Origin of the sequence: Actinomadura vinacea, from assembly GCF_039532545.1 — a bacterium.
GTDB classification, from domain to species: domain Bacteria; phylum Actinomycetota; class Actinomycetes; order Streptosporangiales; family Streptosporangiaceae; genus Spirillospora; species Spirillospora vinacea.
Genome location: NZ_BAAARW010000024.1, coordinates 113,378 through 168,950, shown reverse-complemented (window position 1 = coordinate 168,950; position 55,573 = coordinate 113,378). Strand labels below are relative to the sequence as shown.

51 protein-coding genes and 1 pseudogene (2 of these 52 cut by a window edge) are annotated in these 55,573 nt (G+C 73.4%); 27 read left to right on the top strand and 25 right to left on the bottom strand.

What is annotated here, in order from left to right; translation table 11 throughout:
* From ABD340_RS32150 to ABD340_RS32130, 5 genes are all read left to right on the top strand, one after another.
* On the top strand, positions 1-1,010 hold the 3' portion of the coding sequence (locus ABD340_RS32150; protein ID WP_344594092.1) for a benzaldehyde dehydrogenase. 448 nt of this gene lie to the left of the window's left edge; only the last 1,010 of its 1,458 coding nucleotides appear in the window; its start codon lies beyond the left edge, outside the window; its stop codon occupies positions 1,008-1,010.
* 35 nt (positions 1,011-1,045) lie between these two features.
* A complete protein-coding gene (locus ABD340_RS32145) occupies positions 1,046-1,639 on the top strand; it encodes a GNAT family N-acetyltransferase (protein WP_344594091.1) in 594 nt (197 codons plus the stop codon).
* 2 nt (positions 1,640-1,641) lie between these two features.
* Complete coding sequence (locus tag ABD340_RS32140; RefSeq protein ID WP_344594090.1) at positions 1,642-2,283, top strand: alpha-ketoglutarate-dependent dioxygenase AlkB family protein; 642 nt, start codon at positions 1,642-1,644, stop codon at positions 2,281-2,283.
* A gap of 212 nt (positions 2,284-2,495) precedes the next feature.
* Positions 2,496-3,698, top strand: coding sequence for an erythromycin esterase family protein (locus ABD340_RS32135; protein WP_344594088.1), 1,203 nt, complete (start codon positions 2,496-2,498; stop codon positions 3,696-3,698).
* Positions 3,699-4,007: 309 nt separating this feature from the next.
* A complete protein-coding gene (locus ABD340_RS32130; RefSeq protein WP_344594087.1) occupies positions 4,008-6,092 on the top strand; it encodes an ATP-binding SpoIIE family protein phosphatase in 2,085 nt (694 codons plus the stop codon).
* Here the strand turns inward: ABD340_RS32130 and ABD340_RS32125 are convergent.
* The gene (locus ABD340_RS32125; protein ID WP_344594086.1) at positions 6,079-7,314 is read right to left on the bottom strand and encodes a PP2C family protein-serine/threonine phosphatase; all 1,236 of its coding nucleotides are present in this window, start codon (positions 7,312-7,314) and stop codon (positions 6,079-6,081) included. The two genes, ABD340_RS32130 and ABD340_RS32125, sit on opposite strands and share 14 nt — an antisense overlap.
* Positions 7,315-7,425: 111 nt before the next feature.
* A complete protein-coding gene (locus tag ABD340_RS32120) occupies positions 7,426-8,568 on the bottom strand; it encodes an MFS transporter (RefSeq protein WP_344594085.1) in 1,143 nt (380 codons plus the stop codon).
* Between the two features lie 54 nt (positions 8,569-8,622).
* Here ABD340_RS32120 and ABD340_RS32115 point away from each other — a divergent pair, with 54 nt between their 5' ends.
* The 5 genes from ABD340_RS32115 to ABD340_RS32095 all read left to right on the top strand — a co-directional run bounded on the left by ABD340_RS32115 (position 8,623) and on the right by ABD340_RS32095 (position 11,772).
* Positions 8,623-9,366: an AraC family transcriptional regulator gene (locus ABD340_RS32115; protein ID WP_344594083.1), complete on the top strand. Its 744-nt coding sequence runs from the start codon at positions 8,623-8,625 to the stop codon at positions 9,364-9,366.
* Between the two features lie 273 nt (positions 9,367-9,639).
* Positions 9,640-10,032, top strand: coding sequence for a hypothetical protein (locus tag ABD340_RS32110; RefSeq protein WP_344594081.1), 393 nt, complete (start codon positions 9,640-9,642; stop codon positions 10,030-10,032).
* A complete protein-coding gene (locus ABD340_RS32105) occupies positions 10,022-10,852 on the top strand; it encodes a hypothetical protein (RefSeq protein ID WP_344594080.1) in 831 nt (276 codons plus the stop codon). Before ABD340_RS32110 ends, ABD340_RS32105 begins: the two co-directional genes overlap by 11 nt.
* Before the next feature lie 37 nt (positions 10,853-10,889).
* Positions 10,890-11,378 carry a roadblock/LC7 domain-containing protein gene (locus ABD340_RS32100; protein WP_344594078.1) on the top strand — a complete coding sequence of 163 codons (489 nt, stop codon included), beginning with the start codon at positions 10,890-10,892 and terminating at the stop codon, positions 11,376-11,378.
* Positions 11,379-11,400: 22 nt separating this feature from the next.
* Complete coding sequence (locus ABD340_RS32095; protein WP_344594076.1) at positions 11,401-11,772, top strand: hypothetical protein; 372 nt, start codon at positions 11,401-11,403, stop codon at positions 11,770-11,772.
* Between the two features lie 50 nt (positions 11,773-11,822).
* Here the strand turns inward: ABD340_RS32095 and ABD340_RS32090 are convergent, their stop codons facing one another.
* Positions 11,823-12,149, bottom strand: a complete 327-nt coding sequence (locus ABD340_RS32090; RefSeq protein WP_344594075.1) for a PGPGW domain-containing protein — start codon at positions 12,147-12,149, stop codon at positions 11,823-11,825.
* A 193-nt stretch (positions 12,150-12,342) separates the two neighbouring features.
* On the opposite strand from ABD340_RS32090, the gene ABD340_RS32085 reads away from it, so the two are divergent.
* Positions 12,343-13,368: an NAD(P)/FAD-dependent oxidoreductase gene (locus tag ABD340_RS32085; protein WP_344594073.1), complete on the top strand. Its 1,026-nt coding sequence runs from the start codon at positions 12,343-12,345 to the stop codon at positions 13,366-13,368.
* A 30-nt stretch (positions 13,369-13,398) separates the two neighbouring features.
* Here ABD340_RS32085 and pdxR read toward each other — a convergent pair whose 3' ends face one another.
* Positions 13,399-14,919, bottom strand: coding sequence for a MocR-like pyridoxine biosynthesis transcription factor PdxR (pdxR, locus tag ABD340_RS32080; RefSeq protein WP_344594072.1), 1,521 nt, complete (start codon positions 14,917-14,919; stop codon positions 13,399-13,401).
* 29 nt (positions 14,920-14,948) lie between these two features.
* Here pdxR and ABD340_RS32075 point away from each other — a divergent pair, with 29 nt between their 5' ends.
* The gene (locus tag ABD340_RS32075) at positions 14,949-15,779 is read left to right on the top strand and encodes a methyltransferase domain-containing protein (RefSeq protein ID WP_344594071.1); all 831 of its coding nucleotides are present in this window, start codon (positions 14,949-14,951) and stop codon (positions 15,777-15,779) included.
* On the top strand, positions 15,776-15,988 hold the full coding sequence (locus tag ABD340_RS32070) for a hypothetical protein (protein ID WP_344594070.1): 213 nt from the start codon (positions 15,776-15,778) through the stop codon (positions 15,986-15,988). The genes ABD340_RS32075 and ABD340_RS32070 overlap by 4 nt, the downstream gene beginning before the upstream one ends.
* Here ABD340_RS32070 and ABD340_RS32065 read toward each other — a convergent pair.
* Entirely contained in the window at positions 15,972-18,794 is a 2,823-nt protein-coding gene (locus tag ABD340_RS32065) for a leucine--tRNA ligase (protein ID WP_344594338.1), read from the bottom strand. The two genes, ABD340_RS32070 and ABD340_RS32065, sit on opposite strands and share 17 nt — an antisense overlap.
* Before the next feature lie 490 nt (positions 18,795-19,284).
* Between ABD340_RS32065 and ABD340_RS32060 the strand changes: the two genes are divergently transcribed.
* Both ABD340_RS32060 and ABD340_RS32055 read left to right on the top strand, forming a co-directional pair.
* Entirely contained in the window at positions 19,285-19,647 is a 363-nt protein-coding gene (locus ABD340_RS32060) for a YciI family protein (RefSeq protein ID WP_344594068.1), read from the top strand.
* A complete protein-coding gene (locus ABD340_RS32055) occupies positions 19,644-20,909 on the top strand; it encodes an RNA polymerase sigma factor (RefSeq protein ID WP_344594067.1) in 1,266 nt (421 codons plus the stop codon). The genes ABD340_RS32060 and ABD340_RS32055 overlap by 4 nt, the downstream gene beginning before the upstream one ends.
* On the opposite strand, the gene ABD340_RS32050 is transcribed toward ABD340_RS32055, so the two are convergent.
* Together ABD340_RS32050 and ABD340_RS32045 are read right to left on the bottom strand one after the other, a co-directional pair.
* Positions 20,876-21,007 carry a hypothetical protein gene (locus tag ABD340_RS32050; protein ID WP_344594066.1) on the bottom strand — a complete coding sequence of 44 codons (132 nt, stop codon included), beginning with the start codon at positions 21,005-21,007 and terminating at the stop codon, positions 20,876-20,878. The genes ABD340_RS32055 and ABD340_RS32050 overlap by 34 nt on opposite strands.
* A gap of 27 nt (positions 21,008-21,034) precedes the next feature.
* Positions 21,035-21,790 (bottom strand): MerR family transcriptional regulator, encoded by a 756-nt coding sequence (locus ABD340_RS32045; protein ID WP_344594064.1) that lies wholly within the window; start codon positions 21,788-21,790, stop codon positions 21,035-21,037.
* A 113-nt stretch (positions 21,791-21,903) separates the two neighbouring features.
* Between ABD340_RS32045 and ABD340_RS32040 the strand changes: the two genes are divergently transcribed.
* The 3 genes from ABD340_RS32040 (at position 21,904) to ABD340_RS32030 (ending at position 25,146) form a co-directional block, all read left to right on the top strand.
* Complete coding sequence (locus ABD340_RS32040) at positions 21,904-22,689, top strand: RNA ligase family protein (protein WP_344594062.1); 786 nt, start codon at positions 21,904-21,906, stop codon at positions 22,687-22,689.
* Entirely contained in the window at positions 22,676-23,800 is a 1,125-nt protein-coding gene (locus ABD340_RS32035; RefSeq protein ID WP_344594061.1) for an AAA family ATPase, read from the top strand. The genes ABD340_RS32040 and ABD340_RS32035 overlap by 14 nt, the downstream gene beginning before the upstream one ends.
* A gap of 152 nt (positions 23,801-23,952) precedes the next feature.
* Complete coding sequence (locus ABD340_RS32030) at positions 23,953-25,146, top strand: amidase (protein WP_344594059.1); 1,194 nt, start codon at positions 23,953-23,955, stop codon at positions 25,144-25,146.
* Positions 25,147-25,279: 133 nt separating this feature from the next.
* On the opposite strand, the gene ABD340_RS32025 is transcribed toward ABD340_RS32030, so the two are convergent.
* The 7 genes from ABD340_RS32025 to ABD340_RS31995 all read right to left on the bottom strand — a co-directional run bounded on the left by ABD340_RS32025 (position 25,280) and on the right by ABD340_RS31995 (position 32,753).
* Positions 25,280-26,029, bottom strand: a complete 750-nt coding sequence (locus ABD340_RS32025; protein WP_344594058.1) for a tRNA(His) guanylyltransferase Thg1 family protein — start codon at positions 26,027-26,029, stop codon at positions 25,280-25,282.
* Entirely contained in the window at positions 26,010-26,513 is a 504-nt protein-coding gene (locus tag ABD340_RS32020) for an AAA family ATPase (protein WP_344594057.1), read from the bottom strand. The genes ABD340_RS32025 and ABD340_RS32020 overlap by 20 nt, the downstream gene beginning before the upstream one ends.
* A 71-nt stretch (positions 26,514-26,584) precedes the next feature.
* Positions 26,585-27,877 (bottom strand): cytochrome P450, encoded by a 1,293-nt coding sequence (locus ABD340_RS32015; RefSeq protein ID WP_344594056.1) that lies wholly within the window; start codon positions 27,875-27,877, stop codon positions 26,585-26,587.
* Positions 27,878-27,975: 98 nt separating this feature from the next.
* Positions 27,976-29,172: an LLM class flavin-dependent oxidoreductase gene (locus ABD340_RS32010; RefSeq protein ID WP_344594055.1), complete on the bottom strand. Its 1,197-nt coding sequence runs from the start codon at positions 29,170-29,172 to the stop codon at positions 27,976-27,978.
* Positions 29,173-29,508: 336 nt separating this feature from the next.
* Positions 29,509-30,552: an ARPP-1 family domain-containing protein gene (locus ABD340_RS32005; RefSeq protein ID WP_344594053.1), complete on the bottom strand. Its 1,044-nt coding sequence runs from the start codon at positions 30,550-30,552 to the stop codon at positions 29,509-29,511.
* Between the two features lie 28 nt (positions 30,553-30,580).
* On the bottom strand, positions 30,581-31,975 hold the full coding sequence (locus tag ABD340_RS32000) for a vWA domain-containing protein (RefSeq protein WP_344594051.1): 1,395 nt from the start codon (positions 31,973-31,975) through the stop codon (positions 30,581-30,583).
* A 55-nt stretch (positions 31,976-32,030) separates the two neighbouring features.
* Positions 32,031-32,753: a TetR/AcrR family transcriptional regulator gene (locus ABD340_RS31995; RefSeq protein ID WP_344594050.1), complete on the bottom strand. Its 723-nt coding sequence runs from the start codon at positions 32,751-32,753 to the stop codon at positions 32,031-32,033.
* A 93-nt stretch (positions 32,754-32,846) separates the two neighbouring features.
* Between ABD340_RS31995 and ABD340_RS31990 the strand changes: the two genes are divergently transcribed.
* Both ABD340_RS31990 and ABD340_RS31985 read left to right on the top strand, forming a co-directional pair.
* On the top strand, positions 32,847-33,803 hold the full coding sequence (locus ABD340_RS31990) for an ATP-binding cassette domain-containing protein (protein ID WP_344594048.1): 957 nt from the start codon (positions 32,847-32,849) through the stop codon (positions 33,801-33,803).
* Between the two features lie 55 nt (positions 33,804-33,858).
* Positions 33,859-34,617: an ABC transporter permease gene (locus tag ABD340_RS31985; protein WP_344594046.1), complete on the top strand. Its 759-nt coding sequence runs from the start codon at positions 33,859-33,861 to the stop codon at positions 34,615-34,617.
* Positions 34,618-34,632: 15 nt separating this feature from the next.
* On the opposite strand, the gene ABD340_RS31980 is transcribed toward ABD340_RS31985, so the two are convergent.
* Positions 34,633-35,604 (bottom strand): EamA family transporter, encoded by a 972-nt coding sequence (locus ABD340_RS31980; RefSeq protein ID WP_344594045.1) that lies wholly within the window; start codon positions 35,602-35,604, stop codon positions 34,633-34,635.
* Positions 35,605-35,824: 220 nt separating this feature from the next.
* Here ABD340_RS31980 and ABD340_RS31975 point away from each other — a divergent pair, with 220 nt between their 5' ends.
* Complete coding sequence (locus ABD340_RS31975; RefSeq protein WP_344594044.1) at positions 35,825-38,731, top strand: hypothetical protein; 2,907 nt, start codon at positions 35,825-35,827, stop codon at positions 38,729-38,731.
* Positions 38,732-38,832: 101 nt separating this feature from the next.
* Entirely contained in the window at positions 38,833-39,987 is a 1,155-nt protein-coding gene (locus ABD340_RS31970) for a helix-turn-helix transcriptional regulator (protein ID WP_344594042.1), read from the top strand.
* Positions 39,988-40,052: 65 nt separating this feature from the next.
* On the opposite strand, the gene ABD340_RS31965 is transcribed toward ABD340_RS31970, so the two are convergent.
* From ABD340_RS31965 to ABD340_RS31955, 3 genes are all read right to left on the bottom strand, one after another.
* The gene (locus ABD340_RS31965; RefSeq protein WP_344594041.1) at positions 40,053-40,553 is read right to left on the bottom strand and encodes an ATP-binding protein; all 501 of its coding nucleotides are present in this window, start codon (positions 40,551-40,553) and stop codon (positions 40,053-40,055) included.
* A gap of 678 nt (positions 40,554-41,231) precedes the next feature.
* A complete protein-coding gene (locus ABD340_RS31960; protein ID WP_344594040.1) occupies positions 41,232-41,447 on the bottom strand; it encodes a DUF3040 domain-containing protein in 216 nt (71 codons plus the stop codon).
* Positions 41,448-41,502: 55 nt separating this feature from the next.
* On the bottom strand, positions 41,503-43,101 hold the full coding sequence (locus ABD340_RS31955) for a glycoside hydrolase family 10-like protein (RefSeq protein ID WP_344594039.1): 1,599 nt from the start codon (positions 43,099-43,101) through the stop codon (positions 41,503-41,505).
* A gap of 142 nt (positions 43,102-43,243) precedes the next feature.
* Between ABD340_RS31955 and ABD340_RS31950 the strand changes: the two genes are divergently transcribed.
* Together ABD340_RS31950 and ABD340_RS31945 are read left to right on the top strand one after the other, a co-directional pair.
* The gene (locus tag ABD340_RS31950; protein WP_344594038.1) at positions 43,244-44,293 is read left to right on the top strand and encodes a hypothetical protein; all 1,050 of its coding nucleotides are present in this window, start codon (positions 43,244-43,246) and stop codon (positions 44,291-44,293) included.
* Complete coding sequence (locus ABD340_RS31945; RefSeq protein ID WP_425547485.1) at positions 44,232-45,128, top strand: Rv2578c family radical SAM protein; 897 nt, start codon at positions 44,232-44,234, stop codon at positions 45,126-45,128. The genes ABD340_RS31950 and ABD340_RS31945 overlap by 62 nt, the downstream gene beginning before the upstream one ends.
* Here the strand turns inward: ABD340_RS31945 and ABD340_RS31940 are convergent.
* Positions 45,087-45,290 (bottom strand): annotated as a pseudogene (locus tag ABD340_RS31940) (zinc-binding dehydrogenase); the annotation flags it as partial. The gene ABD340_RS31945 and the pseudogene ABD340_RS31940 overlap by 42 nt on opposite strands.
* A gap of 152 nt (positions 45,291-45,442) precedes the next feature.
* A complete protein-coding gene (locus ABD340_RS31935; RefSeq protein ID WP_344594037.1) occupies positions 45,443-47,755 on the bottom strand; it encodes an MMPL family transporter in 2,313 nt (770 codons plus the stop codon).
* Positions 47,756-47,907: 152 nt separating this feature from the next.
* Between ABD340_RS31935 and ABD340_RS31930 the strand changes: the two genes are divergently transcribed.
* Complete coding sequence (locus tag ABD340_RS31930; protein WP_344594035.1) at positions 47,908-48,531, top strand: TetR/AcrR family transcriptional regulator; 624 nt, start codon at positions 47,908-47,910, stop codon at positions 48,529-48,531.
* Between the two features lie 145 nt (positions 48,532-48,676).
* On the opposite strand, the gene ABD340_RS31925 is transcribed toward ABD340_RS31930, so the two are convergent.
* Positions 48,677-49,681: an NAD(P)H-dependent oxidoreductase gene (locus ABD340_RS31925; RefSeq protein ID WP_425547484.1), complete on the bottom strand. Its 1,005-nt coding sequence runs from the start codon at positions 49,679-49,681 to the stop codon at positions 48,677-48,679.
* Between the two features lie 19 nt (positions 49,682-49,700).
* On the opposite strand from ABD340_RS31925, the gene ABD340_RS31920 reads away from it, so the two are divergent.
* Positions 49,701-50,723: a GlxA family transcriptional regulator gene (locus ABD340_RS31920; protein ID WP_344594033.1), complete on the top strand. Its 1,023-nt coding sequence runs from the start codon at positions 49,701-49,703 to the stop codon at positions 50,721-50,723.
* A 76-nt stretch (positions 50,724-50,799) separates the two neighbouring features.
* Here the strand turns inward: ABD340_RS31920 and ABD340_RS31915 are convergent, their stop codons facing one another.
* From ABD340_RS31915 to ABD340_RS31900, 4 genes are all read right to left on the bottom strand, one after another.
* On the bottom strand, positions 50,800-52,269 hold the full coding sequence (locus ABD340_RS31915; RefSeq protein WP_344594032.1) for a SulP family inorganic anion transporter: 1,470 nt from the start codon (positions 52,267-52,269) through the stop codon (positions 50,800-50,802).
* A 29-nt stretch (positions 52,270-52,298) separates the two neighbouring features.
* Positions 52,299-52,928, bottom strand: a complete 630-nt coding sequence (locus tag ABD340_RS31910) for a carbonic anhydrase (protein WP_344594031.1) — start codon at positions 52,926-52,928, stop codon at positions 52,299-52,301.
* A gap of 455 nt (positions 52,929-53,383) precedes the next feature.
* Positions 53,384-53,917, bottom strand: a complete 534-nt coding sequence (locus tag ABD340_RS31905; protein ID WP_344594030.1) for a hypothetical protein — start codon at positions 53,915-53,917, stop codon at positions 53,384-53,386.
* Positions 53,918-54,093: 176 nt separating this feature from the next.
* The gene (locus ABD340_RS31900; RefSeq protein WP_344594028.1) at positions 54,094-55,068 is read right to left on the bottom strand and encodes a S1C family serine protease; all 975 of its coding nucleotides are present in this window, start codon (positions 55,066-55,068) and stop codon (positions 54,094-54,096) included.
* Between the two features lie 182 nt (positions 55,069-55,250).
* Between ABD340_RS31900 and ABD340_RS31895 the strand changes: the two genes are divergently transcribed.
* A protein-coding gene (locus tag ABD340_RS31895; RefSeq protein WP_344594027.1) for a GNAT family N-acetyltransferase crosses the window boundary here: on the top strand, positions 55,251-55,573 show its 5' portion. Its footprint extends 196 nt past the window's final position; only the first 323 of its 519 coding nucleotides appear in the window; the start codon lies at positions 55,251-55,253; the stop codon falls past the right edge of the window.

Here is a 55,573-nt window from a genome sequence, read left to right as displayed (position 1 = left end):
TCGCCCCCTTCAACTTCCCCCTCATCCTGTCCATGCGGTCCGTCGCACCCGCCCTGGCACTCGGCAACGCCGTCCTCCTCAAACCCGACCCCCGCACCGCCGTCTCCGGCGGCGTCACCGTCGCCCGCATCCTCCAAGAGGCCGGCCTCCCCGACGGCCTCCTGCACCTGCTGCCCGGCGCCGCCGACATCGGCGAGGCCGTCGTCACCGCACCCCAAGTCCGCGTGGTCTCCTTCACCGGCTCCACCGCCGCCGGACGCAAGATCGGCGAAATGTGCGGCCGCCACCTCAAACGCGCCCACCTGGAACTGGGCGGCAACAACGCCCTCATCGTGCTCCCCGGCGCCGACATCGCCAAAGCCGTCTCCGCCGGCGCCTGGGGCTCCTTCCTGCACCAGGGACAGATCTGCATGACCACCGGACGCCACCTCGTCCACCACACCCTCTACGAGGAATACGTCGCCGCCCTGGCCGACAAGGCCGACAAACTCCCCGTCGGGGACCCCGCCACCGCCCAGGTCGCACTCGGCCCCATCATCGACCGACACCAGCTCGACACCATCGACACCCTGGTGAGCCAGACCGTCTCCGCCGGCGCGCGCCTGGCCGCCGGCGGCACCCACGAAGGCCTGTTCTACCGGCCCACCGTCCTGGCCGATGTCACCCCCGCCATGCCCGCCTACGCCCGCGAGGTCTTCGGCCCCGTCGCCCCGGTCATGACCTTCGAAACGACCGAAGAGGCCACCGCCCTGGCCGCCGACAGCGAATACGGCCTCTCACTGGGCATCCTCGGCGACGTCGGCCAGGCCATGCGCATCGCCGACGCCGCCCCCACCGGCCTGGTCCACATCAACGACCAGACCGTCAACGACGAACCCGTCGTCCCCTTCGGCGGACTGGCGGCCTCGGGCAACGGCGCCCGCTTCGGCGGCACCGACGCCAACATCGAGGCCTTCACCGAGACCCAGTGGGTCACCCTGCGCGGCGACATCGCCCCCCACCCCTTCTGAACCACCCCGGGCCGGGAGCCGTTAACCTCGACCGGATGGACCAGGACACCGACGGGGACGGCCCCGTCCTCCGAACCCCGCGGCTGCTGCTGCGCCCCTGGAATCCCGCCGACCGCGCCCCCTTCGCGGCCCTCAACGCCGACCCCCAGGTCATGGAGCACTTCCCCGCCCGCCTCACCCGCGCCGAAAGCGACGCCCTCGCCGACCGCATCGCCAACGCCATCCGCCGCGACGGCTTCGGCTTCTGGGCGGTCGAGATCGCAGCCACCGGCGCCTTCATCGGCTTCACCGGACTGTCGGTACCGTCCTTCACCACCCACTTCACCCCCGCCGTGGAGATCGGATGGCGACTGGCCCGACACGCCTGGGGACACGGATACGCCACCGAGGCCGCCCGCCACGCCCTGGCCCACGGCTTCCAGAACCTCCGCCTCGACGAGATCGTCTCCTTCACCACGACCGCCAACCAGCGCTCCCAGGCCGTCATGACACGCATCGGGATGACCCGCGATCCCCACGGCGATTTCCAACACCCCCGCATACCTCCCGACAGCCCCCTGCAGCACCACGTCCTGTACCGGATCGACGCCGCCACCTGGAAACACCACAGCACACCCGAACCGCAGTGAGCATGCCGCGCCTCCTCCCCCGCGACCCTTCCGAGCTCGCTCCCGGCGCGATCCACATACCCGACTGGCTTGCCCCCGACCGGCAACGCCGACTGGTCGAGGCCGGCCGCGCCTGGGCACGCCCGCCGGCGGGGATGCGCCACACCCGACTCCCCGGAGGCGGCGTCATGTCGGTGCAGACCGTCTGCCTGGGCTGGCACTGGGAGCCCTACCGCTACGTCCGCCACGTCGACGGCATACCGGTGAAACCCTTCCCCGACTGGCTCGCCGACCTGGGCCGCCGCGCCGTCGCGGACGCCTACGGCGACGACGCCCCCGACTACCGACCCGACGTCGCCCTGGTCAACTTCTACGACGACAACGCCAGGATGGGACTGCACCAAGACCGCGACGAACGCAGCCCCGCTCCCGTGGTGTCGCTCAGCCTCGGCGACACCGGCCGCTTCCGCCTAGGCAACACCGAGAACCGCGGCCGGCCCTGGCACGACATCGACCTCGAATCGGGAGACCTGCTCGTCTTCGGCGGCCCCTCACGACTCGCCTACCACGGCGTCACCCACATCCTCCCCGGCACAGGCCCCACCGGCATCGGCCTGACCCACGGCCGCCTCAACATCACGCTGCGTGAGTCCGGTCTCTCCTAGAGGAGGGGTGTGTTGGTGGTGTGGCCTGAGGAGTGGGTTCGAGTGCCGCCAACGCCCACGGCCTTGACATTGTAAGGTTTGCAGGAACTCGCCAGGCAAGCGCACGGATCCCAGCCGCCTACGCTTTTCTTCGCTTTGAAGGTTACGGCTCATGTTCCTGCTGATATCCCGGAGAAGCCTCAACCAAAAAGTTCAACGATACTGTTGAAGGCATGGCTACTGGCATCGAACACACCGCCCATGCCGTCGAGGCCGCCGCCGTCATGAGGCTGCTCCCGGCCCGGCCGCGGCTGCTCGCGCTGGGCGAGCCGACCCACGGCGAGGACAGCCTGCTCGACCTGCGCAACGACCTCTTCCGGCAGCTCGTCGAGCAGGAGGGCTACGGGTCGATCGCGGTCGAGAGCGACTGCATGATGGGCCTGGTCGTGGACGACTACGTCACCTCGGGCACAGGCACCCTCGACGAGGTCATGGAACGCGGCTTCAGCCACGGGTGGGGCGCCTCCGCGGCCAACCGCGAGCTCGTGCGCTGGATGCGCGCCTACAACGACGGCCGGCCCGCGTCCGAACGGCTCCGCTTCGCCGGTTTCGACGGCCCGCTGGAGATCACCGGCGCCGCGAGCCCCCGGCAGGCCCTCACCGCACTGCACGGCTACCTCGCGGCCCAGGTGGAGGCCGACCTGCTCCCCTGCGCCGCGGAAACGCTCGACCGCCTGCTCGGCGCCGACGACCGGTGGACGAATCCCGCCGCGATGATGGACCCGTCCCGGTCCGTGGGGCAGTCGGCCGAGGCCATGCGGCTGCGGCTGCTCGCCGACGATCTGGTGGCGCTGCTCGACGCGCAGATGCCGCACCTGAGCGCGGCGTCCTCGCGTGACGACTGGCACCGGGCGCGCCTGTACGGGCGCACCGCCACCGGCCTGCTGCGCTACCACTTCTGGATGGCCGACACCTCACCGGGCCGCATGACGCGGCTGACAAGCCTGCGGGGCTCGATGATGGCCGGCAACCTCCTCGCCCTCGCCGAGCGAGGCCCGGCGCTGGTCCACGCCAACAACGGCCATCTCCAGCGGGCCAAGAGCTCGATGAGGATGGGCGACCTGCCGGTGGAGTGGTGGAGCGCCGGCGCGATCGCGAGCGCCCACCTTGGCAAGGGGTATGCCTTCCTGGCCACGGCCCTGGGCACGATCCGGCACCAGGGGGTGGACACCCCGCCCCCGGACACCGTCGAAGGACTCCTGTACGCGCTCCCGGAGGACCGCTGCGTCGTCGACGCCCGCCGGCTGGCCACCGTCCTCGGCGACCCGCGGCCCGCGCCCCGCGCGTCTCCCTACTTCGGCTACGCCCCGTTGGACCCGGCCCACCTGGCCGCGATCGACGGGATCGTGTTCATCAAGGACATCCCCCAGAGCTGAGGCAACCTCAGCCTAGGCCGCGGGGTTCGACGAGCATCGGAAATGTGATTCTTGATCTACGGCCCGGTCGGGCCTGCCACGCTCGACGTCGGCTCGCAGACGATGTCGCTTGAGTGTCAACAGTGACGGCCAAAAGATTAAATAATTCGGGAGTCAAGAGAATCTCAAGCCATATATGTGCGCCTGTGTTCCTTATAAGTGGGATCGTGCCGGGCATTATGGTGGAGGGCGCGATAAGTCGTCTCCAGGCGGTGTCCCGCCGCCGGGCGTCCGCCGCCCTGGGAACGCCTGGACGGATCGGGGGCCTGGGTGAGCGTACGGCGTGAACACGGCTCGCAGGGGCGGTCGGACATGGTGAGGGCCGGGGGGCCGTGGCCCTCCCTGGACGATGACGCCGCAGACGCTCACGCCCTGCACGCGGCAGAACGCGCCCTGCGGCAGATGAGCGACGGCTTCCTCACCCTCGGAGGCGAGGGCCGCATCGGCTACTCCAACGCCGCCGCCGAACGCCTCCTCGGGCCCCCGCACCGGCTGGCCGGGCGGCGTCTCTGGGAGGTCCCCGTCCTGCGCCAGATCCCGGACCTGGAGGACCGGTGCCGCAAGGTCATGGCCGACGGCGCGCCCATCGGCATCGACGTCCGCCGGCCGGACGGCGAGCGCTGGTACCGGCTGCGGCTGATGCCCGTCGAGGACGGCCTCGCCCTCACCATCACCGACGTCACCGAGGAGCGCTGGCGCGAGGCCGCCCGCCGGCGCGCCACCGCCCGCGAGTCCCTGATGGACGAGCTCACCGGTGCCCTGGCCGAGGCCGTCGACACCCAGAGCGTGGTCACCGCGATCGCCGCCAGCATCCTGCCCGCCTTCCGCGCCTCCGGTCTGATCATCACCGCCGCGGAAGGCGGCCGCCTCCAGGTCATCGGCGCCGTGGGCTACAGCCCCGAGACCATCGACGCCCTCTCCGGCACGACGTACCCCGCCGACTCCCCCACAGATGTCGCGCTGCGGACCCGCACGCCGCAGTTCTTCGGGTCGACGGCCGAACTGCTCGCACGCCATCCGGACGTGGCGGGCTATCCGAGGGCGCCGGACAAAGACGCCCGGGTCTTCCTCCCGCTGATCACCTCCGGCCGTCCGATGGGGGTCGGGGTGGTCTCCTTCGACGGGCGGCACCGTTTCGACGAGGAGGAGCGGACCCTGCTGACCGCGCTGAGCAGCGTGATCGCCCAGGCCCTGGAACGGGCGCGGCTGTACGACGTCGCGGCCACCCAGGCGCGGGAACTGCAGCGCGGGCTGCTGCCCCACATCCTGCCCTCGCTGCCCGCGGTCACCGGCGCCGCCCGCTACCTGCCCGCCGACGACGGCGCGGACGTCGGCGGCGACTGGTACGACATCATCCCGCTGTCGTCCGACCGGGTCGCCCTGGTGATCGGCGACGTCATGGGGCGCGGCATCTCCGAGGCCGCCACCATGGGACGGCTGCGCACCGCGGTCCGCACCCTCTCCGAGCTCGACCTTCCCCCGGACGAGGTCCTCGACCGCCTCAACGACATCGTCAGCGATCTCGGCGCGGACTACTTCGCCACCTGCCTGTACGGCATCTACGATCCCGTCACCGGCGACTTCACCTATGCCAGCGCCGGTCATCCCCCGCCGTCGATCGCCTGCCCGGACGGCACCGTCACCACCTGCACCACCGTGACCAATCCGCCGCTGGGCGCCGCCTCCCCGCCGTTCGACACGACCACCGCGAACCTGCCCGACGGCACCTTGCTGCTCCTCTACACCGACGGCCTGCTGGAATCGGCGGACCGCGACGCCGACCAGGGCATGACCCGCCTCACCCAAACCCTCGCGACGACGCTGCAGAACGCGCCCGACACGTCCCTGGAGGCGCTCTGCGACATCCTCACCGCCGCGCTTCTCCCCTCGGACCAGCTGACCGGGGACGACGCGGCCCTGCTCGTCTCCCGGACCGGCCGGCTCCCTGCGTCCAACGTCGCCACCTGGCCGCTGCCCGAAGATCCGAGGGCCGCCGGGATGGCGCGCGAGCACGTCCGTGACCAGCTCGCCGCCTGGCACCTGGACGAAGAGCTCACGATGACCACCGAGCTGCTGGTCAGCGAGCTCGTCGGCAACGTCGTCCGGCATGCCAAGGGCCCCATGCGGCTGCGCATGCTGCGCAGCCGCACCCTGATCTGCGAGGTCTCCGACGGCAGCCTGACCACGCCCCTCATCCGCCGGGCCGACCTCGCCGACGAAGGAGGGCGCGGCCTCCAGCTCGTCGCCGCGCTCACCCAGCGCTGGGGGACGCGCTACAACGCGGGCGGCAAGAGCATCTGGACCGAGCAGAACATCCCCGAAACCGAGGCTCCGGCACGTCTCACAGCCGGATGACGACCAGGGCGGTGTCATCGGTGTGGCCGTCGGGCGGCAGGAGCTCGGCCATGACGGCGTCGGCGAGCGCGGCGGAGTCGGTGCCCGGATGGCGGGTGAGGGAGTCCACGAGACGGGTCAGCCCGGCGTCGATGTCCTCCCCGCGGCGTTCGATGAGGCCGTCGGTGTAGAGGGACAGGATCGAGCCCTCGGTGAAGGGGACGGTGGCCTCGGGCCTGCCCTCCTGGTCGATCGCGGTGTCGAGCGGAGGGTCGGTGGCCTGGTCGAGCAGCCGCACGCTCCCGTCGGGCAGGAGCAGCGCCGGTGGCGGATGGCCGGCGCTGCTGTAGGTGATGGTGTGCGTGGCCCAGTCGATGAAGGCGATCACGGCCGTCGTGGTCTCCGCGCCCTCGATCGAATCGGCGTACCGCTCGAGGGCCTCCAGGGCCAGGGCGGGGCCGGGGGTGACGCGGGAGGCGGCGCTGAGCGCGCTGCGCAGCTGCCCCATGACCCCCGCCGCCCGCAGCCCGTGGCCGACCACATCGCCGACGGAGACCGCGATGCGGTCGCCGGGCAGCTCGATCAGGTCGTACCAGTCGCCGCACACGTTCAGCGCGTCGGTGGCGGGCCGGTAGCGCACCGCCGCGTAGTGGCCGCCCACCGGCCTGGGCGGGGGCAGCATCGCCTCCTGCAAGGCCAGGGCCACCTCGCGTTCACGGGCATGGGCCCTGCGCAGCCGCTGGTTGAGGTCCTGAAGTTCACGGGAACGGGTGTAGAGCTCGGCCTGTATCTTCATCGCCCGCTCGCCCTCGCTCTCGCCCCGGCCGCGGACGGCGCGGACGTACTCGGTGAGCTCCTCGACCCGGTGCACGATCGCCGTCACCTTGCCGTCCGCGCCGCGCAACGGAATGTTGATGATGATCCAGTAGCGTTCCTCCCACCGGCCGGGGCGACCGGCCGGCTGGACGTCGTAGCGTTGCAAGGGCATGACGTCGCGTTCGCCGGTGGCGATCACGCGCTCGAGCGACTCGTGCAGGTCGCGCACGCTGGAGACCTGGGGGTTTCCGGGGTTGTCCGGGAAGGCGTCGAACACATACCGGCCGATCAGTTCGCGTCGTTGGCGGCCCGCCAGGCGCAGGTAGGCCTCGTTGACGTCGAGGTACACCAATTGCGGCGTCAGCAGTGCCACCCCGTTGGGCAGGGCATTGAAGATCGCCGCATAATCGATTCCCGGTTCGGCCATGTCCTTCCTTCAGCCCCTTGCATGCGCTCATCACGATAGAAACGGCGTGGTAGAAATCGAGCAACCTGTCCCCCATGGGCTGGTCACATTCTTCGGGGCGCCAATGGACGGTCATGGGGGCGCGACGGGCTCGGGGAGCGTGCGGAACACCAGCCAGGCCAGGGCGGGCAGGACGATCAACGGGGCGAGGGCCGTCTGGAGCGTGGTGGCGTCGGCGACGGCGCCGATGAGGGGGCCGGCGACGCCCCCGATGCTGACGGTCAGGCCGAGGGTGACGCCGGCGGCCGTGCCGACGCGGGTGGGCAGGTAGTCCTGCCCGAGCGTGACCTGCAGCGAGAACGGGATGTAGAGGCCGGCCGAGGCCAGCGCGACGAACAGGTACAGGGCCGGTCCGGGGACGAGCACCACGCCCGCGACGGCGACCGCGGTGACCAGGTACGACCGCCGCACGACCAGGACCCGGTCCCACCGGTCGGCCAGGCCGCCGCCCACGACGGTGCCGACGGCCCCGCCGAGGTAGAGCACGAACAGCGCGGCGGTGCCCGCCACGGCGCCGCCTCCGGTGCGCTGCTGGGCGTAGAGCGAGATGAACGTGCTCAGGCCGATGAAGACGATCGCCCGCAGGACGACGGCCAGCGACAGTTTCACGAAGGAGGCCCTGTCGTCGGTCGCCCGCGCGTCCGTGCCGCGGGGGCCGGTGCCCGTGGTCGCGGCGAGGGCGCGCAGCGCGGGCACGCACAGCAGGCCGCCGATCAGGGCCGGGACGACGAGCAGCGGGGACGAGCGCAGCCCGCCGGTCGCCACGACGGCGGCGACCATGATCGGCGCGACCGCGAAGCCGAGGTTGCCGCCGAGGGAGAACCGGCCCATCGCGCTGTGGCTGCCGCCGCTGACGCGCCGGGCGACGCGGGCGGACTCGGGATGGTACGCGGCGACGCCGAGCCCCGAGAGGGCGACGAAGGCCAGGGTCAGCGTGTAGGAGGCGGTGAGGCCGCTGAGGGCGATCCCGAGCCCGGCCAGGAGCGTGCTCACCGGGAGCAGCCACGGCATCGTCCACCGGTCGGTCAGCACCCCGAACAGCGGCTGCACGACCGAGGACAGCAGTGAGGCCGCGAGCACGACGCCCGAGGCGGCGGCGTAGGTGTAGGCGCGCTCGGCGACGAAGAACGGGACGAGCGAAGCGACCGCGCCCTGGTAGACGTCCACGCAGCCGTGCCCGGCCGACAGCAGCGTGATCGGTTTGATCCTCGGCATCCCGCCATGGTCGCGATCGGGGCGCGTGTCGCACTTCCGATAAAATGCCAATCAATGTCGAAAATCCGCCATCAGTCGGAGGCGCCGACGCGGGTCCGGACGCTGGCCCCGGGCGCGGGCATCGACGCGCACCGCCACGACGACCACCAGATCGTCTACGCGGCCCGCGGCGTCCTGGCCGTCACGACCGGCGAAGGCTCCTGGGTCGCCCCGGCGACCCGTGCCATCTGGGTGCCGGCCGGGACGGTGCATGCCCACCACGCGCACGGCGAGCTCGAACTCCATCTGGTGGGCCTGCCCGCGGCCGACAACCCGCTGGGGCTGGCCGCGCCGAGCGTGCTGGCGGTCGGGCCGCTGCTTCGCGAGCTGATCCTGGCCTACACGCGCCGCCCGTCCGACGGCTCCCCCGAGCGGCACCGGCTGCGCGCGGTCCTGCTCGACCAGTTGCGCGCCTCACCGCAGCAGCCCCTGCACCTGCCCGCGCCCGCCGATCCCCGGCTCCAGACCCTGTGCGCGATCCTGCGGTCCGACCCGGCCGACGACCGGACCCTGGCGGTGCTGGGCGCGGAGGTCGGCGCGAGCGCCCGCACGCTGGCGCGGCTCTTCAGGGCCGATCTCGGCATGACGTTTCCGCAGTGGCGCACGCAGTTGCGGCTCTACCGCGCCCTGGTCCTGCTGGCCGAGGGCACGCCGGTGACCACGGTGGCGCACGCGTGCGGCTGGTCGTCCACCAGCGCGTTCATCGACGTCTTCCGCCGCGCGTTCGGCCACACCCCCGGCACGCACCACCTCCGCTAGGCGGTGTTCTCTTCAAGTCCCGGCCCACGCGTGTCCTGACGTGTCCTGGGGTGATCCGCCTGCGCGGTTTGTGGGAAAAATGCGCGCCAAGGCCTTGTTGCGCCATTCGACGGGATACCGAAAGGTATATTTTCCCGGCCCGGCCAACGGAGCTGTCCGACCATTTATGGCCACGTACCCAGTATTCGGAGATTCTCTGATGAATCAGTGGTCGGGGGGTGGCGCCGGGTGTAGCGTCAGCCTCCCGGAATCACGGCGCATTTGGGGGTGTGCGTGCTCGGTATCGACGGTTGTCTCAGCCAGATCATGGATATTCCCGGCGCTCGCCGGGTGACCATGGTGGACGGCGCCAGCGGTCTGGCCATCGCCGCCGCCGGCGCCGACAGCCCGCTCGACCAGCACGAGGACGCCGCGGCCAGCACCGACGCGGTGCGCGCGGTGCTGGCCTGCCCGGCGCTGTCGGCCACCCCGGACGGCGACGACATCGAAGAGATCATCGTGTGCGGAGAACACGGATATCATCTGCTCACCCTGGTCAACGCGGCATTCAGCGGCACGCTGTTCCTGCATTTACTGCTCGACCGCGATACCGGCAATCTCGCGCTCGCCAGACTGCGGGTCCGCGCGGCGATCCAGGAAATGGCGGGATCCGGCCATGACGCATGACCGGCCGAAACCGTTCTCCACCCGCCCGCCGGTGACCGCGCTGCGCGAACTGGAGGGCCGGCGCGCGACCGGGGTGCTGCGGGTGCGGGACGAGGGCGCGCTGCACGTCGTCGAAGGCTCCGTCGCCTACGCCGAAAGCCGGAGCGCGCCGAGCCTCGACCACCTCCTCAACACCGCCCGCACACCGCCTGGAGCGCCCGGCACGCCCGGGTCGCCCGGGTCGCCCGGGTCGCTCGGGGAGGCCGGGGTCGAGGCGGTCGCGTGGCTGGCGCTGCACGACGCCGCGTACTTCCTGCTCGGCTCCGAGGACGAAGGCGGGGTCGAGTTCGCCGAGGCACCGCCGCACCGGCTCGCGCATCTGTGCCGCGTCGCACCGGAGGAACTGGTGGCCGAGTGCGCACGGCGGGCGGCCCGGCTGGACGCGGTGCTTCCCTCGGCCGCGCGCGACCACGCCCCCGTCGTCCCGGTGCGCCGGGTCGGCCGCCAGCGGGTGGTGCTGACCGGTGTCGAGGCGGAGATCCTGCTGAACGCCGACGGCCGCCGCGCGCCCGGCGAGCTGGCCCGCGACCTCGGCCGGTCCGCCTTCGACTGCCTGCTGGCGGTGCGCCGGCTGGCCGCCGCCGGGATGCTGCGCCCGCCGCAGGACCCCGCCACCCCCGCGCCCGAAGCCGGCACCGTCCCGGAGCGGGGCTCGCCGCCGGACCTGCCGGCCCGGCGGCGCGGCGGGACGGCCGGCGACCTGAACGGGGCCCCGGAGTGGGAGCCGGTCGAACGCGAGGTGCTGCTCCTGCTCCGGTCCGGGCTGGAGGGGCTCGCCTGAGGTGGTGAAACGGCGTCTGGGACGGCTGATCGAAAGGATGACGAACGTGGCGGTCCACGAGCGGATGGACGATCTCGCGCGACCCGCGCCCGATCCGGCCCTGCTGGCCGAGCTGACCGCGCTGCGCGGCCGGGTCGCCCGGCTCACCGGCAGCGTGATCGCCTCCTCCGACGGCCTGCTCATCGCGCACGACCTGCCGGACGACATCGAGCCGTCCGGCATGGCCGCGCTGACCGCCGCGGAGCTGGCGCTGTCGCACCGGATGACCTCCACGGCGCACGGGGGCGGGTTCCACGAGGTCGTGCTGCGCGGGACCAACGGCTACGTGGTGATCTACTCCGCCGGCTGGAGCGCCTCGCTCACCGTGCTGTCGGCCCCCGACGTCAACGTCGGCCGCCTGCACCTGGAGTCCCGCCCGGCGGCGCGCGCCATCGCCGAACTGCTGGCGGGGACGCCCGGACGACCCCGCCGCACCGATGACCCGCCCCAGGAAGGAGGCCGCAGCACCGAACCGCGCCGTCCGTGAAACGACCAGTGAAGGGAACCGCATGTCCAACCTGGACGTGTCGATGAAGGACATGATGGCGATCGACGGCGCGATCGGCGCCGCCGTCGTCGACTACAACAGCGGCATGGCCCTCGGGACGATGGGCAGCTCCAAGAGCCTGGACCTGCAGGTCGCCTCGGCGGGGAACACCGAGGTCATGCGCGCCAAGATGCGCACCATGGAGTCGCTGGGCATCAAGGACGACATCGAGGACATCCTGATCACGCTGAACGGCCAGTACCACGTGATCCGTCCCGTGACCGGCCGCAAGGGCAAGGGCCTGTTCCTCTACCTCGCGATGGACCGGGGCCGGGCCAACCTGGCGCTGGCACGGCACCAGCTCAAGGGGATCGAGGAGAACCTGTCGGTCTGAGGCGTGCCCTCCTGTCCCGGCCGGGCCGCGGTCACGGCCGGGACAGGACCTCAGGCGGCGGAGTCGGCCTTCGAGTCCGCCTTCTTGGTGCGGCGGACCTTGTGCCAGGCCGTGCGGATGTAGCCCTGCAGCCGTTCGCTGACGCGGCGGGCGGCGGGGAACTCGGTGCCCAGCAGCCCCAGCCCGGCGAGGATCGCGACGACGCCCGGGCCCGGCAGCACCATCATCACGATGCCCGCGAGGATCAGCACGACACCGCCGACGGCGACGCCGATCTTGCGTAGCAGCCGCAGGCGAGTCCGGGGCCGGGCCTCCGCGGCCGGGACGACGTCGAGTTCGGTCGCGGCGGCGGGGCGGTGCGGCGCGCTTGTGGTCACGTGGCCTCCTCACGGGTCATGACCTCTATGACGATCGGGAAGGCGCCCGCGACTCCGGAACGCCCCATTGTGAGCATCGCCACACGGTTCGGGCCGGCCCCCGCAGACCCGTGCATTTTGCCGAAACAGCAAGGATTCTTGCCAGACCTTTCCGGTGGGGCGCACTCTCTACGCCGAAGCGGAGGGAGCAATGATGACCGGATCTACACACTATGACGCGGTGGTCGTCGGCGGCGGCGCCGCCGGGCTGTCCGGCGCGCTGGCGCTGACCCGGGCGCGCCGCTCGGTACTGGTGATCGACGCCGGCCGGCCGCGCAACGCGCCCGCAGCGCACATGCACACCTACCTGGGGCGCGAAGGCACCCCGCCGGCCCGGCTGCTGGCCGACGGCCGCGCCGAGGTGGCCCGGTACGGCGGCGAGGTCGTGACCGGCGAGGTCGCCTCGGCCGGACGGCTGGACGGCGGCGGCTTCCGCGTCGTCCTGCGGGACGGGTCCGAGGTGACGGCGAGCCGGCTGCTGGTCGCGACCGGGCTGGTGGACGGGCTGCCGGACGTGCCGGGCCTGGCCGGGCGATGGGGCCGCGACGTGCTGCACTGCCCGTACTGCCACGGCTGGGAGGTGCGGGACGAGCCGATCGGCGTCCTGGCCACCGGGCCGCTGTCGGTGCACCAGGCCCTGCTGTGGCGGCAGTGGAGCGACGACGTCGCGCTGTTCCTGCACACCGCGCCCGAGCCGGGTGACGAGGAGTACGAGCAGCTGGCGGCGCGCGGGATCGCCGTGGTCGACGGGCGGGTCACGGGCCTGGAGGTGGCCGACGACCGGCTCACCGGTGTGCGGCTGGAGACCGGCCGGGTGATCGGCCGGACGGCGCTGGCGGTCGGCACCCGGCTCACCGCCCGCGTCGACGGCCTGGCCGGGCTCGGGCTGACCACGGCCGAGCAGGAGATGGGCGGGCATGTGATCGGCACCCGGATCGTGGCCGACGCGTCCGGCGCGACGGAGGTCCCCGGGGTGTGGGCGGCCGGGAACGCGGTCGCGCTGGCCGAGCAGGTCATCGGCGCGGCCGCGGCGGGCGTGCGGGCCGGTGCGGCGATCAACGCGGACCTGGTCGCCGAGGAGACCCGGCGCGCCGTCGAGGCCCGCCGCGAGCCGTTCTCCGCGCGGGCGGAACGCGAGGTCGCCGAACGGGTGCTGAGCGACACCCGGCACGGCCTCTGACACCCGGTGCTCTGACGCCCCGCGCGAGGCTCACAGGTCGCCGATGGCGGCGGCCAGCGTCGCCATCGCCTCGCGAAGGGCGCTCGGAGGGGCGGCCGCGTACCCCATGACCAGTCCCTGCCGGTCCCGGCGCCGGCTGTGCCAGGACAGCGGGTGCACCTTGACGCCGCGGGCGAGCGCCGCGGCGGCCAGCTCGAGGTCGGGCACGCCGGCGCCGGGCCCCCCGGCGAAGGTGATCATCAGGTGCAGCCCGGCGGCGGCGCCGTGCACGACCGCGCCGGGAAGGTGCGCCTCGATCGCCTCGATCATCGCGTCCCGGCGGCGGCGGTGGCGGCGGCGCAGGAAGCGCAGCTGGCGCTCCAGCTCTCCGGACTCCATCAGGTGCGCCAGCACGAGCTGCGGCAGCGCGGCGTTGCCGAGGTCGGCGAACCGCTTGGCGTCCACGAGCGCCTCCCGGTACGCCGCAGGAGCCATGACCCACCCCAGGCGCAGCGCCGGCGCCAGGAGCTTGGAGACGCTCCCGGTGTAGCAGACGCGTTCGGGCAGCATGGCGCGGAGGGCGGGCACGGGGGGCCGGTCGTAGCGGTGCTCGGCGTCGTAGTCGTCCTCGATGACGATCCCGCCGCCGTCGGCCCAGCGCATCAGCTCCCGGCGCCGCTCGCCGCCCAGGACCACTCCCGTCGGGAACTGGTGCGCGGGAGTGAGCAGGGCGACGGGGGCGCCCGCGGCCCGCAGCTCGTCGACCCGGATGCCGTCGGCGTCGACGGGCACGGGCGGGGTGCGCAGGCCCCAGTACTCCAGATGCTGGCGGGCCCCGAGCGACCCCGGGTCCTCCATGGCGACCTCGCCGATCCCGTCCGCGCGGAGGACGTGCGCGAACAGGCCGAACGCCTGGGCGGTGCCGGAGACGATCACGATCTCGTCCGGGTCGGCGCCGATCCCGCGGTTGCGGGCCAGCCAGCCGGCGACCGCCCGGCGCAGCGCGGGGGTGCCGCGCGGGTCCCCGTAGCCGAGGCCCGGCGCGGCCAGGTCGCCGATGACGGCGCGTTCGGCGCGCAGCCAGGCCGCGCGCGGGAACGCGGCCAGGTCGGGCAGTCCCGGTGACAGGTCGATCCGCGCGGAGGCCTCGCGCAGCGCGTCGTAGACGTCGGCGCCGGGCTCGGCCGGGAACGGCTCGCCGGACGGGCCGGCGGCCCCGGTGGTGACGGGCAGCGCGGTGACGGGCAGGGCGCGGTCGGGCTGGGCGGTGACGGGTGCGGCCACGATGACCGTCCCGCGGCGGCCGTGCCCGGCGGCGTGCCCGTCCTCGATCAGGCGCCGGTAGGCCTCGGTGACCACGCCGCGGGAGACCCGCAGGTCGGCGGCCAGGACCCGGGTGGCGGGGAGCCTGCCGCCGACGGGCAGGCGGCCGTCGGACACGGCCGCCCTGAGCCGTTCGGCGAGCCAGTCCGACAGCCCGCCGGGCGGCGCGTCACCGGTGTCGAGCTGGAGGAAGTCGGAGCCCCCAGCCGTTATGGACCGGTCTGATGCGGTTGGTTTGGATCTGTTCACCAGGTCCATTGTGGCGCCACGGTGAGAGCATGAACATGACGACCCCCGTTCCCTACGTGCACGGATATTCCGAGAACGAGGCCCGGCGCCTCGGCGACCAGGCCGACACCCTGGCGGAACTGCTCCACGCCGACACCCGCTACCCGGCCGGGAGCCGGGTGCTGGAGGCCGGGTGCGGAGTGGGCGCCCAGACCGTGCACCTGGTCGCGTCGAGCCCCGGCATGCACCTGACCTCGGTGGACATCTCGGAGGAGTCGCTCGCGCAGGCCCGCGCCCGCGTCCGCGCCCACAGCGATGCCCACACCAGCGCCCGCGTCCAATGGCACCGCGCCGACCTCTTCGACCTGCCGTTCGCGGACGGCTCGTTCGACCACCTCTTCGTGTGCTTCGTCCTGGAGCACCTGCGGTACCCCCTGAAGGCCCTGGCGGCGCTGCGGCGCGTGCTGAAACCGGGCGGGACGATCACCGTGATCGAAGGCGACCACGGTTCGGCGTTCTTCCATCCCGACAGCGCCCACGCCCGCGCGGCGATCGGCCACCTGGTGCGGCTCCAGGCGGAGGCGGGCGGCGACTCGCTGATCGGGCGCCGTCTGCAACCGCTGCTGACCGAGGCCGGCTACGACGGGGTCACCGTCCGGCCGCGCACCGTCTACGCCGACGCCACCCGGCCCGCCCTCGTCGAGGGCTTCACCCGCGACACCTTCACCGCCATGGTCGCGGGCGTCGGCGCGCAGGCGCTGGCGGCCGGGCTCACCACCCGCGCCGACTGGGAACGGGGCATCGCCGGCCTGCACCGGACGGCCCAGGCCGGCGGCACGTTCCACTACACGTTCTTCAAGGCCACCGCCGTCCGGCCATGATCCTCGCACTCGCCGTATTCGTGCTGGTAGCCGTCCTGGTGCACAGGCTGGAGCGCAACCATCGGCGGCAGTCCGGCCCCCGGTCGCCGCTGGCCGGGAGCACCCATGTGCAGGACCGCGACGCCCAGCGCCTGCACGCCGACCTGCGCTTCGCCGACGACACCGGGAGCACGGGCAAGACGTCCGCGCGGCTCAGCACCCGGTGGTGACGATGTTGGCGATTCGGCCGGGGACGATGACCACGCGGCGGACGGTCAGGCCGGCGGTGTGCCTGGCGTAGTCGGGGTGCGTGGTCAGGCGGCGTTCGGTGTGCTCGTGATCGGCGTCGGCGGGGACCTCCAAGGTGAAGCGGGTGCGGCCGTCTATCTGGACGGGGATCGTGACCGACGGTTCGGCGGCCAGGGACGCGTCGGCCTCGGGGAACGGCGCGCAGGCCAGCGATTCCTCGTGCCCCAGGCGGCTCCACAGTTCCTCGGCGATGTGCGGGACGAGCGGCGCCACCATCAGGATCAGGGGTTCGGCGAGCTGGCGCGGCATCGGGTCCAGCTTGGCGGCGTGGGTGTTCAGCTCCGTCAGCCGTGCGATCGCGGTGTTGTAGCGCAGCTCGCCGAAGTCCTGCCGGACGATGGCGATGGTCTGGTGCAGCCTACGCAGCATGTCAGGGGACGGTGGGATGTCGGTGACGCGTGGGCGGCCGGTCTCCTCGTCGACGATGTTGCGCCACAGCCGTTGCAGGAAGCGGTGGACGCCCGCGATGTCATCGGTGTGCCAGGGCCGGTCGGCGTCCAAGGGGCCCATGCCCATCTCGTGCAGGCGCAGGGTGTCCGCGCCATAGCGCTCGTACAGGTCGTCAGGGCTGACACCGTTCTTGCGGCTCTTGCCCATCCGGCCGGCGCGGCGGGCGACCGGGCGGCCCTGGTAGGTGAACGACCCGTCGCCGCCCTGCACCACCTCGGCGGCGGGCACGTACATGCCGCGTTCGTCGGTGAAGGCGTCGGCCAGGACGTATCCCTGATTGAACAGGCGGGCGAACGGCTCCTTGGTGGAGACATGGCCCAGGTCGTACAGGACCTTGTGCCAGAACCTCGCGTACAGCAGGTGCAGCACGGCGTGTTCCCCGCCTCCGACGTACAGGTCCACTCCCCCAGGGCGTTCGGGATCGGAGGAGGGCATCCAGTAGCGCTCGACCTCGGGGTCCACGAACGCCTCATCGTTGGTCGGGTCCAGGTAGCGCAGGTAGTACCAGCAGGAGCCGGCCCATTGCGGCATGGTGTTCAGCTCACGCCGGTACCGTTTGGGGCCGTCGCCCAGGTCGAGTTCGACGCTCGCCCATTCCCTGGCCTTGGCCAGCGGCGGCACGGGTGGGTCGTCGTCGGTCTGCGGTTCGGGCCGGAAGTCGGTCATCTCCGGCAGCCGGACGGGCAGCGCGCTCTCGGGCAGGGCGACGGGCAGTCCGTGCTCGTCGTACACGATCGGGAACGGTTCGCCCCAGTAGCGCTGCCGCGAGAACAGCCAGTCACGTAGCCGGTAGGTACGCGCCCCCTTGCCCACCCCGTGCCGTTCCAGCCAGGCGATGGCGGCGGCGCCGTCCGCCACGCATGCGCTGTCCTGCCCGGTGGGCCATTCCTCCAGTGGGCCCTTCTCGGGGTGTACGGGCAGGCCGAACTCGGTCGCGAACTCCAGATCCCGTTGATCGTGGGCGGGAACCGCCATAATCGCGCCTGTCCCGTAACCCATGAGCACGTAGTCGGCCAGGAAAACCGGTATGGGTGTTTGGGTGACGGGGTTGACGGCGTAGGCGCCGGTGAAAACGCCGGTCTTTTCAGAGGTGTCGGTGGTGCGCCGGCGCTCACTGAGGCGTTCGACCCTTTTCCGGTACGCGCCGACCGCGTCCCGTGGCGTCCATTCCCTTTCGTTCGCCCGCCCTTGCGGGTAGCGCCACGCTCGCGGGGTGCCGCCCGGCCAGGCGTCCGGGACCAACTCTCCCACCATCGGGTGCTCGGGCGCCAGCACCACATAGGTGGCGCCGGGCAGCGTGTCGGGACGGGTGGTGAAGACCTCGATCCCCTCACCGGCGGCGGGAAAGGTGATGCGGGCGCCGTCGCCGGCCCCGATCCAGCTCCGCTGCGTCCGCTTCAGCGAGTCCGGCCAGGCGAGTCCGTCCAGGTCGTCGATCAGCCGCTGGGCGAACGCGGTGATCCGCAGCATCCACTGCCGCAGCGGCCTGCGGTAGACCGGGTGGTCGCCCACCTCGCTGCGGCCTTCCGCGGTGACCTCCTCGTTGGCCAGGACGGTGCCCAGCCCGGGACACCAGTTGACCGGCTCCTCCGACACGTAGGCCAGCCGGTGGCCGTCGACGGCCCGGCGGCGCTCCGTCTCGTCCAGTTCCGCCCAGTCCCGTCCGCCGGGCACGGCGCGGGCACCGGACGCGAACTCGGCGACCAGGTCCTCGATCGGACGTGCCCGGCCGGTGCGCTCGTCCACCCAGGCGTTGAAGATCCGCAGGAAGAGCCACTGCGTCCAGCGGTAGAACGCCGGGTCGCTGGTGGCGACCTCGCGGCGCAGGTCGTGGCCCAGTCCCAGCCGCCGCAGCTGGCGCCGCATGGCCGCGATGTTCACCGCCGTCGTATCGCGCGGGTGCCGGCCCGTGTCGATCGCGTACTGCTCGGCCGGCAGCCCGAACGCGTCGTACCCGAAGGCGTGCATGACGTGGTCGCCGGCCATCCGCCGGTAGCGGGCGTACACGTCGGTGCCGATGTAGCCGAGCGGGTGGCCGACATGCAGTCCCACGCCGCTGGGGTAGGGGAACATGTCGAGGACATAGGACCGGCGGCGGCCCGCCATCCGGTCGATTCCTTCTCCGAGGGGGCCTGCCGGGTTGGGCGAGTGGAAGGTGCCTTCGCGTTCCCAGCGTTCCTGCCAGCGCAGTTCGATCTCGTTCGCCATGCGGGCGTCGTAGCGGAACGGGGGGTGCCCGTCGTCTCTGTCGTCGGCCTTCTCGTTCTCGTTCATCATCCTCGTCACCAGGGTTCGCCTTGGCCGGGAAATGAAAAAGCCCCTCAGTGCATGAGGGGCGGCCGCGCTGACAGCTGTTCAGCGTGTCAGCGCGGCTCGAGAAGAAGAAGGCTGTGAGGGAAGACCATGGCGTGAGAGTACATCACCAAGCCCTTATTGGTCGCGCTTTATGAACAGCAATCCCCCTAGAACCAGTGCTCCCGCGCTGCAGAGGGCCAATACGCCCAGACCGGCCCATGGGCCCGCGGGGAGACGGTCCAGGCGGACGGTGGCCTGCACGGCCGCCCCCGCCTCCATGGGCATGAACTTCTGGACGCGGCAGGCGGTGGTGGCGGCCTACAAGTCCGGGTTGATCGCGCCGCGCACCGACCCGGGATGAGGGGGCGCGGGTTCGCCCGGAAAAATGCGAGGAAGGATCCGCGGAAGGATGTCGAGAACGGGACGGGCGCCCCGACCTCTGTGAGAGGCGCCGCGAGGTGAGGAGCACCCGATGAAGTACCTGCTGATGATCCACATGAACGACGAGGCGTGGGAAGGGCTGACCGAGGCCGAGCGCAACGAGATCATGAACGCCCACGAGGGGTTCCAGAAGATGCTCCGCGAGTCCGGCGAGATGGTCGTCACGCACGCGCTCGCCAATCCCGGCACCAGCGCCGTCGTCCGGGTCAAGGACGGCGTGCCCGCGGTGACCGATGGGCCGTTCGCCGAGGCCAAGGAGTATCTGGCCGGCTACTACGTGATCGACTGCGAGAGCCGGGAGCGCGCCCTGGAGATCGCCGCGCGCATGCCCGAGTCGCGCTTCCTGGGCGTGGAGGTCCGCCCGATCATGTACAGCGCGGGGATGGAGATGTGAGCGGGCCCGGCACCGTTCCGGGGCCGGGCGCGGCCGTCGAGGACCTGCTGCGGGATCAGGCCCCGCGGGTCCTCGGCGTGCTCGTCCGCAGGCACGGCGACTTCGACGCGGCCGAGGACGCGGTGCAGGAGGCGCTGCTGGCCGCCGCCGTGCAGTGGCCGCGGGAGGGCGTGCCGGACAACCCGCACGGCTGGCTGGTCACCGTCGCCGCCCGCCGGATGGCCGACCAGGTGCGCAGCGAGCAGGCGCGGCGGCGGCGCGAGGTGGCCGACGCGGTCGCGCGTCCCGCCGACGACCTGCTGGCCTCGGCCGCCGACGCCGCGCCCGCGGCGGCCGGGCGCGACGACACGCTGACCCTGCTGTCGCTGTGCTGCCATCCGGCGCTGTCGGGCGCCTCGCAGGTGGCGCTGACGCTGCGCGCCGTGGGCGGGCTGACCACGGTGCAGATCGCGCACGCGTTCCTGGTCCCGGAGGCGACCATGGCGCAGCGGATCAGCCGGGCCAAGCAGCGGATCAAGGCGGCCGGGGCGGTGTTCGGCCCGCCGCCGGAGGCGGAGCGGGACGAGCGGCTGGGCGCGGTCCTGCACGTGCTGTACCTGATCTTCAACGAGGGGTACACCGCCACGGCCGGGCCGGAACTGCACCGCCGGGAGCTGAGCGGGGAGGCGATCCGGCTGGCCCGCGCGGTCCGCGCGATGCTGCCCGGCGACGGGGAGGTCGCCGGGCTGCTGGCGCTGATGCTGCTCACCGACGCGCGCCGGGACGCCCGCACGGGGCCGGGCGGCGAGCTGGTCCCGCTCGCCGAGCAGGACCGCGGGCGCTGGGACTCCGCCGCCATCGCCGAGGGGGTCGCGCTGGTGTCGGAGGCGCTGCCGCACGGGCCGGTGGGGCCGTACCAGCTGCAGGCCGCGATCGCCGCCGTGCACGCCGAGGCGGGACGCGCCGAGGACACCGACTGGCCGCAGATCCTCGGCCTGTACGAGTTGCTGGGCAAGGTCGCTCCGAACCCCATGGTCGCCCTCAACCACGCGGTCGCGGTGGCCATGGTGAACGGCCCCCGGGCCGGTCTGGACCTTCTGGAGGGGCTGCGGTCCGACGAGCGGCTCGCGCGGCATCACCGGCTGGACGCCGTGCGGGGCCATCTGCTGGAGATGGCCGGTGACGGCGCGGCCGCCCGCGACGCGTACCGGACGGCCGCGCGCCGCACGGCCAGCCTTCCCGAGCGCCGCTACCTGGAGGGCAGGGCCGACCGTCTGCTGTGACAGGTCCGGCCGCCCTCCGGGGTCTCGGTCTCGTTGCGGCCCATGAACCAGGAGTCGGCGCCGGGGCCGGTGGTGATGGCCGCCCAGACCTCGATCATGCGGCCGGCCTCCGGCAATTTTTCTCGTCAAGGCCGATCGTTTTCGTCGGTGAGATAGCCGTGCAGGCGGGCCGAGCCGGCGAGCATGTCGTTGGCGCGCCGGGTGAGCGCCTCGCGGCGCCCGGCGATGGCCTCGCGCAGGGCCTCGCTGCTCCCGGTGCGGCGCAGCCCGTCCAGGACGGCGTAGATCTGCGGCAGCGGATACCGGCCCTGCCGCAGCATATGGATCATCTGGGCGTCCCGGATCTCGGCCGGGCCGAAGACCCGGTAGCCGGTGCCGGCCTCGCGCCCCGGGGTCAGCAGCCCCGCGGCCTCCCACACCCGCAGCGCGGAGGAGCGCACGCCCAGGCGGGCCGCGACCTCGCCGATCCGCAGTCCCGAGCGCGGCTCGCCCGAGTGCCGCGACGGCGCCACCGCCTCCGGGTCCTGCCGCGCGACGGCCTCGAGCGCCTCACCCGCCGCCTGGAGGGAGAGCCGCTCCCCGTGCAGGGCGGCGTGGGCCGCGTCCACCGACGCCAGGGCCCGCGGCACCTCGCCGTCGTGCACCGCACGCATGATCTGGGCGGCGGTGGTCCTGCCGTACCCCCTCTCCAGCGCCCGGAAGGCGATCAGGGCCTGCCGGTGCCGCTCGTCGAACCGGCGGTACCCGGTGGGGCTGCGCGGCGCCGGGGGCAGCACGCCCTCGTCGAGGTAGTTGCGGATCTGTTGGGTGGACACGCCCGCCGTCCGGGCCAGGTCGATGGGCCGCAGCGCCTTGCGCCCCTGCTCGCGCTCGCCGGTCATCGCAGGCCGAAGCCCCCGGCGGCGGGCCGCGTCCCGTTGCCGGTTCCCGAAGTGGTCACGCTCCGACGATATTCGGTTGCCACGTCCCGACGCGCCCCGTTACAACGGTCGACATGCTGCACAAGTATCCCCGGACCCGGCATATCGAGGGTTCCCGGTTCCAGACCGGCGACCACGATCTGGCCGCGGTTCCCTTCCGGGACGTCGCCGGGCGGTACCTGGTGGTCGAGGAGAAGCTGGACGGCGCCAACTGCGGCATCAGCTTCACCGCCGGCGGGGAGCTGCGCCTGCAGAGCCGCGGCCACTTCCTCACCGGCGGCCCGCGCGAGCGGCATTTCGCCCCGCTCAAGGCATGGGCCGCGACCGTCCAGCACGCGCTGTGGCCGCGGCTGGGCGACCGCTACGTGATGTACGGCGAGTGGCTGTACGCCAAGCACACCATGTTCTACGACGCCCTCCCCCACTATTTCTGCGAGTTCGACGTGCTGGACCAGCGGGACGGGACGTTCCTGTCCACCGAGCGCCGCCGCGACCTCCTGCAGGGGACGCCGGTGGTGTCGGTGCCCGTCCTGCACGAGGGCCGGCTGGACGGTCTCCGGTCGCTCGTCGCCCTCGCCGGGCCGTCCACGTGCCGAACGGCGCGCTGGCGGGACGCGCTGCGGGAGGCGGCCGCCGGCGGCGGCGCCGATCCCGGCCGGGTGGCCGCCGAGACCGACGCGGCCGAGGAGATGGAGGGCCTCTACATCAAGGTCGAGGAGGACGGGCGGACGGTGGACCGGCTCAAGTGGGTGCGGCCGAGCTTCCTGAACGCCATCCTCGACTCGGGCACGCACTGGCTGGACCGGCCGATCGTCGCCAACGGGCTGGCCGACCCGGAGGTGCTGTATGCGGGTGTTTGAGGAGCTGTGCCCGGCGCCGCCGCACTGGCGGGTGCCGTGGCCGGAGATCCGCGAGGCGTTCGCGTGGGTGCGGGCGCTGGCGGGCGTGCCGCAGGACGCGCTGCACCACGCCGAGGGCGACGCCGAGGTGCACACGCGGATGGCGTGCGAGGCGCTGGCCGCGATGCCGCGGTGGCGGGAGCGTCCGGCCGACGAGCGGGTGCGGCTGTTCACGACGGTGCTGATGCACGACATCGCCAAGCCGTACTGCACCAGGACCGAGGACGACGGGCGGATCACCGCGCACGGCCATTCGCGGCGCGGCGACCTGATGGTGCGGCGGATCCTGTGGGAGCTGGGCGCGCCGGTGCCCTGGCGTGAGCACGTGGCGGCGCTGGTGCGCCACCACCAGGTGCCGTTCTGGGCGCTGGAGCGCCCCGACCTGCAGCAGATCGCGTTCCGGGTGAGCCTGCTGGCGCGCAACGACGACCTGGTGCTGCTGGCGAGCGCCGACATCCTGGGACGCGTCTGCGGCGATGCCGAGGAACTGCTGGAGAACGTGGCGCTGTACGGGGAGTACTGCGCCGAGCAGGAGTGCCTGGACGCACCGCGCCGCTTCCCCTCCGACCACGCTCGATTCTGGTATTTCCGCAAGCCGGGCCGTGACCCCGGCTACGCGGCCTACGACGACACGCGGCTCGCGGTGACGGTGCTGTCGGGGCTGCCGGGGGTGGGCAAGGACCACTGGATCACCGAGCACCGGCCCGATCTTCCGGTGGTGAGCCTGGACCGGATCCGCGCGGAGCTGGGGGTGCCGCCGTCCGGCGACCAGCGACCGGTGGCGGCGGCCGCCCACGAGCAGGCGCGCGAGCATCTGCGGGCGGGGCGGTCGTTCGTGTGGAACGCCACCAACGTCTCGCGGATGCTGCGCGAGCAGTGCACGGGGCTGATCGCCGACTACCGGGGCCGGATCGAGCTGGTCGCGCTGGAGGCCCCGCCGGAGGTGATCGGGCGGCGCAACCGCTCGCGTCCCGCGCCGGTGCCGGACGCGGTGATCGACCGTCTCGTGCGGCGCTGGGAGACCCCGGACCCGACCGAGGCGCACCACGTCCGGTGGCTGTCGACGGCCTGACCGCCGGTGGTGGTGAAGGCGTTGATCGTCATGACAACGGAGTGTGCCGGTCGGCCACCGCGGGTGACAACACGGGCCGGACGGCCGGAGGATAGGCTGCGATCATGACCGCCGCGCCCCACGTCTCCCCTCCCCCGCGCCCGGCGGTGTAGATGACCTTGGCGGCGCCGCCGGGGCCGCGGAGGCCCCTGGACGCGACCGGGATCGCCGGGCTGGTGGTCGGGCGCGAGGTGTCGGCGGTCGAGATCGTCCAGGCCGCGCTGGCGCGGCTGGAGGCGGTCGATCCGGAGTTGCGCGCTTTCACCGAGGTGTGGCCGGAGCGGGCCCTGGAGTCGGCCCGCGCGGTCGACCGGTCGGTGGCGCGCGGCGAGCGGCCGCGCCTGGCCGGGGTGCCGATCGGAGTGAAGGCGTGGACGCGCTCGCAGGCCCGGCAGACCGCGCGGCTCGAGCGCGAGGGCTGCGTCGTGCTCGGACTGACCTCCGTGCCGCTCGCGCACACCGGATGGCAGACCTGGGGCCACACCGACCGCGGGCCGACGGCCAACCCCTGGCGGGCGGACCGCACACCGGGAGGATCGTCGGCGGGGTCGGCCGCGGCGGTCGCGGCCGGGATCGTGCCACTGGCCACCGGCAGCGACGGTGCGGGGTCGCTGCGGATACCGGCGGCCTGGTGCGGCGTGGTCGGGCTCAAACCCACCAACCGGCTCCTGCCGGCTCTGGACCGTTCCGGCCTGGCGGCGCTGGGCGCGGTGACCGGAACCGCCCGGGACGCCGCCCTGCATCTGTCGCTCATGCTCGGCGAGGAGTTCCGCGCCGACGCCGAGGGACCGCCCTTGCGCGCGGCGTGGTCGGCCTCGCTCGGATACGCCGAGGTCGATCGCGAGCAGGCGGCGGCCGCCCGGGCCGCCGCGCGGCGGCTGGAGGAAGCGGGGGTGATCTCGCTCGGGCCGGACGAGCCGTGCCTGCTGAACCCCGAGCCGGTGTGGCGCGCCCTGCGGGGCGGGGACCCGGATCCTGACGCCGAGCGTGTCCGCCGCGCCAACGACGACCGGCTGGCGGCGTTGTTCGGGAAGGCGGACGTGCTGCTGACCCCGGCCACGCCCACCGCCCCGCATGGTCACGACGGGCCCGGCGAGGCGATGTCGGTCGCCCTGACTTGGGCGTTCAACGTCAGCGGCCATCCGGCGGTCACCGTCCCGGCGGGACTCGGCGCCGACGGCCTCCCGGTCGGGCTGCAGGCCGTCGCGGCGCCCGGCCGCGAAGCGCCGCTGCTGCGCGTCGCCGCCGCTCTGGAAGCGGTTGCGCCCCCGCCCCGCCCCGCCACCGCGGTCCCGCCCGCACCGTGATCACGGCTGGGTTCGGTCCGCTCGCTCGGGAACAGCCCCCGCGCGGTGACGGCCCGGAGGGCCGCTTTGAGCAGCCGCCCGCATCCCGGACGGCCGCGCGAGACAGTCCCCGGCGCGCGGCCGTTCTTCCGGATCAGGCGGTGATGAGGCCCTGGACCAGGGTGCGGTACTCGTCCTTCATGGGCAGCTCGCGTTCGACGCGGACGCGGCGGCGGGTGGCGGTGACGTCGACGCCGCGCACGGGGTCGTGCCCGGTCTTCTCGTAGGTCTCCCACCACAGGCCGACGCCGCGGCGCTGCCAAGCGGGAAGGTCGTTGAAGTTGATCCCGCGCGCGTACAGCAGCTCGTTCTTGTCCGGAACGCTCGCGCGGTCCAGCTGGCGGGTGGCCTGCCGGGCGGTCCGGCCCTCGTGCCGCAGCGTCCAGTAGCACCAGCCGTTGAGGGAGCAGCGGGCCGCGTCGGCCTGCCGCCAGGACAGGTAGTCGACCACGTCGGCGTCGCCGGCGCCCATCCACACGCGGGCGTCGAAGGCGACCGGCTCGCCGGCGGCGTGGGTGAAGGCGGCAGAGGCGGTCCCGGCCGCGATCGACACCAGCTTCTCCACCTCGCGGCCGAACATGTCGAAGGACGGGTCGAGCACCAGGGAGATCTCGTCGCTCTCGGTGTAGGCGTAGCGTCCGGAGAACTCGGTGAGCAGGGTCCGCGCGGTGTCGGTCATCAGGTCGCCGAAGCGCGCGTCGAAGGGCTTGTCGAAGCGCTCCTCGGTGTAGCGGGAGAAGCCGCGGCCGTCCACGCGCACGACGGCCCACGCTCCCGGCAGCAGCGTCAGCGTGTGGAACCACTCCCGCTCCCGCATCCGCGACTCAAGGTCCCTCAGCCGCACGTCCGGTCCCTTCCTGCCCGTCACGGGCACGGTCGATGGGGGTGACGGCGAAACCGCCCGCGCCGTCGGGCCGGACGGCGCGCAGCACGTCGAACCCGTCGGCGTGCCGCGGCTCGCGCAGTCGCTTGAGGGTGGCATAGATCCCGACGTCGGGCACCCGGATTTCCGCTGGACGGGCGGCGTTCCGCCCGAGGGCGGCGGGCACGTCCGGCGGGAACCAGTACCCGGTGATCCGGGCGCCGTGGCGGCGGCCGGCCTCTATCAGGGGGCGCCATTCCTCGGGCGAGGGGTTGGTGTTGTCGACGGCCACGTCGCGTCCCGCCCCCAGGGCCTCGGCGATGAGCCGGAGCTGCCGCGCCTGCTTGCGTCGCGAGGAGCGGCCGAACAGGTCCTTGCTGACGTGGACATGCGTGGCCGCCAGGTGCCGCCGGTAGAAGGTGGTCTTGCCCGATGCCTGCAGCCCGATCAGGATCGCCAGTTCCACGCGTGCTCCCTCACAGCATTCGGCGCCGGCACGCACGGACATCGTAGGTGTCCGCGCCGGGCCGCCCGCGGTCAGGGGGCGGTGAAGGTGCAGGGCAGCCGCTTATAGCCGTTGATGAAGTTGGAGGTCAGGCGGTCGGGCTCGCCCTCGGCGCGCAGGTCGGGCAGCCGGGTGAACAGTTCCCGGAACATCACGGTGATCTCGCGGCGGGCCAGGTTGGCGCCCAGGCAGAAGTGCGGGCCGGGGCCGCCGAAACCGACGTGGGGGTTGGGCGAGCGGGTGATGTCGAAGGCGTCGGGGTCGTCGAAGACGCTCTCGTCGCGGTTGGCCGAGTTGTAGAACAGCATGACCTTGTCGCCTTCGCGGTAGGTGTGGCCGTTCATCTCGTGGTCGCGGGTGAGGTTGCGGCGGAAGCAGATGACGGGAGTGGACATCCGGACGATCTCCTCGACGGCGCCGGCGATGCGGCCGTCGAAGTCCTCCATGAGCAGTTCGCGCTGGCCGGGGTTGTCGGTGAACAGTTTGAGCCCGTGCGCGATCGCGGTGCGGGTGGTCTCGTTGCCGGCCACCACCAGCAGCAGGAAGAAGGTGCCGAACTCCTTGGTGGTGAGCTTCTCGCCGTCGACGTTGGCGTTGACCAGCGCCGAGGTGAGGTCGCCGGTGGGCGCGGCGACCCGTTCGCGGCCCAGCCTGGCGGCGAGCCGGTGCAGGTCGCGGCCGGCAAGCGCGACCTTGGCCAGGCCCAGGCCGGTGCGCAGGCGGCCCATCTCGGGCGTGATGCCGGTGTACTCGGCGTCGGAGTTGCCCAGCACGATGTTGGTCAGCCGCAGCACGCGCGGGTAGAGGTCGTCGGGGATGCCGAGCATGTCGCAGATGATCTCGACGGGCAGCCGGACGGCGGCCTTGGCCACGAAGTCGCCGGGACCGGAGGCGATCAGCTCGTCGACGATCCGGGTGGCGCGGGCCTGCACGTCGTTCTCGGTCTTGGCGAGCATCTTGGGGCTGAACGCCCGGGACACGATCCGGCGGATCTTGGCGTGCCGCGGATCGTCCATGTTGATCATCGAGTCGACGTAGCGCTGCAGCCAGCTGGGGGAATCGATGACGCTGGTGGCGTTGGGCTCGCTGCTGAAGATCTGCGGGTTGCGGCTGGCCTCCATGACGTCGGCGTGCCGGACCAGGGCCCAGTAGCCCGGGCCGCGCTTGGTGAAGGGCACGGGCGGGTCGGGGTAGAAGCGCGGAGCGGGCTCGGCGCGCAGCCGGGCGAACGCGGCGGCGCGCTCGTCCAGCGGACGCTGCCAGAAGCGCAGGTCGTTCAGGTCGATGCCGTCGCCTAGCGCGCTCCCCCGCTGGATGGCCACCACCGCGTCACCTTCCGTCGTTCCGTACCCCCCAGCTTTGGATAAGTGCCCGGTTACAGTCAATGCCCGCGGCGTTCCTGTGAGCCGGCACACACCGGCGCTCACCCGGTGGCGTCGTCCTGCCGGTCGCGCTGGCGCTCCTGTTCCTGCTCCTGGACCTTGGTCATGATCGCCTGCGTGGTGGCGCCGATGAAGGTCTCGCGGTTGTCGGCGGCCCAGTCGCGGCTGGCGGCCAGGGGTTCGGCGGTGCCCTGGAAGACGGGGGCGACGTAGCGGGAGAACAGTTCGTAGGAGCGGCGGGTGGGTTCGGTGTCGGCCCAGTCGTGGGCCATCAGCAGGTAGGCGCCGAACCCGCCGGACTGGTCGGCCAGCCGCTGGATCTGCGCGATCGCGTCGTCGGGCGTGCCGATGACGCCCATGCCGGTGGCGTTGACGGCCTCCACCAGGGTGTCGGGGTCGTCGGCGTCGGGGGCGATGGGCAGCGCGGCGACCTTCTGGAAGTAGGCGACCCAGTCGGCCAGGCCGAAGGCCACGTCGCGGGCGGCCTGCTCGCGCGTCTCGGCCAGGTGCATGGGGCCGACCAGGCGCCAGTCGCGGCGCTCGGCGGTGTTGCCGTATTTGGCGGCGCGCTCTTCCATTACGCCCCAGTGGTAGCCGAGCGCGTCGAACCCCGCGGTCTGGGTGGCGCCGAGGGAGAGCAGGCCGCAGCCGTAGCGTCCGGCGGCGCGCGGGCCGGAGGGCGAGACCATCGCGGCGACCGCCACCTCCAGGTCGCCGCCGTAGGGGCGCATCTGGAGGCGGGCGTCGCGCAGTTCGAACCAGTCGGTCTTGCGGGTGACGGGCTCATGCCCGCGCAGCAGCGCCAGGATGGCCTCCAGTGCCTCCTCCATCATGTCGCGCTGGTGGGCGACCTCGATGCCCATCATGTAGGCGTCGGAGGGCAGCGCGCCCGGGCCGGCGCCGAGCATGACGCGGCCGCGGGTGAGGTGGGACAGCAGCACCATCCGGTCGGCGAGCATGAGCGGCTGGTGGTAGGGCAGGGACGAGACCCCGGTGCCCAGCCGCAGGTGGCGGGTGCGTTCGGCGGCGACGGCGATGAACACCTCCGGGGAGGCGATGATCTCGTGGCCGGCGGAGTGGTGCTCGCCGATCCAGGCCTCGTCGAAGCCCAGCCGGTCCAGGTGGACCAGCAGGTCCAGATCGCGTTCGAGCGCGAGGGTGGGGTTCTGCCCGCAGGGATGGAACGGGGCGAGGAAGACGCCGAAGCGCCGCGGTCCGCCGGGGATGGGAGTGCGCATCAGTGGCCCCTGTCCGGAAGGGAACGGTGAACTAGAACACGTTCTACACGTGCCTACCACAGGAGCGCCATAGGGAGGGGGAGGCCGGGCCCGGCTCGGGTGCCGCCTTCCCCGGAGCCCGGCCGCGGCCGCTGAGCCGGTGCCGTGTGCCGCGTCGGGGGAAGGGGCGGGACGGGCGGCCGGCGCTTCGTCAGGATCAGGTTCGTGTTCGAGCACGACGTGCCTGATCTGGCATCAGGTGTCTTCCTGACGTGCCCGGCACAGTTCCCGCGCAGCTTCGATTGAAGTGGTCCGACCTGCCCTGAGGCAACCCCTTTTCTCTGGGCCGGCCCCTTTTCAGGCGTGGGCGAACAGGGAGGCGTAGACGGCGCGGTCGCCGTCGGTGACGATCTGCCCGGCCAGATGCGGTCCGGTGACGGTCGACAGCCGCAGGCTCAGGTAGCGCTCCTCCTCGACGGTGCGGACCGGGCCGGTGGGGGTGGCGGCGAGCCAGTCGGCGATCTCGGCGATCCGGGCGGCGCGGTCGTGGTCGAGGGCGGCGCGCAGCTCGCGCAGGTCGCGCGCCTCGAACGCCTCGAACGGCTCGGACGGCTCGGACGGCTCGAACGGCTCGGACCGCCCGTCCTGCTCGGGCCGCCGCCCGCCGGAGGCGTCCGCGCCGCTGCCGGCGCCGGGGTGGGCGTACCAGGCGGCGACGCCGTAGGCGAAGGAGACCAGGGGCGTCCAGATCTCGGCGAAGTAGCGCGGGTCGGGGGCCAGTTCGAGGCCGGCGAAGCGCCCGTCGACGAAGAACAGCGCGCCCAGCTGGCCGGGCTGCAGTTCCAGGCGGCTCTGGAACTGGGTGAGGACTGCCCGGCGCCGCGAAAGGATCTGCTCGAGGTGGCCGCGGCGGGGCAGGCCGTAGCGGCGGTTGAGCGCGGCGATGTCGTCCCAGAGCTTGGCGTAGTCGGGCACGCCGCGCAGTTCCAGGGCGCGGGCGCGCAGTTCCAGCGGGAGGATGAAGAACCACTGGTCGCGTTCGGCGAGGTAGCCGCCCTGGCTCTGCTGGACGCAGCAGGCGTCCTCGAACATCAGCGTCTGCCCGGCGGCCAGGAACGCCGAGCGGCACAGGGCGTGGTTCTGCGCGGCGTCCTGGACGTGGCCCATGTGCAGCGGGACGATCGCCACACCCTGCTCGGCGCCGTTGCGCAGTTCGACGCGGCCGTATCCGGCGACGCGGGTGAGCTTGAGGCCGGTGCGGGGCGGGACGATACCGGGGTAGGCCGGACCGCTGATGGGGACCATGGTGAGGGCGCCGGCGCGCTGGGGCGTGCCCAGGCGGTGCCCGGCCAGGCTGAGCGGGCCCGGCACGAGGGTGTCGAGCGTGGTGACGTCGCTCATCGGGGTGTCCCTCTCCTCTGGGGCGGGCTCAGGCGGCCCGGGCAAGGCCGGCGGCGCGGTGGTCGAGCAGGTCCAGGCGGGCGCGCAGGGCGGCGCGCAGCCAGGGTTCGCCGGCCGCGCAGTGCCCGAACATCCAGGGCAGCAGTTCGGCGAAGTCGTCCTGGTGCCAGAAGCCGCGTTCCGGCAGTGCTGGGGCGGGGCGGCGAAGCGTGAGGTCGTCGCTGCCGGTGAACATGGCGTGGCAGAACACCACGGGGGTGGTGATGCCGGCGCGGGGCAGGGTGGCCACAACGCGGGCCAGGTCGCCGGGGAAGAGGTTCTCGTAGCCGTCGGAGATGACGGCGACCAGGTCGGGGTCGGTGCCCAGGGCGTCCAGGACGCCCATGGCCAGGTCGGTGGGGCCGCGCGGGACGCGCTCGTCGCCGCCGACCTCGATGACCTCCAGGCGGGCGCAGACCTCCGAAAGGACCATGCGCAGCGCGGCGGCCTGCGACAGGACCGCCCATTCCCGGTCGCCGTAGCCGCGCATGGACGCCGAGGCGTCCAGGACCAGCGCGAGCGTGCCCTCGAAGCGGGGGAAGGCGCCTGCGACGGCGCCGATGTAGCCGCCCAGCGCCACGTACAGGTCCTCGGCGGGGCCTCCGCGGTAGAGGTGGACGAGGGTGGCCGCGATGTCGCCGCGGTTGGTGGCTGTGACGGTCTGCGGGCGTTCGCGGACGGCGTCGATGGTCAGCGGGGGCTCGTACGGCCCGCTGGGGACGGCGCCGGCGGCGTCGCCGTTGCCCGCGGCGCCCGGCGGTGCGGAGGCCTCCTGCGGCGCCGGCTCGTCCGTCGCCGCGTCGGCCGCCTCGTACAGCGCGGTGACACGGGGCAGGGCGGCGTGCGGTGCGGTGAGGAAGCGCAGGAGGCGGCGCTGGAGGTAGTCCGAGCCGGTGTCGCCGTCGGCGATGCGGCGGGCGCAGCCGCGGGCGGTGGCCTTGCCGAGGGCGTGTTCGAAGCAGTCGAGCAGGGCGGGGCGGCGGGCGGCGATGAGGGCGTCGGCGTGGGGGTGCTCCAGGACGAAACGCAGTGCGGTCCGGGTGGTGTGCTTGTGGTTGGCGCGCAGCCGCCGCAGCGCGAGCAGGACGGTGATGACCTGCGCGGGAGGAAGCGCGAGGGTGAGCACGCGGGCGGTCTTGGCCAGGGTGGCGCGGGTGGTGTCGTCCAGGCCGGCCTGGGAGGCGGCCAGGATCTGCAGCAGTACCCGCGCGCGCTGCCAGGACCGCACGCCGGGGGCCAGGCCGAGCAGTGCGTAGCCCTCGGGGTCGTCGGTGTAGGCGGCGCGGTGGAAGTCCGCGTCGTCCCAGCGCAGGGTGCCGCCCCGGGGCAGCGTCAGGGGCGGGGTGCGCGTCTCCAGATGGGTGAGGAGCGTGGGGGTGTCCATGATTGTTCGCCTCCGCAATCATGGAGTCTAGGAATCGCGGCGAGTGCCCCGACACTCATTTTTCGCCGGGCGCGTCTTCCTCGCCGGGGCGGCCGGGCTTGACCGCGTAGTCGCCGATGCCGTGTTCCAGCAGGTCGTAGACGCGGTCGACGGCGGCGTACACCTCCGCGCGCATCTCCTGCAGGCTCTGCCCGGCCAGTTTGCGCCCGACGATCTCGTTGATGAGGGTGGTCTGCGCGGAGAAGATCATCGCGGCGGCCATGCGCGGGGCCAGGTCGTCGGGTCCGGCGCCGGTCTCCTCGGCCAGCCGCCCGGCCAGCTCGTCCTGGGCGCGCTGGCCGATCTCGCGCTGCCGGGCGGTGAGGGCGGGGCTGTCCATGACGGTCTTGGCCCAGGTCTCGGCGCCTTCGTGGAAGGCGGTCTGGTGGGCGTTGCGGTCCAGGCCCTCCAGGAACTCGCGGCGGAACAGCGCCGCGGCGGACTCGCCGGGACGCCGTTCCTGGAAGGCGCGGGCGGCCTGCTCGGAGATCTCCTCCTGCCGGTCGAAGAACAGGTCTTCCTTGGTCTTGAAGTAGTTGAAGACCGTGTTGACCGAAACGTCGGCGGTGCGGGCGACGTCGGCGATGGTGACGTTGTCGAAGCCGCGCATCAGGAACAGTCCGGTGGCGATGTCGGAGATGCGGCGCCTGGTCTCCTGCTTCTTGCGCTCGCGCAGTCCCAGCTCACGACCCGGTCCGCTGTCCCGTACCCCGTCTCGGTCGATGGCCCGCTCCGTCATGGGAGGAATTCTAGCCGAGCCTGGAGCCACTCGAAATTTGGAGTCACTTAAACTTTGTGGTTACTCTAACGGCCATCCGAGAAGGAGGCTGCTGTGATCGAGGCACGCGGGCTGGCCCGCACGTTCACCACCAAGCACGGCACCGTCGAGGCGGTGCGCGGCGTCGACCTGGACGTCGGGCAGGGCGAGATCGTGGGGTTCCTGGGCCCCAACGGGGCGGGCAAGAGCACGACGCTGCGGATGCTGACCACGCTGCTGGCGCCCACCGCCGGGACGGCCACCGTGGCGGGGCGGGACCTGCGCGCCGACCCGGCGGGCGTGCGCCGCCGCATCGGCTATGTCGGGCAGTCCGGGGGCACCGACCCCACCGTCCCGGCCGGTGAGGAGCTGCGGCTGCAGGCCGACCTGTACGGGGTGCCCGGCGCGGCCGGGCGCATCGCCGACCTGTGCGCCCGCCTGGACCTGGAGGGGCTGGAGCGGCGGCCGGCGGGCTCGCTGTCGGGCGGGCAGCGCCGCCGGCTGGACATCGCTCTGGGGCTGGTGCACCGTCCGCCACTGCTGTTCCTGGACGAGCCGACCACGGGCCTGGACCCGCAGAGCCGCGGCAACCTGTGGGACCACATCCAGCGGATGCGCGGCGAGGACGGCACCACCGTCTTCCTCACCACGCACTACCTGGACGAGGCCGACGCCCTGTGCGACCGCATCCTCATCATCGACCACGGCCGCATCGTCGCCGAGGGGACGCCGGCCGAACTGAAGCGCCGCGTCTCCGGCGACGTGATCACCTTCGAGCCGGCCGGGGGCGAGGCCGAGGCGGTCCGCGCCCGCCAGGTGCTGGCGGACCGGACGGAGGTCCGCGAGGCGCGGGCGGCGGGGCCGCTGCTCCGGCTGACCGTCGAGGACGGCGACAAGGCACTCATGGAACTGGTGCGGGCGCTGGACGCGGCGGGGGTGGAGGTGGCCTCGATGCGCCTGGCGCGTCCCACGCTCGACGACGTGTTCCTCACCGTCACCGGCCGCTCGCTGCGCGACGAGCCCGCAGCCTGACCCGGCCCCGCTCCCCCGGGCCCCATTTCTCAGTCACTTCGTCCAGGAGGTTCCCATGCGCGTCATACGCGACTCACTGCTGATCTTCCGCCGGTACCTGCGGCAGACGCTGCGCAGCACGGTGACGATCGTCTTCGGCCTGCTGCAGCCGCTGCTGTACATGGTGTTCTTCGGACCGCTGCTGACCCGGATGACGGAGGTCCGCGGCTTCGGCGGCGACGCCTGGCAGGTGCTGGTTCCCGGCATCCTGGTCCAACTGGCCCTGTTCGGCGCGGGCTTCGTGGGATTCGGGCTGATCGCCGACCTGCGCTCGGGCGTGGTGGAGCGGCTGCGGGTCACCCCGGTCAGCCGGACGGCGCTGCTGCTGGGCCGGGTCATGCGCGACACGCTCGTGCTGGCGGTGCAGGCCGCGATGCTGCTGGCGGCCGGGCTGGCGCTGGGGCTGCGGGCACCGGTGGGCGGCCTGCTGATCGGGCTGGCGTTGGTGGTGCTGCTGTCGGTCGGCGTCGCCGCGCTGTCGTACGTGCTGGCGATGATGACGCGCAGCGAGGACGCGTTCGCGCCGCTGCTGTCGACGTTGACGCTTCCGCTGATGCTGCTGTCGGGGATGCTGCTGCCGATGACGATGGCGCCGGGCTGGCTGGACGCGGTGTCGCGGGCGACCCCGTTCCGGTACGTGGTGGACGCGGTCCGCGCGGCGTTCACCGGCGACTACGCCGGCGGGGCGGTACTGCGGGGCGCGGCGGTGACGCTGGTGCTGGTGGCGGCGTCGCTCGCCCTTGGCGCCCTGCGGTTCCGTCGCGAGAACGCCTGAACGGCGCGCCCGGGGTCAGCGGGGTGTGAGGGCGGGGGCGGGTGCCTGCGGGGGCGCGAGGTCGGGGGCGCGGTCGATGACCGCGCGCTGGGCGATGAACGCCCCGGTGAGCACCACGACCCCGCCCGCGGTCTGGACGAGCGTGAGCCGTTCGCCGAGCGCGGCCCAGGCGATGAGCGTGGCCGCGACCGCCTCGGTGTAGCAGATGGCGCCGGCGACCTGGGCCGACAGGCGCTGCACGCCGGCGACGCCGGTGAGGTAGGCGGCGACGGTGCTGACCAGGATGATCCAGGCGGCCAGTGCCCACCCGGGCGCGGTGTGGCCGCCGACGGCGACGGCGTCGGGTAGCACGTTCCAGGGCAGTGCCCAGGGCGCGGCCAGGAGGGTGAGCGCGGCGGCGCCGACCACGCTCCCGACGGCGGTCATGGCGAGCGGGTCGACGTCGCCGGTGAGCCGGTCGATGATGAGGAAGTAGGCGGCCTGGCAGGCGGCGGCGCCGAGCCCGGCGGCCAGGCCCAGGGCGTCCAGCCGCAGGCCGTCCCAGACCTGCACGACCATCGCCAGGCCGGTGACCGCGACGGCGACGCCCAGCGCGGCGGTGCGGTGCACGGGGGTGCGCCGCACCAGCCGCAGCCAGGCCAGCACCATGACCGGCCCGGTGAACTCCAGCAGGATCGCGATGCCGACCGGCAGCCGGGAGGCGGCGACGAAGTAGAAGGCCTGGCAGCCGGCGACGCCGGCCAGCCCGTACATCGTGAGCCTGGGCAGGTGGGGGCGCAGGGCGCGGACGGCGGCCGGGCCGCGCAGCAGGAGCACCAGCGGCACCAGCACCAGGGCGGCGCCGGCGATGCGCAGCCAGACCGCCTGCAGGGGGCTCATCCCCGCGTTGATGAGGGCCTTGCCGAACGGGCCCGAGGCGCCGAAGCAGATCGAGGAGATCACCGCGAAGCCCAGCCCGGTGGCCCTGGTGCGCGCCGCCTGGTCCATACCCGTCCTCCGCCGCATGAAGGGGTCCCCCTATTCAGGAGCATCTTGGCATAACGCTCATTACAGGTCGATGGGCGGGCCGTTTCGGCGAGCGTCCGGGATCTCTCGGCGACCACGCGGAAGGCCCCAGGGGCGGGCGCGGCGGAAGGCTCCGCGAAGGGCGCGGTGTGTTGCCGTATCGATGCCGGGCCGGGGGCGGTTAAGGACTACCATTCGCACGGTGAGCTGGCAGGCGGCCGGGGCGGGACCCGGCGGAAGCGGGGGCGGGACGGCCACCGGTGATCTTTTCACCGCGGTCGAGGGCAACGTCCGGGAACTGGTGAACTCGGCGTGGTGGCGGTCCGCCCCGCCTCAGCAGCGCGCGGAGCAGGTGGTCGCGCGGATGCTGTGGGGGGCCAGCGAGTGGTGGCTGTACGGCGCGTGGGGCCGCTGGTACCGGTGCGGCCTGGACGGCAACTGGCATCCCTGCCCTCCCCCGGCCGATCCCGCCGACCGGTCCGCCGTCGTCCCGGCGCCGCGCGGGGCGGGCACGCCCCCGGTACCGCCGCAGATGTTCCCCACCGGGCCGGACCTGGAGGCGGGGCGGGTCGCCTCGCTGGGGTTCCTGGGCCCGGTGCCCGAGACGGCGGTGGTGGCGCGCATCCAGCAGGCGCTGACGACGGCGTGGGCGGTGAACCCGGCGCAGTTCGCCCAGCAGGACCCGATGTTCCAGCCGGGCACGCCCAGCACGGTCGCGGCCGCCTGGGGCGCGCTGCTGTGGTGCGCGGGGTCGCCGGTGGTGCTGATCGAGCATCCGCTGATCGAGTCGTTCATCCCGTTCCTGACCACCCCGGCCGAGCGGCTGCACTGGATGATGCCGCCCGACTTCAGCACGCTCGCCGGCTACTACATCAACCGGCTGCTGGCCGGCGACGGCGGCGGCGCGGCGCACATCGCCCGGGTCATGTACGAGGTCGCGGCGGGCTTGCAGGGCGACGCGCGGTTCCGGCCGGGCGCCGACGCGCTGGCGGCGGTGACGGCGGCGTCGCTGCGGCTGGTGCAGCAGGACATCGCCACCGCCCGTTACGGCCCGGCGGCGGTGCTGCAGGAGTGGCGGCGACGCTGCCCGGCCGAGTACGCCACGCCGATGGTCCGCGACGCCGCGCCCGGCGAGTACCTCCGCCTGGCCCTGTACGACCTGCAGCAGATGGTGGCGGGCCTGACCGGGGCGCGGCAGGCCACCGGCGGGCGGCCGCACGACGAGGTGCGCCGGGCCGGGGTGGCGGTGCTGGCGGCCGACCTGCAGGGCGCGCCGAACGCGGTCCCGGCGCTGCAGCGCTGGCTGGATCCCGACAGCGCCCGCACGTTGCAGGCGGTGCTGACCGACGCCGCGCATCCGCTGCGGGATCTGTGGCCGCGCGAGGGCAGGCTGCCCGAGCCGCTGCGCACCGGCGACGCCGACGCGCTGGCCGGGCTGCTGGCCACCACCTACACGCTGGGGCTGACCTGGTGCAGGCTGGCGCAGGTGCCGCCGCCGTCGACGGGGTTCGCGCTGCCGCAGGCGATCGCGGCGGAGCTGACCAGCCCGGCGATGCACACCCCGCCGTCCACCGACGAGCTGAGCGCGTGGGACATCATCAAGGCGGCGCGGGCGCATCTGGCCTCCGAGCGGGATGCGCAGGCGCCCTCGCCGGCGCAGCCCGACGAGCCGGTGGCGCCCGCTCCGGCCCCGGGGCCGCCGGGTGCGTCCGGCGGTGCCGGGATGCCGTCCCCTCCCCCGGCGGCCGCGCCCGCGCCACCGCCGCAGGGGATGCTGGACGGCGGCGCGCCGGGCCCGGATCAGGGGCAGCCGGCGCACGGTGTCCCAGGAGTTCCGGGGGTGCCCGGCCAGGACGCGTTCAACGCCGGCCCCGGCGTTCCGGGCGCGCCGGGCGTGCCGGGACACGAGCCGGGCGGGGCGTTCGGGCCGTCGGCCCCGCCGCGGATCCCGCCGCCACCGCCGCCGCCCCTGCCCGAGGGGGCCGAACCGCGGCCCCAGCCCCACCAGGTGCTGCAGGGGCCGCCGGTTCCGCCACCGCCTCCGGTGATGCCACCGGCCCCGCCCACGGCGCCGGTGTGGCCGTCCGCCGACGATGCGGCAAGTCCTGGCGGTGCGGCGGGCGGGAGCGAGCCGGTCTGGCCGTCCGATCCGACGGTGACGCACATGGACCCCGACCCGCTGGCGACGCAACTGGACCCGGCGGCGGTCTCGCCGGGCCCGGCCGCGGCGGTGGCCGAGCCGTCGCTGCCCCCGCCGCCCGCGCCGGTGCCCGAGCCGCCGCCGCCCGTCCCGGCCGCGCCCGATCCGGGGCCCAGCCCGCAGGTGGCCGAGGCGTACGGGATCAGGTTCCTGTGCGGCGGCGACGACATCGAGCGCGTGGTGACCGAGGTGCGGCGCCGGGGCAAGTGGGCGCAGCGGCTGCGCGGGCAGGAGGTGTCCAGCGCGTCGGTCCCGGCGCTGCTGCTGATCGGCGGGCCGTCGTCGGGGCAGCGCCGGCTGGCGCGCATGGTCGCGCGGGCGTTGGCGGAGGTGGAGGTCTCCAGCGGCGAGGTGCGCGGCATGCATGCCGACGAGCTGCGCGACCGGGGCCCCGACGGGCTGCGCGCGGCGCTGGACGAGCACGCCGGGCACGTGCTGCTGCTGGAAGGCCTGGAGACGCTGATCCTGGACCATCCGCAGGGCGCCGGGTTCGCCTCGACGCTTTACCGGGCACGGCTGGAGGGCGTCAGCGACACCGCGCTGCTGGGCACCTGCGAGCCCGAGCGGGTCGGGGAGCTGTCGGCGGCCTCGCCGGAGCTGGTGACCGACCTGCGCGCGGTGCGGCTGCCCGATCTCTCCGAGCCCCGGGCGCGGCACGCGCTGCTGGAGCTTCTCGCCGAGGAGCGGCAGCTGCGGCTGGACGCCGGCGCGTGGCAGGCGGTGGACCGGGATCTGGCGGTGCTGCGGCCGCTGGGCCGGCTGACCGGGGCACGGCTGATCGAGGCCTACCTGGACCGCGCCGCGACCCGGCACCTGGGCCGCGCGGAGGCGACGCAGGCGATCGGGAACGCGGCGATGCTCTCGCTGACCGCCGGCGACTTCGAGGGCGTGGCCGCCCAACTCTCATGAAGCACAGCGGGGGGCCTGGCGCAGCGCCGCCCTGGCGCGCCGGTGACGTCAGGCTTGCCAAGGTCTGAACATTGTCGGTGGCGCGGGTCACCATGGTGGGCGTGAATCGCGTCGACCGGTTGCTGGCCCTTGTCGCCGAGCTGCGCGCCGCCTCCCCCGAGCCCCTGACCGCCGACGCCCTGGCCGGGCGGCTGGAGGTCAGCGGACGTACCGTCCGCCGTGATCTGGAGCTGCTGATCCACGGCGGGCTTCCGGTGCGGTCGGAGCGGGGGCGCGGCTATGCCCTGGCCTCCGGCGCGCCGCCGCCGGCGTTGTCGGAGGTGGCCTCGCTGATGGGGCCGGTGCACGACACCCTCGCCGAAGCGGTCCGCACCCGCCGGGTCGTGCGGCTGGCCTACACCGACCGGTCGGGCGGCCGCAGCTTCCGCGACGTGGAGGCGCACGGGCTGGTGGTCGCCCCCTATGCGGAGTACCTGGTGGGCTGGTGCCGGATGCGGGACGGGCCGCGGATGTTCCGGCTCGACCGGATCGGCGCGGCCTACCTGTCTGGGCGGGCGGCGGGTATGCGCGATCTGGACGATCTGCTGGCGGCGCTGCGGGTTCCGGTGCCGCGGCCGCGCGCGGAGGCGGCGCCGCGGGGCCCGGCCGGGGCGGCGCGTGCGCGCGCGTGGACGCTGGACCGGCTCGACCACGTGCGTGGCCGGTTGCGCGAGTCGGCCTCGCAGGTCCGGGCGGGCCGTGCGGGCACGGAGGGCGCCGAGGGCGCGGCGGCGCTGCGCGGGGTGCTGGGCCATCTGGCCGAGTGGACGCGGTGGCAGGTGGCGGCCGTGCGGGCCGCGGCGACCGGCGGGGCGCCGGTGTACGAGGGGCGCCGTCCCGATTTCCCGGCGGAGTTCGAGGGGGACCTGCCGTATGACACGCGGGAGCGGATGATCCAGGACGCGATGGCGTTGCGGTCGCTGGGCGAGCTGGCCCGCGATCTGCAGGAGGTGCTGGAGGCGGCGGGGCACTGGTGCGCCGATTCCGATGACGTGTTGTGGGAGGGCGAGTTCCCCGAGCCGAGCCCGTCGGGGGTGCCGGGTCCGGCGCGGCCATTGGCGGATCTGCTGGCGGGTTGGCGCGGTCCGCTGGCGCACATCGAGTGGCATCTGGACCGGCTGACCGATGAGCCGCCGTCGGTTCCGGTGGTGGACGGTGACGAGGAGGGTGACGAGGAGGAGGTATGGCTGACCGACCGCTGCCCTCTGCAGGTCTGAGAGACGGGTCCGGGCCGGTACGTGCCGGGCTGGGCGTCGGTGGCGGGCGGCGTGCGAAGCAGGGGTCAGGGTGAGGAGACCGAGGCGGCCTCGGCCGGAGGGACGTCGGTGGCGGTGTGGCGGCCGTCGACGGCGCTGAGGGCGCGGGAGAACCAGACCGTCTTGCCGCGGGCTTCGGGACGGGTGCCGAACGCGGTGGCCAGGGCGCCGACCAGCAGCAGGCCGCGGCCGTCCTCGGCCCATTCCAGGACGGCGTGCCCAGGGCCGGGCGGGGTGGGCGAGGCGGGGTGGTCGTCGCCGATCTCGGCGAGCAGCAGCGTGTCCTCCAGCCGCAGCCGGAGCCGGACCCCTCCCCGGCCGTGCACGATCGCGTTGGTGACCAGCTCGTCGACCATCAGGACGATGTCGTCGACGTCGCCCTGGTCGTTCACCCGCCATTCGCGCAGCGCCTGGCCGGTGAGGGCGCGCGCGGCGGCGGCGCTGCCCGGCTCGGCGGGCAGCTCCCAGGAGGCGGCCCGTTCGTCCTGCCGCCCTCGTCCTTCGACTCCCAGTCCGTTCGCGGTCAATGCCCCGTCTCCTCACATGGTGCCCGTTGCCGCAGGTCAGCGCGGCTACCTGGCATGTTCCCGGCCAGCGTCGCGCGATAGGGCCCCGTTCGCAGATCTGGCCGGACCGGGAGTTCCCCGTGCCGGTGCGGGTGAGGATGCTCGCACCCCGCCGCAACGGCCCTCCGCGGCCGGCCGGACGCGTCCGGCGGTGGCGGGGCGTCCGGGCCGATCTGGAACGGGGTCCATGGCTTTTCCCCGCGTCCATCACCAATCTGGACGCTTGCCCCGGGATGCCGGTGCACGGGCTCAGGGCAGACTAGCTCCGGGGACAGGTGATCGGAGACACACGGCTAGATGGGGAATGCGCACCCCTTGTAGCCGTTATGGTGGTTGGTGTCGGTGTGGCATGTGTCCCCCGGGCCTACCCTTCGCCTTCGAGGAATACCGCCGGGCCGTTCCGGTCCGGGCATGGAGCTTCGTTGTGCCTTTCGCCGTGAGGCGACCACCACACCGGCTTGAACGCCGAGGCCCCGGCGAGATCGCGATCTCGCCGGGGCCTCGGCGTTCGTTCCGCCGCTCAGCGCCAAGGGCAGGTGGAAGTCGTCCATGTCCTCGGGCTCGGTCGGCCGGAGGCCGCCGCGGTCGCGCGTCCCAGCGTCCGGGGTGGGCGTCGCTGTGCGGTGGAGGAGGGCGGGGTCAGGCCGTGGCGGTGACGATCGCGGCGATGATCGCGCTCAGTGCGACGAGCGCGACGACGGCCGCGGCGGCGATGATCCTGGTGCGCCGGCGGCGCCGCCGGCGGGGCCGGGTCCTGCCGAGTTCCGCGAAACGATGGGCCAGCCGCGGGTCGTCCTCGCTGAGTCGGACCTCGATCTGCGCGAGGATTCGCCGCTCCTCCATCGACAGCGCCATGCTCATACCTCCGGGGGCGTTCAGGTGATTGCTTCCTCCCCCGGCTTCAAGATCATTATCCCCCCGCGGCGGTAACCGTCGCGCCCCGTGCGGGGGCGCTTTCGTGGTGCAGCCGGTCCAGTGCGGTGACGTAGTAGGTGTAGGTCTTCCCGGCCTTGGCGGCGGGGTCGATGACGCCTCCGCCGCGGACGGCGGCGACCAGTGTTCCGGGGTCGACGGGTGCGCATCCGGGTTTGCCGCCCTCCACCCGGTAGACCGCGTAGGCGGCCGCGCCCTTTGCGGGGCGCCACTGCACGCGCACGCCCTTGCCTTGGCTCTCGGCGGTGGCCCGCACCTCGCGGACGGCGGCGGGTGCGCGGCCGCCGCGCCCCTTGGCCTGAGGCGGGATCGCGGGCCGGGAGTAGTGGTCAGCGCGCAGGCGCTGGGCGAAGCCGTGCTTGTTGGCCGCCAGGCTGGAGGCGCTGAAATAGACGTCGCCGCGCACGGCCGGGTGGCGTCGGTTGAGGGTCAGGTGGCGTGACAGCTCGTCGGGCTTGCGCCAGACCGCGTCCTCGCCGACGCGGTAGGCGGCCTGTCCGATGGTCAGCTCGACGTCGGTGCCCTCGACCTGGTCGGCCCACCAGTCGACGAGCCCGGCGTAGTCGGCGCGCGCATCGCCTATGGGCCAGTACAGCTGGGGGGTGATGTAGTCGACCCACCCTTCCTTGATCCATTTGCGGGTGTCGGCGTACTGGTCGTCGTAGCTCTGCAGCGCCTTGGTGGGCGATCCGGCGGGGTCGGTGGTCTTGTTGCGCCACACGCCGAAGGGGCTGATCCCGAACCGCACCCAGGGTTTCGCGTCGTGGATCTTCTGCGAGAGGGAGCGGACCAGGGTGTCGACGTTCTGGCGGCGCCAGTCGGCCTTGCTCGCGCCCTTGCCGTAGGCCTTGTAGGCGGCCTGGTCGGGGTAGTCGGCGCCGCCCTCGGGATAGGGGTAGAAGTAGTCGTCGAAGTGGACGGCGTCGATGTCGTACTTGCGGACGACGTCCAGGACGGCCTTGGTGGCCAGGTCGCGGACCTGGGGCAGGCCGGGGTCGTACCACAGCCCCTTGCCGTACTTGCGGACCCAGTCGGGGTGCTGCCGGGCGGGGCTGTTGGGGGCGAGCTTGTTCAGGTCGTCCTGGCGGCTGATGCGGTAGGGGTTGAACCAGGCGTGGAACTCCAGGTTGCGCTTGCGGGCCTCTTTGAGCATGAAGTCCAGGACGTCGTAGCCGGGGTCCTTGCCGGGCGTCCCGGTGATCCATTGCGACCAGGGCTCATACGGTGAGCGGTAGAAGGCGTCGGAGTTGGGGCGGATCTGCACGAACACGGCGTTGAGGTTCATCGCCTGGGCCGTGTCGAGCAGCTTGCGGAAGTCGGCCTGCTGGCGTTCCCTGCTGCCCCTGGCCGCGTCCTTGGGCCAGTCGATCCCGGCGACGGTGGCGATCCACATGCCGCGCAGCTGCCGGGCGCGGGAGTCGCCCGGCGGTTTGATCGCCGCGCATTCGCCCTTGGCACCCGGCGGCGGGGCCTGTTCGGCGTCGGTGCCGCCGATGGCCGGCAGGCAGGCGGTCAGCGCCGCCGCGGCGAGCGCCGCGGCGGCGGAGTTGGTGAGGATCCCGGGTCGCCAAGTCATAGGCGAGCCATTGTTACGTATCCGTTGCGGTGCCATGGACGGAACACGCGGGTGCGCAGGTGAACGGGGGATGTCGGCGGCCGGTTTGCGATCATCGAACACCAGTTCTATCGTTCAGGTGTTCGAGAGGGGGTGTCGCCAGGTGCGCTGGGATCATCTGCGGCTGGACGAGGACGAGAGTGCGGCGGTGCCGTTGATCGAGCGGCAGGCGGTGGCGCGCACGTTCGACACCCCCGAGTTCCGCGGCATGACCTTCTACGAGGTGCACGCCAAAACGCTGATCAACCGGGTGCCGGCCGCCTCGCGGTCGCCGTTCCGGTGGACGATCAATCCGTACCGGGGGTGCTCGCACGCGTGCTCGTACTGCCTGGAGGGCGGGACGCCGGTGCTGACGGCCGACGGGAGCACCCGGCCGCTGCGGGATCTGCGTCCCGGCGACCGCGTCTGCGGCACGCGCGACACCGATGCCGGGCGGAGGCTGGTGGTGACCGAGGTCCTGGCCCGCTGGCGGACGTTCAGGCCCGCCTACCGGGTGGTGCTGGGCGGCGGCACCGAACTGGTGGCCGGCGGTGAGCACCGTTTCCTGACCGACCGCGGTTGGCGGCATGTCGCCGTGCACGGCGGCGGCCGCCCCGCGGGCGCCGGGGCGCTGTCGGCCGGAGACCGGCTCGTGGGGGTGGGCGGTGGTTTCGCCGAGCCGCCCAAGGACGACGCCGACTACCGGCGCGGCTACCTGTGCGCGATGGTGCGCTGCGGTGCGGGGGCGGGCGGTCACGTCCTGCACCGGCTCGCGGCGGCGGAGGCGCCGGTGCGGGACCGGGTACTGGAGTACCTGGCCGATTTCGGCGAGGTACCGGCCGGTGAGGTGGCGCGGTGGCCGCGGTGCCCGTCCGACGGCTGGTACAAGGGGTTCCTGGCCGGTGCGTATGACGCGGGCGTCCTGGGCCCCGTGCCGGGGCCGCTCTCCCCCGCGGTGCTGTCGCGTCTCGAGCGGGGCCTGGCCCGGCTGGGCCTGGCGGGGTGCGCGGGCGGGCCTTGCGGCGCGGTTGCGGCTGCTGCACACCCTCGATCCGGCGGGCGGGCGCGGCCGCGGCCTGGAGGGGGTGGCGCTGGAGGCCGAGGAAACGGTGGTGTCGGTGGAGCCGCTCGGGTTGGAGGCGGCGTTGTACGACATCACCACGGGGACGGGTGATTTCATCGCCGCCGGGGTGGTCTCGCACAACTGCTTCGCCCGGCGGACGCACGAGTACCTGGATCTGGACTCCGGCGCCGACTTCGATTCCAAGATCGTGGTGAAGGTGAACGCGGCCGAGCGGGTGCGCCGTGAGCTGGCGGCGCCGCGGTGGCGGGGCGAGCACATCGCGATGGGCACCAATGTCGACTGCTACCAGCGGGCAGAGGGCCGTTACCGGCTGATGCCGGGGATCCTGGAAGCGCTGCGGGACGCGGCCAACCCGTTCTCGATCCTGACCAAGGGGTCGCTGATCCTGCGGGATCTGCCGTTGCTGCTGGAGGCGCGGGAGCGTACCGAGGTGGGCACCGCGGTGTCGGTGGGGTTCGTGGACCGGGAGCTGTGGCGGCTGGTGGAGCCGGGGACGCCGGCGCCGGACCGGCGGCTGGAGGTGTGCGCGGCGCTGAACGAGGCGGGGATCGGGTGCGGAGTGCTGATGGGGCCGGTACTGCCGTATCTGACCGATTCGCCGCAGCAGCTGGAGGCGGCGGTACGGCGTATCGCCGAGGCCGGCGCGACGTCGGTGTCGGCGATCACGCTGCATCTGCGGCCGGGGGCGCGGGAGTGGTTCCTGGCGTGGCTGCGCCGGCATCACCCGGAGCTGGTGGCAGCGTACGCGCGGCTGTACGGGGGCCGCGCGTACGCTCCGCGGGAGTTCCAAGACCGGATCGCCGCCCGCGTGCGGGACCTGGCGGAGCGCCACGGCATAGGCCACCGAGCGCCACGCCCGATCCGCCGGCCCACCAGTGCGCCCGCCCGCCGCACCGCGCCTGAGCAACTCACGCTGCCCACCTGACCGCAGCGTGCGCAGGGACCGCGGCCCGTGGTCGCCGCCGACCGGGTCGATCACCATGTCGAGGCCACTGAGGCGTTGGGCGAAGTCCTCCTGTGTGTAATCGATGACCTCGTCGGCTCCCAGGGGCGCGGAGGCCTGCCGTGCACTTCCGGCGGCGGTCATCGGTGACCGGTCTTGGGCCGTGAGGCGGGACGCGTCCGTACCGCACGTGGTGCCGCTCCGGCCGCGCCGTCTCCGGCGCCGCCCTCAATCGTCGGCCGCGGGTTCGAGCCACCGAGGCCGGCTCGGTCGTCCGCGGTGCTGCGGTCAGGTGCTCAGTGGACGTGCTTGGCGGATGCGGTGGCCAGGGCCGGGTCGGGTGCGTCCGCGTCCTCCGGGGCGGGGAGGGGGCCTTCGGTGAGGCCGATGCGGTCGTGCAGGCGGCGCAGGGGTGCGGGGGCCCACCAGTTGGCGTGGCCGGCCAGGCGCATGAAAGCCGGGACCAGGACGCCGCGGATGAGGGTGGCGTCGACGATGACGGCCAGGGACATGCCGATGCCGAGTTGTTGGAGGAAGACCACGCGGCCGGTGGCGTAGGCGGCGAAGGAGACGGCCAGGATGAGGGCGGCGGCGGTGACGAGCGGGGCGCTGCGGGCGATGCCGAGCGGGACCGAGCCGGCGGGGTCGCCGGTGCGGTCGTACTCCTCCTTGATCCTCGACAGCAGGAACACCTCGTAGTCCATGGACAGGCCGTAGGCGATGCAGAACATCAGGATGGGGATGCTGGGCTCGATCGTCCCGGTAGGGGTGAAGCCGAGCAGTCCCGACAGGTGGCCTTCCTGGAACACCCATACCAGCGCGCCGAACATCACCGACAGGCTGAGCATGTTGAGGACGGTGGCCTTGAGCGGGGCGAGCACGCTGCCGGTCATCAGGAACAGCACCACCAAGGTGACCGCGACGATGAGGGCTGCGACGAGCGGGAGGCGTGCGGTGACGCCGTCGCGGTAGTCGGCAAGTTCCGCGGGGTAGCCGCCGACCAGGACCTTGTAGGGGGCGGGGGTGGAGCGGATGTCCCGTACGAGGCCGACGGGGTCGGAGGCGAGGCGGTCTGAGGTGGGGGCGGCCGACAGCCAGGTCCCGGTACCGGCGGGTGCGCTGTGGCGGGTCGCGACGGGGGCGGGGACCGGGCGGCCCTGGGCGTAGGATCCGGCGGCCGAGTCGACCCGCGCGATGCCTTGGACGCGGGAGAGCCGGGCGGCGTAGGCGCCGGTGGCGGCGGGGTCGGTGGCGGCGGGGACGTCGGGTGCGACGATCTGGAGGGCGTCGGCCTCCTCGACGGTGAAGGAGCTGCGGATCTGGTCGTACATCTGCCGGACCGGGGCCGAGGAGTTCAGGACGCGGTCGTCGGGCAGTCCGAATCGCACGCCGAGGAAGGGCGCGCCCAGCAGCAGGACGACGCCGAGGGCGGCGCCGCCCAGCAGCAGGGGGCGGCGCATGACGCGGGTGGCGGCGCCGTACCAGAACCCGCCGGTGCCCGCCCCGGTGCCGGACCGGGCGGCGTGGACGGGCGGGCGGCGGCGTTCGACGCGGTGGCCGAGGAGGGCGAGGGCGGCCGGCAGCAGGACGGTGGCGCCCAGGACGGCGGCGATGACGACGGCGACGCCGGCGTAGGCGAAGGAGGCCAGGAACGGGAAGGGGAAGGCCAGCAGCACCGCCAGGGAGGCGGCGACGGTGAGGCCGCTGAACAGGACGGTGCGCCCGGCGCCGCGGACGGTGCGGGCGACGGCGTCGGGGACGGTGGCGCCGCGGCGCAGTTCCTCGCGGAAGCGGAAGATGACGAACAGGCCGTAGTCGACGCCGAGGCCGATGCCCATGACCAGCGCGATGTTGGAGGCGAAGGTGGAGATCTCGGTGAAGGCGATGACGCCGCGCAGCAGCGCGAGGGAGCCGAGCACGGCGAACAGGCCGATGCCGAGGGTGACGAGCGCGGCGGCCAGGCGCCGGTAGACCGCCCACAGCAGGAGCAGCACCAGCGGCAGCACGATCGCCTCGGCGCGCAGGAAGTCCTGGCGGGCCTGCTGCATGACCTGGCGGAAGACCTCGTCGCCGCCGCCGACGCGGACGGTGATGTCGGCGTCGGCGCGGGTGAAGCGGGGGGTCAGTTCGGGCAGGAGGTCGCGGCGGACGCGGTCGGCGTCGCCGGGGATCCAGGCCATGATGAGGGCGTGGCGGGCGTCGCCGCTGCGCAGGGTGCCGGGGCCGCCGCGGGTCCAGTAGGACCAGGCGTCGCCGACTCCGGGGCGGGCGGCCAGTTCGGCCGTGAGGGCGCGGCCGGCGGCGGCGACCCGGGGCGTGTCGACGGTGCCGGTGCGCGCGGTGACCAGCAGTGTCACGTTGGGGGCGCCGGTGGAGTGGGTGCGGGCGAGGGCGTCGCGGGCGGCCATGGACGGTGAGCCGGGTGCTTCGAAGCGGTTGAGCGACAGCGCGTCGATGGTTCCGGCGCCGACGGCTCCGGCCAGGATCATCAGTGCCAGTCCGGCGGTGACGATCCAGCGGGCGCGGGCGACGAGGAACCGTCCGGGACGGAAGCGGGCGGGTGCGGGCGGTGCCGCCGGTGACGTGGGCGGGCCGAGGCTTGCGGACATGCGTCCCCCTGGACGATTATGCGAGTATCAACTCGTGTTCAAAGGGGGAGAATACGAGCAAGTACTCGTATTTGCAATACTCCTCGGGCCGGGCACCCGCGGGCGGGCGCTCGGTGCGGGTGCGGACGGGTGCGAGGAGGGGGCGGGGAGCGATGGGCGAGCAGGTGCGGGCGCCGCGGCGGCAGGCCCGCGGTGAGCGTCGGATCCAGGAGATCCTGGACGCGGCGGCGAAGGTGTTCGCCGAGGCCGGGTACGAGGCGGCCACGACCAACCGGATCGCCGCGGCGGCGGGGATCTCGCCGGGATCGCTCTACCAGTTCTTCTCCAACAAGGAGGCCATCGCGCAGGCACTGGCCGACCGTTTCGTGGAGCAGATGGGCCGGGCGCACCGGGAGGCGTTCGAGTCGGGTGATCTGGTCGGGCCGCTCCTGCCGGAGATGATCGACCGGATGCTGGATCCGATCCTGGCGTTCAACATCGCCAACCCCGGTTTCAAGGCGCTGTTCGCGCGGCCGGACATGCCCGCGGGACTGGCCTCGGCGGCGCGGCCGATCCAGACGGCGCTGCTGGGGCGGGTCGAGGCGGTGCTGGCGGCGCGGGCGCCGGGCGTGCCGGAGGGGGAACGGGCCCGCAGCGCCCGGGTGATGATCCAGATCTTCCAGGCGATGGTGCCGCTGGTCACCTCGTCGCGGGGGGACGAGCGCGAGGCGATGATCACCGAGGTGAAGAAGGTGCTGCGCGGCTATCTGGAGCCGCTGGAGCAGCGGCGGGCGTGACGGGCGTCCCGCGCTCGGCCGGACGATCCGGCAGGTGGGCGGCTTCTTCCGTCCCCACGTCCGGCCGCCCCGGGCCGCGTGGCGGCTCCGGGCGGCCGTCCAGGGGATGTCCCCGGCGACGGGCAGGACGGTGGACGGCGCCCTTTCAGGCCCGGGGCTCCTCGCCCGCGCCACGTCCCGCCATGCGCTGGCGGGAGTCGTCGTGGTCGGGTGAACGGCCGGGGGTCGCCTGGCCGGCCCCGGAGGCGCAGTGCGCGGCCGGGGCTTGGCGGTCCGGGCGGGCGGGCCGGTGGTGGGAGCGGCGGTCGTGGATGGTCAGGCCGGTGCCGCCGGGGGCCAGGTCGGGGCGCAGCAACAGGTCGTCGTCGTAGTCGCCGCCCAGTTCGCGGCGGTAGGGGATGGGGGCGTCGGTGTCCAGGCCGCGCAGCCGTCGGCTCAGGCGGGCGGCCCAGTGGGGGAAGCCGTCGCCGGTGAGGCGGTCGGCGCCGGGCACGGTCAGCGGCGGCAGCACGGACATGCCGGTGTACCAGAGGGTGCCATGCAGTAGCGGGAACAGCAGTTCTTCCATGTCGCCGTGTATGCCGCGCGCTGCCAGGCCGGTCGAGCGGGCGCCGGCGGTGACCACGACCAGGGCGCGTTTGCCGGCGAGGTTGCCCGCGCCGTAGCGCAGGGTGCGGCCCTGCTCATCGGTGACGCCGAAGGCGAAGCCCTGGACGAAGACGCGGTCGAACCAGCCCTTGAGGATGGCGGGCATCCCGTGCCACCACAGCGGGAACTGGAGCACCACGGTGTCGGCCCAGGCGAGTTTGTCCTGTTCGGCGCGGATGTCGGCGCTGAGGGTGCCGGCGGCGTGCGCGTGTTCGGACTCGGCGCCGACCAGCAGCCGCCGGCCGGGGTCGTGGCCGAAGTCGGCGGCGTCGACGACGGGGTTCCAGTCCATGACGTAAAGGTCCGATTGGCGCACCTGGTGGCCGAGCTCGCGCAGGGTGCGCAGACCCTGGTCGCGCAGGGCGCCGTTGAGCGAGCGCGGTTCGGGGTGGGCGAAGACCCACAGGACGTTCACGGTGTCCGCCTCCTTGCAGTCGAAGCCGTCCGGTCGTGTTCCATGCTGGCGCGCGGGCGCGGGCGTCACGAGTGGCCTGATGGCCATGATGTGCAAGGATCGGGCCATGGAGCGTGTGGCGGTTCTGGTGCGGGACGGTGTGCTGCCGATGGAGCTGGGGATCGTCCACCAGCTGTTCGGGGAGGCGCGCGAGGCGCCGGGCGGCGCGCGTTTGTACGAGGTGGTGACGTGCGCGCCGGTGCCGGGGCGGGTGCGGACCGACGCCGATTTCACGGTGCTGGTGGAGCACGGGCCGGAGGTGCTGGCGGGGGCGGGGACGGTGATCGTCCCGGCCTCGCACGAGCAGGACGAGCGGTCGGCGCGGCTGCCGGGGCCGGTGGCGGCGGCGATGGCGGCGATCGGGCCGGACACGCGGGTGGCGTCGGTGTGCACGGGCGCGTTCGTGCTGGCGGCGGCGGGGCTGCTGGAGGGGCGGCGGGCGACCACGCACTGGCGTTCGTGCGCGCGGTTCGCCGAGCTGTTCCCGTCGGTGGACCTGGATCCCGATGTCCTCTACACCGATGGCGGGCGGGTGCTGACCTCGGCGGGCGAGGCGGCGGGGATCGATCTGTGCCTGCACATGATCCGCCGTGATCATGGGGCGGCGGTGGCGAACGAGGTGGCGCGCCGCACGGTGGTGCCGCCGCATCGGGAGGGCGGGCAGGCGCAGTTCGTGCCGCGGCCGGTGGCCGAGCCGGGGGTGGCGTGGACGGGGGCGGCGCGGGCGTGGGCGCTGGAGCATCTGGACCGGCCGCTGACGTTGCGGGAGCTGGCGGGGCGGGAGTCGATGAGCGTGCGGACCTTCACCCGGCGGTTCCGGGAGGAGGTGGGGGTGTCGCCGGGGCGGTGGCTGGTGCGGCAGCGGGTGGAGCGGGCACGGCAGCTGCTGGAAGAGACCGACATGCCGGTGGACCGGGTGGCGGTCGAGGCGGGTTTCGGAACGGGGGCGTCGCTGCGCCAGCACATGCAGGCGGCGCTGGGGGTCTCCCCCAGCGCCTATCGCGTCACCTTCCGCGGCGTCCATTCGCCGGAAGGCGATCTGGACGGCCGTTCCGACGATGTCGGCGCGGGGGCGGGCGGGGCCAGTTGAGGCTGAACCGTCCCCGGCCCTTGCCCCCGGTCCGCTTGGACCGGGGGCAAGGGCCGGGGTGCCCGCGGGATGCGGGTCAGGTGCGGGCGCCGACCAGGTCGGGCGGGACGGAGACGGCGGGGGTGCCTTCCTGGTTGTGCTGGTCGGCCCAGGCGGTCAGGGCGGTGCGGCAGGCGTGATCGAGGTGGCGCACGCCTGACAGGTCCAGTTCGATGGGCCGGTCGCGGGGCAGGGCTTCGAGGGTGCCGAGCATTTTGGGCAGCCGCAGGAAGGTGGCGTTGCCGGTGAGGGCGACGTGGACGGGGCCTTCGCCGTCGTCGGTGACCTCCAGGTGGACGTGGGAGGTGTCCCAGGCGGTCTTGAGGACGGCCAGCAGCAGGCCCAGCAGGACGCCCTCGAACAGGTTGAGCGCGACCACGGCGACGGCCGTGCAGACCAGGACGACGGCCTCGCCGCGGTGCCGCCGCCACAGCGGGCGGAGTTCGGCGGTGGGCAGGAGCTTCCAGCCGGCGTGGACCAGGACGCCGGCGAGGGCGGCCAGGGGGATGAGGCCGAGCGCGGCGGGCAGGAGCGCGGCGAACAGCAGCAGCCACAGGCCGTGCAGGACGCGGGCGGCCTTGGTGCGGGCGCCGGCCTGGACATTGGTGGCGCTGCGGACGATGACGGCGGTCATGGGCAGGGCGCCCAGGGCGCCGCAGACGGTGTTGCCGGCGCCTTGGGCGATGAGTTCCTTGTCGTAGTCGGTGCGGGGGCCGTCGTGCATGCGGTCGACGGCGGCGGCGCTGAACAGGCTTTCGGCGGAGGCGATGAGGGCGAAGGCGACGATGGTGCCCAGCCCGGCCAGTTCGGTGAGCGGGGCCAGGTCGTCCAGGCCGGGCGGCTGGATCGCGCTGAGCAGGCCCTGGACCTGAAGGCGGTCGACGGGCAGGTCCAGGACGGGGACGGCGGCGGTGGCCAGGGCGACGGCCGCGAGCGGGCCGGGCACGACGCGGATGCGAGCGGGCAGGTGCGGCCAGGCCAGCAGGACGGCGATGGTGGCGGCGCCGAGGCCGAGGGAGGCCGCGGCGGCGGGGGTGGCCAGGGCGTCGCCGAGCAGGCCGGGCAGTCCGGCGAGCTTGGCCAGGCCGGAGCCGGGGGCGGTGACGCCGGCCATGGCGTACAGCTGGCCGGCGATGATGGTCAGGCCGATGCCGGCGAGCATGCCTTCGACGACGGCGACGGAGATGGCGCGGAACCAGCGGCCCATCCGCAGGGCGCCCAGGATCAGCTGGAGCAGTCCGGCGGCCAGGACCAGGGTGCCCAGGGCGGCGACGCCGTAACGCTGGACGGCTTCGAAGACCAGGACGGTCATGCCGGCGGCGGGCCCGGAGACCTGCAGGCTGCTGCCGGGCAGCAGTCCGGCGACCAGCCCGCCGACGATGCCGGTGATGAGTCCGAGTTCGGCGGGCACGCCGGAGGCGACGGCCACTCCCGCGCACAGCGGCAGGGCGACCAGGAACACGACGAGTGAGGCGGCGATGTCACGCCGCCAGGTGGTGGCGGTCATGGGGTTCCCCGATTCGGCTGGTGGAGCGGTCAGAGCGGCTGGAAGGCGCCGTCGGCGGGCCGGTGCGCGGACACGGTGCCGGTATCGACCTCGTAGAACCAGCCGTGCAGGCCGATGCGGCCCTGGCGCAGGCGGTCGGCGACGCAGGGGTAGCCGCGCACGCGGTCGAGCTGGGCCAGGACGTGCCGGCGGACGGCTTCGGACAGTTCGGCCCGCGCCCGTGCCGGGCCGTCGGCGGCGGTGGCCGGGCCGTCGCCGGGTGCCTGGTCGGGGGTGGTGGCGGGGTGGCTGAGCCAGCCGTCCATGGCAGGCACGTGGGACAGGTCGTCCCCGCGGACGCGGGCGGCGACGGCGGCGCACTGGGAGTGGCCGCAGACGATGATGTCGGCGACGCCGAGGACCTCGACGGCGAATTCGATGGTGGCGGCCTCGCCCGAGGGGCGGCCGAGGTCGTAGCGGGGCACGATGCCGCCGGCGGTGCGCAGTTCGAACAGGTCCCCGGGTGCCGCCCCGGTGATCAGGGAGGGCACGACGCGGGAGTCGGAGCAGGTGATGAACAGCGCCAGGGGCGACTGGCCGTCGGCCAGGGGCGCCAGGGACGGGCCGTCTGCGGCCATGCGGTCGCGGAAGGAGCGGGCGTGTTCGACGAAAGAGCGCATGCTGAAATCCCCCAAGGTGTGCCGCGGTCGGGCGGCCACGTCGATGGAGCGGGCATCGGTCGTGTGATGCGTTCGCGCGCGCCGCGTGACGCCGCGGCCACGGTGTGGTCATGGTGCGGTCGCGGTGTGATCGTGGTGCGGTCGCGGCCGTGGGACGGCGGGCGCGCTGATGCTGCGAGGCGAACGGGCCGGTCGTCGGCGGACCCTGCCCGGTGCTCCCGTCGTGCCGATCCGATGGGATCGGCACGGCCGTCACCGCCTGCCGGTTCCGCCTGTCACACGGTCGGCCGCGGTGGCGGGACCGTGGGCCGCGGTCTCAGCCGCGTGGTGCGGCCGACACGCTGGCGGGCACGGTGGCACGCACGTCTCGCGCACTGGGGTGTGTGCGGCGTGGCGCGCCGGGTGGCGGGATCGGCGGGGTGCCGGGCGGTGGGATCGCCTCACCGGCGGACCTGTCAGCAGCGGAAGACCTGTAGGAAGGCGCGGGTATCCCCCGCGGTCCTGTGGCGGGACGCACGGGGGCGCCCGTCATGGTCGCGGGGTTGGACGGCGGCTCTGGCGCGGCGGTCGTCCAGGTAGGGCTGGGAAAGGTCGTCGGGGGTTTTGAGCAGTCGGATGTCGGAGACGGTGCAGCGCAGCCGGATGTGGGAGTGGCCGACGCCCTCGCGGGGTCGTTCGTGCTCCTCGCACACGCTGATCAAGACCCTGGCCGCCGCGGCGGCGGCCCTGCCGGACGCTGAGGCCTCGCCGGGGCCGAAGGGGTCGGCGGCCCGACTCGAACCGGTTTCGGGACCGGTTTCGGGACCGGTTTCGGGACCGGCCGCGAGGCTGCCCGCACCCGCCATGGCGGGTGCGGGCAGCGCGGGGCCGGTGGTGGCGCCGCTGGACACGGCCGCGCCGAGCGTGAGCAGCATGCCCACGCCGAGCAGCAGGACCAGCGCCGTCCGGAGGGACGCGGCGGTGGAGCATGGCCCGTGGCACCGGGTCACGCGCACCTCCCCCTCCGCGGTCTCGCCGATGGGCGCACCGGTGCGCGCCCCTGTTGATCTTCCCCCATCGACAATAGTGGTCAGCGTGTTACGACGGTATTGCTTTCCGTATAACGGCGTGCGAAACGACGCTCACCCTCCGGGTTGACGGCGTTACCGCCAGAGTCCGCTTACCCTCAGGCGTGCTCGGTGTCCAGTTCGACGGGCTCGGCGATGACGTCGACCAGGGCGCCGTTGCGCAGGACGGTGATCTGCAGGGGGCGTCCGATCGCCTCGGCGAACATGAGCCGCTGCAGGCTCTGGGCATGGCTGACCGGTGCATCGCCGGCGGTGAGGACCAGGTCGCCGGCGCGCAGCCCGGCGCGGGCGGCGGGGCTGCCGGCGACCACGTCGGCGACCCGCAGCGCCTCGTCCTGCCCGAGCCGCGGGCGCAGCGCCGCGGGGACGGGGACGGGCGCGGCGACCAGGCCGAGGAAGGCGCGGCGGACCCGGCCGTCGCGCATCAGCGACCCGATGATGCGGCGGGTGGTGGCGTTGATGGGCACGGCCAGGCCGAGACCGATCCCGGCGACGGCGGTGTTGACGCCGACGACGCGTCCCGAGGAGTCGGCCAGGGCACCGCCGGAGTTGCCGGGATTGAGGGCGGCGTCGGTCTGGATGACGTCCTCGATGACCCGGGCGGCGTTGCCGCTGCGGGCGGGCAGGGAGCGGCCCAGCCCGCTGACCACGCCCGCGGTGACCGATCCGGCCAGGCCGAAGGGGTTGCCGACGGCGACGACGAGCTGCCCGGCGACCAACCGGTCGCTGTCGCCGAGGGTGGCGGGGCCGGGGGTGGCGCCATCGGCGCGGATCACGGCCAGGTCCGACAGCGGGTCGGTGCCCACGACGGTGAAGGAGACGGTGGTGCCGTCGGCGAAGGCGGCCTGCCCGCCGCGGGATCGTCCGACGACGTGGGCGTTGGTGAGCAGGAAGCGGTCGGCGGTGAAGACGACCGCCGAGCCGGCCCCCTCACGTCCGCCGTGCCGTACGCGCAGCGCCGCCACGCGCGGGGTGAGTTCGCGGGCGACGGCCGAGACCACGCGGGAGTAGGCGTCCAGCGGCGTCTCTCCGGCGTCGCCGGGCGGCCGGGGTTCCTGAGGTTCGAAGCTCATCGCACCTTCCGATGATTACATGGTTACACGGCAACACCGAAAGGTGAAGAAACCTTCCCGTCCGATCGATCGGGGCGGCGGACGGACGGCGGGCACGGTCGCGGGCGCGGGTGCGCCTCCGCCGGTCGTTGATCTTGCTGGAATGCCGGCCGGCGGGTCGGCCGCGGCCGCATAATCGGGGAATGGATGATCAAGTGAGCCTCCGGCCGGTGCGGGAGGCGGATCTGGCGGTACTGGAGTCGCTGACCGAGAACCCGGAGGTCACGGGCGAGTTCGCGTGGTTCGGATACGGCGACCCGATGCGCTACCGGCGATCGTGGGCCGAGAACGCGCTACTGGGGCCGGAGGGCGGCACGCTGATGGTGGCCGGCGACACCGGCTCGCTGGGGTTCGTGAGCTGGGGGCGGCGGCGCACTACGCGGTCCTCGTACTGCTGGGTGCTGGGGATCGCGATGCTCCCGGACGCGCGGGGCCGCGGGCTCGGGACGCAGGCGCACCGGCTGCT

What these genes read in the sequence shown, in the direction of transcription:
- ABD340_RS32145 (WP_344594091.1), top strand. Translation starts at nt 1,046, where the DNA reads ATGGACCAGGACACCGACGGGGACGGCCCCGTCCTCCGAACCCCGCGG.
- ABD340_RS32140 (WP_344594090.1), top strand. Translation starts at nt 1,642, where the DNA reads ATGCCGCGCCTCCTCCCCCGCGACCCTTCCGAGCTCGCTCCCGGCGCG.
- ABD340_RS32135 (WP_344594088.1), top strand. Translation starts at nt 2,496, where the DNA reads ATGGCTACTGGCATCGAACACACCGCCCATGCCGTCGAGGCCGCCGCC.
- ABD340_RS32125 (WP_344594086.1), bottom strand. Translation starts at nt 7,314, where the DNA reads ATGGCCGAACCGGGAATCGATTATGCGGCGATCTTCAATGCCCTGCCC.
- ABD340_RS32120 (WP_344594085.1), bottom strand. Translation starts at nt 8,568, where the DNA reads ATGCCGAGGATCAAACCGATCACGCTGCTGTCGGCCGGGCACGGCTGC.
- ABD340_RS32115 (WP_344594083.1), top strand. Translation starts at nt 8,623, where the DNA reads ATGTCGAAAATCCGCCATCAGTCGGAGGCGCCGACGCGGGTCCGGACG.
- ABD340_RS32105 (WP_344594080.1), top strand. Translation starts at nt 10,022, where the DNA reads ATGACGCATGACCGGCCGAAACCGTTCTCCACCCGCCCGCCGGTGACC.
- ABD340_RS32100 (WP_344594078.1), top strand. Translation starts at nt 10,890, where the DNA reads ATGACGAACGTGGCGGTCCACGAGCGGATGGACGATCTCGCGCGACCC.
- ABD340_RS32095 (WP_344594076.1), top strand. Translation starts at nt 11,401, where the DNA reads ATGTCCAACCTGGACGTGTCGATGAAGGACATGATGGCGATCGACGGC.
- ABD340_RS32085 (WP_344594073.1), top strand. Translation starts at nt 12,343, where the DNA reads ATGACCGGATCTACACACTATGACGCGGTGGTCGTCGGCGGCGGCGCC.
- ABD340_RS32075 (WP_344594071.1), top strand. Translation starts at nt 14,949, where the DNA reads ATGAACATGACGACCCCCGTTCCCTACGTGCACGGATATTCCGAGAAC.
- ABD340_RS32070 (WP_344594070.1), top strand. Translation starts at nt 15,776, where the DNA reads ATGATCCTCGCACTCGCCGTATTCGTGCTGGTAGCCGTCCTGGTGCAC.
- ABD340_RS32065 (WP_344594338.1), bottom strand. Translation starts at nt 18,794, where the DNA reads ATGATGAACGAGAACGAGAAGGCCGACGACAGAGACGACGGGCACCCC.
- ABD340_RS32060 (WP_344594068.1), top strand. Translation starts at nt 19,285, where the DNA reads ATGAAGTACCTGCTGATGATCCACATGAACGACGAGGCGTGGGAAGGG.
- ABD340_RS32050 (WP_344594066.1), bottom strand. Translation starts at nt 21,007, where the DNA reads ATGATCGAGGTCTGGGCGGCCATCACCACCGGCCCCGGCGCCGACTCC.
- ABD340_RS32045 (WP_344594064.1), bottom strand. Translation starts at nt 21,790, where the DNA reads ATGACCGGCGAGCGCGAGCAGGGGCGCAAGGCGCTGCGGCCCATCGAC.
- ABD340_RS32040 (WP_344594062.1), top strand. Translation starts at nt 21,904, where the DNA reads ATGCTGCACAAGTATCCCCGGACCCGGCATATCGAGGGTTCCCGGTTC.
- ABD340_RS32035 (WP_344594061.1), top strand. Translation starts at nt 22,676, where the DNA reads ATGCGGGTGTTTGAGGAGCTGTGCCCGGCGCCGCCGCACTGGCGGGTG.
- ABD340_RS32030 (WP_344594059.1), top strand. Translation starts at nt 23,953, where the DNA reads ATGACCTTGGCGGCGCCGCCGGGGCCGCGGAGGCCCCTGGACGCGACC.
- ABD340_RS32010 (WP_344594055.1), bottom strand. Translation starts at nt 29,172, where the DNA reads ATGCGCACTCCCATCCCCGGCGGACCGCGGCGCTTCGGCGTCTTCCTC.
- ABD340_RS32005 (WP_344594053.1), bottom strand. Translation starts at nt 30,552, where the DNA reads ATGAGCGACGTCACCACGCTCGACACCCTCGTGCCGGGCCCGCTCAGC.
- ABD340_RS32000 (WP_344594051.1), bottom strand. Translation starts at nt 31,975, where the DNA reads ATGGACACCCCCACGCTCCTCACCCATCTGGAGACGCGCACCCCGCCC.
- ABD340_RS31995 (WP_344594050.1), bottom strand. Translation starts at nt 32,753, where the DNA reads ATGACGGAGCGGGCCATCGACCGAGACGGGGTACGGGACAGCGGACCG.
- ABD340_RS31985 (WP_344594046.1), top strand. Translation starts at nt 33,859, where the DNA reads ATGCGCGTCATACGCGACTCACTGCTGATCTTCCGCCGGTACCTGCGG.
- ABD340_RS31980 (WP_344594045.1), bottom strand. Translation starts at nt 35,604, where the DNA reads ATGGACCAGGCGGCGCGCACCAGGGCCACCGGGCTGGGCTTCGCGGTG.
- ABD340_RS31960 (WP_344594040.1), bottom strand. Translation starts at nt 41,447, where the DNA reads ATGGCGCTGTCGATGGAGGAGCGGCGAATCCTCGCGCAGATCGAGGTC.
- ABD340_RS31955 (WP_344594039.1), bottom strand. Translation starts at nt 43,101, where the DNA reads ATGACTTGGCGACCCGGGATCCTCACCAACTCCGCCGCCGCGGCGCTC.
- ABD340_RS31935 (WP_344594037.1), bottom strand. Translation starts at nt 47,755, where the DNA reads ATGTCCGCAAGCCTCGGCCCGCCCACGTCACCGGCGGCACCGCCCGCA.
- ABD340_RS31930 (WP_344594035.1), top strand. Translation starts at nt 47,908, where the DNA reads ATGGGCGAGCAGGTGCGGGCGCCGCGGCGGCAGGCCCGCGGTGAGCGT.
- ABD340_RS31925 (WP_425547484.1), bottom strand. Translation starts at nt 49,681, where the DNA reads ATGGCCATCAGGCCACTCGTGACGCCCGCGCCCGCGCGCCAGCATGGA.
- ABD340_RS31920 (WP_344594033.1), top strand. Translation starts at nt 49,701, where the DNA reads ATGGAGCGTGTGGCGGTTCTGGTGCGGGACGGTGTGCTGCCGATGGAG.
- ABD340_RS31915 (WP_344594032.1), bottom strand. Translation starts at nt 52,269, where the DNA reads ATGACCGCCACCACCTGGCGGCGTGACATCGCCGCCTCACTCGTCGTG.
- ABD340_RS31910 (WP_344594031.1), bottom strand. Translation starts at nt 52,928, where the DNA reads ATGCGCTCTTTCGTCGAACACGCCCGCTCCTTCCGCGACCGCATGGCC.
- ABD340_RS31900 (WP_344594028.1), bottom strand. Translation starts at nt 55,068, where the DNA reads ATGAGCTTCGAACCTCAGGAACCCCGGCCGCCCGGCGACGCCGGAGAG.